Here is a 55,967-nt window from a genome sequence, read left to right as displayed (position 1 = left end):
CGACCGCCCTGCTGCGCCTGCGGCGCGCCCGGCCGGCCGTGTTCACGGGCTACGCCCCCCTGGCGGCGCACGGCCCGGCGTCCGACCACTGCCTGGCCTTCACCCGCCCGGGCGGCCTGGTGGCGGTGGCCACCCGCCTCTCGCACCGCCTGGCGGAAGCGGGCGGCTGGCGCGACACCGCCCTCCCCCTCCCGCCCGGCCCGTGGCTCCCGGCCCACGGCCCGGCCCCCTCGGCCCCGTACGAGGGGGAGGTCCCGCTGGCGCGGCTCCTGGCGGCGGGCCCGGTGGTGGCCCTGGTCCGGGCGGGGTAGGCGGCCCCGCGCCCCGGGCCCGCCACCGCCCCGCGAGAGGTCGGGGGCGGGCCCGGGCCGCGGCACCGGTGGACCGGCACAGAGATTCGGATGCAGTAGGGCGGGGGTGTGGCGGGCATGGCATGGGGGTGAACCTCCTCCGTGACATGTGCTACCCCGCCCCGCACGAACTCGCCCTGGCCGCCCGTGCGCTGGCGGGGGAGCACCCCGCGCGGGTGCGGCTGCGCCAGGTCGGGGCGTCGCGGGGCGGGCGGCCGCTGTGGCTGCTCTCCGTCGCCGGGCGGGGTGGGGGCGCGGTGCTGGTCGTCGCCGGGGCGCACGCCAACGAGCCCGTCGGCGGGGCGACCGTGCTGGAGCTCGCCCGGCGGGTGGCCGGGGACCCGGGGGACGGGCCGGGGTGGCACTTCCTGCTGTGTGCCGACCCCGACGGCGCCGAGCTGCACCGCACCCCGTGCCCGGACTCGCTGCTGGACTACCACCGGCACTTCTACCGTCCGCCGGGCCCCGAACAGCCCGAGTGGGCGCCGGCGCTGCTGCCCCCGGACCGGCTCCCGCCCGAGACCCTCGCGCTGACCGGGCTCATCGACGAGCTGCGCCCGGTCCTCCAGGTCTCCCTGCACGGCACCGACCTGGGCGGCTCGTGGGTGCAGCTCACCCGGGACCTGCCCGGGCTCGCCGAGCCCTTCGGGAAGTCGGCCGCCGATCTGCGGATCCCGGTGGAGACCGGGGCGTCCGACGCCGCCGGCTGGGCCTCCCCCGGCCCCGGCGTCTTCGTGATGCCCGGCGGGGGCGTGATGGGGTCCCACTCCGAGGACACCCGGCTCAGCACCTGGTGCCACCGCGGGACCACCACCGCGATCGTCGAGGTGCCCATGTGGGCCTCCGGCCTGGTGGCCGATCCCGCCGCGCACCCGGACCCGCGGGGCGCGCTGCGGGCGCTGGCCGGGCGGCTGGCCGGGGAGGCCGCGCGGGTGGGCGAGCTGCGCGAGGGGGTCGGGGCGGTGGACCCGGACTCCGCCGCGCTGCTGCGGGCGGTGGACTGGACGCTCCGGCTCATCCCGCAGGTCACCGCCGCCTGGACGGGGTCCGGGGCGGCCGCCGGTACGACCGCGGCCGCCCTGGCCAGCCTCGACGCCTTCGGGCGGCGCCTGTCGCTGCGCGCCGCCGCGATGCTGCTGCGGGCGGTCCGCGCCCAGGGGCATCCGGCCGGGCCGGTCCTCGACCGGATGGTGACGGGGTGGTGCGAGGAGTTCTCGGCCCGCTTCCGGGCCCGGCCGGTTCCGGTGGCCACGCAGGTGGAGCACCAGTGCCGGACGGTCCTCGCGGTCCACCGGTGTCTTCAGACGGGCCAGGCGTAGCGGCGCTTGGCCCGGCCGGCGGCGCCCAGCCGGTCGTAGAAGCGGATCGCGCCCTCGTTCCAGTCCGGGGTCTGCCATTCGACGTGGCCGAGGCCGAGCTCGCGGGCGAGGCCGGCCACGCCCGCCATCAGGGCGGCGCCCAGTCCGTGGCCGCGGGCCTCCTCCGCCAGGTAGAGGCAGTCCATGTGGAGGTAGGGGGCGGCGTCCCAGAAGGCGAACTCCTCCGAGCAGGCGGCGTATCCCGCCACCGCGCCGTCGGGAGTCTCGGCGAGCAGCACCCGGAGCCGGGAACCCTCGGCGAACAGCTGCGGCCCGAGCCGGTCGGCCAGGCCCCCGGGCCTGGGCGCGGACTTCTCGTAGGCGATGTGCTCGTGGATGAGCTCGGTGAGGCGGGGGAGGTCCTCGGGCCGGGCGGGGCGGATGCGGGCCTCGCGGTCGTCGTGGTCGCGGTCGTCGTCGGGGCGGGCGTCGTCGTGGTCGTCGTGGTCGTGGTCCATGGGAGGACATCCTGCCGTCGGCCGCCGCGTCCCGCGCGGGCCGTGCGCCCGGTCCGTCAGTCCGCCGACAGGCGGAAGGACATCCGCCCGAACCCGACCTGGTCCCCCGCCCGCACGACGGCCACCCCCGTGACCCGACGCCCGTTGACCGTGGTGCCGTTGGTGGAGCCGAGGTCCTTGAGCATCCACACCCCGTCCCGCAGGCTCAGCTCCGCGTGCGCCCGCGAGACCGTGTCGTGGCTGAGCCGCAGCCCGTTGCCCGGGTCGCGGCCGATCCGCAGCGGTCCGGCGGCCGGGTGGGGCAGCAGCAGCTTCGGCAGGCGTTCGGCCTGCCAGGCCCGCCGGACCCCCGCCGAGACGGCCGAGGCCCGTCCCACCCAGCCGAACAGGCGGCTGGTCCACGGGGTTTCGGCGCCGCACGGCCCCTCGCGGGTCTGGAGGTCGGCCAGCAGCACCGCCAGGTCCTCGGAGCGGCGGGCGACCAGTGCGAGTTCCATGCGGCGCAGGAAGGTGTCGTGCGACAGCCTCCCGAGGGCCGCGCCCTCCCTGAGCTGGCCCAGCGCCCGGTCCCGTTCCGCGTCGGACACGCGCGGGACGGGGAAGGCGGGGAACTCGAAACTCGACGTCACAGGGTGATTGTCGGCCCGTCGGGTGCGGAGTGTCCAGAACTCCCCCGGCGGGCCCGGAATGATGGGCACGATACGCATGCCGCAGGACGCCGCCCGCCGCGACCGGGAGGGACGGGTCCGGCGCGCTCCGGGCCGGGACGACCGGAACACGGCCGAAGACGACGACCGAGACCAAGGGGACCGTCCGTGCAGTTCGAGGTGTGGGCACCGCTGACAGGCCGGGTCGCCATGCGACTGGGCGACACCGACCACGAGATGACGCCCGATCCGGCCCCCGACCGCTCGGGCTGGTGGACGGCCGAGGCCCCCGCGGCCGACGGCGACCGGTACGGGTTCCGGCTCGGCGACGACCCCACGGTCCGCCCGGACCCGCGCGGCCGGCGGCTGCCGGACGGCACGGAGGGCCTCTCCGCCGTGGTCGACTTCGAACCGCTCACCCCCCGCACCGCGCCCCCGCACGTCCCGCTCCAGGACGCGGTGCTGTACGAGCTGCACATCGGCACCTTCACCCCGGAGGGCACCTTCGACGCCGCGGCCGCCCGCCTCGGACACCTGGCCTCGCTGGGCGTGACGCACGTGGAGCTGATGCCGGTCTGCCCCTTCCCGGGCCGGCACGGCTGGGGGTACGACGGGGTGGCGCCCTGGGCGGTGCACGAGCCGTACGGGGGTCCGGCGGGGCTGGCCCGGTTCGTGGAGGCGGCGCACACGGCGGGCCTGGGGGTCGTGCTGGACGTGGTCCACAACCACCTGGGCCCCTCCGGCAACCACCTCCCCGCCTTCGGCCCGTACTTCACCGACGCCCACCACACGCCGTGGGGCGCGGCGGTGAACCTGGACGCGCCGGGTTCCGACGAGGTGCGGGCGTACCTGATCGGGAGCGCCCTGGCCTGGCTGCGGGACTACCGGGTCGACGGGCTGCGGCTGGACGCCGTGCACGCGCTGGCCGACGGGCGGGCGCTGTCCTTCCTGGAGGAGCTCTCGGCGGCCGTGGACGCGCTCGCCGCGGAGTCGGCGCGCCCGCTGTTCCTGATCGCCGAGTCCGACGCGTGCGACCCGCGCCTCACCACGCCCCGCCCGGGCGGCGGCCTCGGCCTGCACGCGCAGTGGAACGACGACTTCCACCACGCCCTGCACACGGCGCTGACCGGTGAATCCCAGGGCTACTACGCCGACTTCGCCGCGGCCCCGCTGGGCGCCCTGGCCAAGACCCTGACCCGGGCGTTCTTCCACGACGGGACCTGGTCCTCCTTCCGGGGGCGATCCCACGGCCGGCCGGTGGACCGCCGCCGCACCTCCGCGCACCGCTTCCTGGGCTACGCGCAGACCCACGACCAGGTCGGCAACCGGGCGCCGGGCGACCGGCTGTCGGCGTCCCTCTCCCCCGGGCTGCTGGCCTGCGCGGCGACGCTGGTGCTGACGGGGCCGTTCGTGCCGATGCTCTTCATGGGCGAGGAGTGGGGTGCGGGGACGCCCTGGCAGTACTTCACCGACCATCCGGATCCGGAGCTGGCGGAGGCCGTCCGCACCGGCCGGCGCCGGGAGTTCGCGGCGCACGGCTGGAAGGCGGAAGAGGTCCCGGACCCGCAGGACCCGGCCACGCGGGAGCGGTCCTGTCTGGACTGGGCCGAGCCGGAGCGGGAGTCGCACGCCTGGCTGCTGGAGTGGTACCGGACGCTGGTGCGGCTGCGCCGTACGCAGCCGGACCTGCGCGACCCGGACCTGGCGGCGGTCCGGGTCGCCTTCGACGAGGAGCGGCGGTGGCTGACGTTCCGCCGGGGGGACGTGCGGGTGGTCGTCAACCTCGGGACGGAGTCGGTGACGGTCGCGCTGGGCCGCAACGGGGTGCGGGTGCTGGCCTCGTGGGAGCCGGTGGAGCACCCGGGCCCCGACGGGCGCATCCACGTGCCGGGCGAGTCGGCGGTGGTGCTGGGTCCGTAGCGCGGCGGGGCTACTCCACGACCGCCATCTCGCGCGGGGCCTCGTTGAGCCGGCGGCCGCCGTCCTCCGTGACCGTGACGATGTCCTCGATGCGGACGCCGAAGCGGCCGGGCAGGTAGACGCCGGGTTCCACGGAGAAGCACATGCCGGGGACGAGGGGCTGCTCCTCGCCCTCGACCATGTACGGCGGCTCGTGGGTGGTCACGCCGATGCCGTGGCCGGTGCGGTGGATGAAGCGGTCGCCGTAGCCGAACTCGGTGATCACCGCGCGGGCGGCGCGGTCGACGTCCTGGCAGGCGGCGCCGGGGCGGACGGCCGCGAAGCCGGCCTGCTGGGCCTCGCGGACGATGTCGTGGACGCGCTGCTCCTCGGCGGTGGGTTCGCCGACGTGGACGGTGCGGGAGATGTCGGAGCCGTAGCCGTGCTTGAGGCCGCCGAAGTCGAGGACGACCATGTCGCCGTGCCGGATCACCCGGTCGCCGGCCTCGTGGTGCGGGTTGGCGCCGTTGGGGCCGGATCCGACGACGGTGAAGTCCACCTGGGAGTGGCCGTGGGCGCGCAGCAGCGCGGCGAGGTCTGCGGCGACGTCGCTCTCGCGGCGGCCGGCGAAGGGGACGTGGAGGATCTGCTCGTAGGCGGCGTCGGCGGCGGCTCCGGCGGCCGCGAGCCGGGCGAGTTCGCGGTCGTCCTTGACGGCGCGGAGCATCGGCAGGACCTCGGTGAGCGGGGCGTAGGAGCCGGCGGGCAACTCCTTCTGCAGGCCGAGGAGGTGGAGCGCCCAGGTGTTGTCGCTGACGCCGAAGCGGCCGCCGGCGCCGAGGAGCGGGGCGGTGGTCCGGTACGGGTCCGTGCCGTCGGTCCAGTCCCGCAGGGTGAGGGCGCCGGCGCCGGGGGCCTTGGCGGCGTCGGGTGCCTCCAGGGCGGGGACGACGAGGACGGGCTCCCGGCCCGCGGCGAGGACGAGCACGGTGAGCCGCTCGGTCTCGGCGGTGGGGCGGTATCCGGTGAGGTGGGCGAGGTCGGGGCCGGGTGCGATGAGCAGGCCGGCCAGTCCGGCGTCGGCGGCGGTCCGGGCCGCGGCGGCCATGCGGGCGGCGTAGTCGGCGGTGGTGAAGGGGGCCGGGCCGGGGTGGGCGGGGGCGGCCTCAGGACGGGGTGCGGTGGTCATACGGGGATCCTGCCGTGAGGCGTGCGGCGGGCGCAGCGGCCGCGCCGGTCGTCTTCGCGGGCACGAGGAGCTCCGTACGGGCACCAGGCGCGGGGCGTCGAGCGGTACGGCGACGCCCGTGCCGGAGGCGGTGGCGACTCCGCGCGGCAGGAGGACGAGGCCGTGCCCGGCGGTGGCGAGGGCGCACAGGGCGCGCAGGTCGGTGCCGTCGTGGCGCAGGGCCGGTGCGCGCGGAGCCGTGGGCGGGGGTGAGCGGGAGCCCGGCGTCGGGGCGTCGGGGCAGCGGGCGTCGGGGCGGCAGGCGTCGGGGCAGCGGGCGTCGGGGCAGCGGGCGTCGGGGCAGCGGGCGTCGGCGAGGTCGTCGAGCCGGACGGCGGCCCGCCGGGCGAAGGGGTGTCCGGCCGGGAGGAGGAGGGCCGGCGCCTCCTCGCCGACGCCGGTGGTCCTCAGCGGGGCCGCGTCGGGCGGCCGGACGGGGTCGCCGGGTGCGGCCGGGTCGTCCACGAGGCCGAGGTCGCAGTCCCCGGCGGCGACGGCGGCGGGCACCCGGTCCGGGGGCAGGACGCGCAGGGTGACGCCGGTGGCGGGGAGGGCGGCGAGCAGGCGCGGGCCGACGGCGAGGGGAAGGCGGCGAGGGCGGCCCGTCCGGGCGCACAGACCGCCCCACCGGCCGCCGCAGAGACCGTACAGGCCGCCGCACCGGCCGTACCCGCCGTCCCGCCGGCCTTCCCGCCGTCCCACCCGCCTCGCCGCCCCTTCCCACCCGCCTCGCCGCCCCTTCCCACCGGCCTCGCCGCCGGCCCGGATCGCCCTGGTCGGCGACCGGTCCCCGCACGCGGCGGCCCGCACCCGGGTCCCGCTGCTCCTCGACGCGCCGGCCGCGCGCAGGGGGCTGGTCCTCGACGCCTACCGGATCCCGACCGGGGACGCCGCGGCGGAGGCCGTCGCGGGGACGCCGGCCCGGTTCGACGCGGTGCGGGTGCTGCCGGGCAGCCCGTATCAGCCGGGCTCGCTCGCGGAGTCGGTGCTCGGGGCGGAGCGGTCGACGGAGCGCTACCACTGCGGCTGCGGTCCGGCCCCGCGGCACCTGCCGCAGCTCACCGCGCACGGGCTGCGGCTGTCGGGCCACGACGAGGAGGGGCGGGTGCGGATGGCGGAGCTTCCCGGGCACCCCTTCTTCCTGGCCACGCCCTTCCAGCCGGAGCTCGCCGGGAGCGGGACGCGGGACGCGGCCGCATCCGGTGGTCCGGGCCCTGCGCTGGCCGCGGCGGCCGTCGCGCACGCCGCGCGCCGTGCGGACGGTCCCGTCGCCCGGCCGGCGCGGGGCCCGGCCGCCGGTCGGGCGGGCGGATAACCGGGCGCGGAAGCACCCATCTGATCGGCTATGCTGTGCTTGCACAACGAACGGGTGGTCCGCCGCCCTTCGTGGTGGGTGTAGCTCAGTTGGTAGAGCACCTGGTTGTGGTCCAGGTGGCCGCGGGTTCGAGTCCCGTCACTCACCCTTACCGTCCCGTAGGGGGTACGAGGTCCGCCTCGTACCCCCTACGGGCGTTGCCGTCGGCGCTCACCCGCGGAGGAAGGCCTCCACCTCCGTGACGAAGGCCACGGGAGTCTCGTGCGGCGGGTAGTGGCCGGCGCCGGGGACCGTGACGAGCGTGCAGTCCGGGTACCAGGCCTGCCAGGTGGTCCGCATCACATCGGCCGTCAGAGCGAGGTCGTACTCCCCCACCAGGACCAGGACCGGGACGGTGCTGCCCTTGACGGCGGAGGACAGGTCGCGGGGCTGCCAGTCGGCGAGGTAGCCGGCGAAGGCCTCCGGGCGGGAGACGGCCAGGGAGTGGGCGACCATCCGGTCCAGCCAGTGGCGGCTCGCACGGTGGCCGGTGACGAGGTCGAGGATGGTGCGGCGCTTGGCGGGGTCCTCGGCCGCGCCGTGGAAGAGGGCGTGGGTGGCGTCGTCCATCGCGTAGGGCGCGGCCGGGACGGGGCAGAGGCCGATCAGCTTCTCGACCCGCTCGGGCGCCCGGACCAGGACCTGCTGGACGGCCTTGCCGCCCATGGAGTGGCCGAGCAGGGAGAAGGTGTCCCAGCCGAGCTGGTCGGCGAGTTCGAGGACGTCGTCCGCGATCTCCGGAAGGGTGTGGCGGCCGGGGACGTCGCGGCGCTCGCCGTAGCCGCGGTAGTCGAGGAAGGCGTACGAGAAGCCCTCGGGGTCCATGTAGTCCAGCACGGAGCCCCAGTTGGCGGAGGTCCCGAACCAGTCGTGCAGCACGATGACGCGAACGGGTCCGGTGCCGATCGTGCGGTGGGCGATGGCCATGCGTTCTCCCTCGGTGAACGGGTCGGGGAATCCGACGCCGTTCGTTCTGCCCACCGCGCCTACGATCACACCGTGCAGCCGAAACCGCCCCGCAAGCCCCTGGTCATGGGGGACTTCTCGCGGCCCGACGGGGCCCGCCACCCCCACCACCCCGCGCGCTACGAGATCGCCGACCCCGCCGAGATCCGCGAGGTCCGGGCCGTCCGCCGGATCGGGCGCCAGAGGGCGGCCGCCGCGGCCGCCAAGGGCGTCGTCTTCTGCTCCTGCGGGGACGACGACGGAACCGCGCACCCCACCCCCGAGTCGAACCGGCTGCTCGACCCGCTGTCCCCCGACGGGATCCCGGCCCGGCACCGGGAGCGGTGGGCCGCGGCGGCGCCGGAGGCCCTGCGGGCGTACGCCCGGGCGCTGGCCGGGGGCGAGGAGGAGCCCGCACCGCCGCGCGGGGTGCCGTACGCGGTGGTGTTCCGCTGGCTCGGCGCCGTACGGGCGGAGCCCCGCGACGCGGCACGGCTGCTCGCCGAGCGGGGCCCCTGCCGGCTGCTGGCCGGGGTGTCCACGGAGGAACTGGCCTGGGCGGTGCGCGGGACGGGCCGGGCCGGGCTGGAGGGGGCGGTGCGGTTCTTCGCGAGCGAGGAGTTCACCACCCGCCACCCCAAGCGCCGCCGCGTCCCCGACACCGCCCGTGACCTGCTGCTCCGGCACGCCCGCAGCCACCGCCCCGCGGACCTGCCGGTCCTGGAGCGGCGGCTGCTGCGCACGCCGGACGACCGGGTCAGACGGTCTTGATCGCCGGGTCCGAGACGCCCGGGGCGCCCGTCTCCACGTGGCCGGCGAAGCGGCGCAGGAAGGTGCTGTCCGCGTCCGAGACCACCGTCAGGTCGTACCAGCGGCCCGAGGCGCGCAGGTCGACGGTGTAGGGGACCGTGGCCCCCGGGTTGACCTTGAAGGTCTGGGCGGCGCCGCCGTAGGCCTGGGTGACCGTGAGGTTGACCGCGGTCGAGCCGCCGTTGGTCAGGGTCAGGTCCAGGTTGCCGGTGGCGTCCACGTGGCGGGCCGTGACCTCGGGGCCGGCCTTCTTCGCCGGGCCCTTCCAGGTGCGCAGGAAGCCGTTGGGGCCCCAGACCGTGAGGTCGATCTTGTTGCCGGTGGAGCTGCTGGTGCTCCAGGTGTCCGAGAGGGTCTTGCCCGCCTCGACCGTGTAGGGCCAGGGGCCGTCCGTGCGGTTGCCGGAGGTGCTGTGGAAGTGGGCGCCGAGCTTCGGGCCGGAGGAGAAGGTGAGCGTGAACTTTCCGGTGGAGGTGGTGCGGGAGCCGTCCACGTACGGGCTGTAGCCCAAGGCGCGGGTGGGCTTGGAGCCGGCCTCCTGCTTGGGCAGGGTGCCCGTCGCCGGCGGGACCGGGTGGTAGGAGGGGTGCGCGTTGTGGTCCGCCGGTACGTAGGCGGTGGTGGAGGGCAGGGACGCGGGGCTCGCGTCGGCCCGGGTGAAGTCGAACGCCGAGGTCAGGTCGCCGCAGACGGCCCGGCGCCAGGGCGAGATGTTGGGCTCCTGCACCCCGAAGCGCTTCTCCATGAAGCGGATCACCGAGGTGTGGTCGAAGGTCTCGGAGCAGACGTAGCCGCCCTTGCTCCACGGGGAGACCACGATCATCGGGACGCGCGGGCCCAGGCCGTACGGGCCGGCGTTGTAGCCGCCGCCACCGGCGTACAGGTCGCGGGTGACGTCGGCGGTGGACAGGCCCCAGGCGGAGGAGGCCGGCGGGTACGGGGGCACGACGTGGTCGAAGAAGCCGTCGTTCTCGTCGTAGGTGATGAAGAACGCCGTCTTCGCCCACACCGCCGGGTTCGCGGTGAGCGCGTCCAGGACCTGGGAGATGTACCAGGCGCCGAAGTTGACCGGCCAGTTCGGGTGCTCGCTGAAGGCCTCGGGGGCCGCGATCCAGGAGACCTGCGGCAGGGTGCCGTTCACGACGTCCGCGCGCAGCTTGTCGAAGTAGCCCTCGCCCGCCTTGGCGTTGGTGCCGGTGCGCGCCTTCTCGTACAGGGCGTCGCCGGGCTGGGCGTTGCGGTAGTTGTTGAAGTACAGGAGGGAGTTGTCGCCGTAGTTGCCGCGGAAGGCGTCGCCGATCCAGCCCCAGCCGCCGGCGGCGTTCAGGCCGTCGCCGATGTCCTGGTAGATCTTCCAGGAGACGCCGGCCGCCTCCAGGCGCTCGGGGTAGGTCTTCCAGCCGTAGCCCGCCTCCTGGTTGCCGAGGACCGGGCCGCCGCCGGTGCCGTCGTTGCCGGTGTGGCCCGTCCACATGTAGTAGCGGTTCGGGTCGGTGGCGCCGATGAAGGAGCAGTGGTAGGCGTCGCACACGGTGAAGGCGTCGGCGAGGGCGTAGTGGAACGGGATGTCGTTCCGCGTCATGTACGCCATGGTGGTGGTCGTCTTGGCCGGCACCCACTTGTCGTACTTGCCGTTGTTGTACGCCTGGTGGCCGCCGGCCCAGTCGTGGTTGAGGCCCTCGACGAACTGCATGCCGAGGTCGTTGACCTGCGGGTGGAAGGGCAGGATGTCCTTGGTGCCGTTGGACTGGTAGAAGACCGACTTGCCGTTGTCCTGGAGGACGGGCCGCGGGTCCCCGAAGCCGCGGACGCCCTTCATCGAGCCGAAGTACTGGTCGAAGGAACGGTTCTCCTGCATGAGGACGACGATGTGCTCGATGTCCTGGATGGTTCCGGTGCTGCCCTGCGCCGGTATGGAGGCGGCGCGGGCGATGCTCTCGTTCAGCATCGCGGCGGCGGCGGTGCCGCCCGCGATCTGCAGGAACCTGCGTCGGTTCAGTTCAGCCATGGTGGACGACCTCTGGGAGTGAGGGGGGAGACGGGCGCCCCAAGGACAGCGGGCCCGGGGTACCGGACGGAGATCCCCGTCTGACGTCGGGCCGTACAGCGGGCGAACGGAAGCCGCCGGGGGCGGAACTCCCGTACTGCTCGCACATCTGGTGGAATGACCTCCCACACACAGCACGGGGGGCGCGGGGCATGGCGGGGAACGGGGCCGGGCATGCCGTGCGCCCGGGCGGCGGAACGGGTCGGGAAGCGGTTCGGGACACGGTTCGGGCAGCGGTGCGGGGAACGACGGTACGGGCAACAGGGCTGTTCGCAACAGACACTGACGGTACGTCAGTGACGGGTGCGGCCGGGGCGGAGGGGGACGCGTGAGCCTTCCGCAGCTCCACTACGACGGCGGGCCCGGCTTCGCCGCGGTGACGCCCGGGGTGTCCGCGGCGCTGCTGCGCGCGGCGGAACCGCTCCTCGCGGACGGGCCGCCGCAGGGTCCCGGGGTGCTGAGCCTGAGCCTGCTCCCGGGCGGCGGCCGGCTGCTGGCCCGCGCGGTCCGCACCGGGTCCGGGTTCCACGCGCACGCCGTGCACCTGCCCGAGGAGGCCGGGGGCGCCCTGCCGATCACCGCCTGGGGTTCGGCGCAGTGGCGGGACCGGACCCCGCAGGAGGGGCCGCCGCCGGCGCTCGACCGGATACCCGCGCCGGGGCCCTACGACCGGGCCGCGATGGCGGAGTTCGTGGCCGCCCGGGGGCCGTGGCTCGCCGCGTTCTTCGACGACGTGCGCCGGGTCGCCGAGGAGCCGGGTGCGCCGCGGATCGTGCTGGTGGAGGCGGACGGCGCGGACGTGGCCCGGTGGGTCATGCTGGCGTGCGGGGTTCTGCCGCACGCGCGCGGCCGGCGGCTGAGCTTCACCACGTCCGCGCGGCACCCGCTCGACGCCCCGCAGCAGCTGGTCGGCGTCCTTCCGCAGGACGCCGGCGCGGTGGCCGGCGGGGGCCGGCGCCACCGGGTGTACGAGGCCGCGCGCGGACCGGCCCCGGAGGCGCCCCGGGGCCCGGCGGCGCTGTGGGCGCGGACGGCCGCCGCCGTGTGGTCGGCCGGGCGGGCGGAGCTCTTCGCGCAGGTGCGCCGGCTGCCCGGGGAGCCGTACGGGGCGGGCCCGCTGGCCGCGCTCGCGCTGGCCGCCGGGGTCCCCCTGGGCTCGGCCGCCCGGGCGGCGGCGGCCGAGTGGGCCGCCGGGCACGGGGACGCGCTGGACGGCGTACGGCTGCGCGCGCTCGCCGGCGTGCTGCTCCGGCCGGGCGGGGAACCGCGCGGGGCCGCGGAGGCGGCGGCGGCGCAGCGGCTGCCGGCCTCGCTGGACGCGGCGGCGCGGGGCGCGCTCGCGGCGGAGCTGGAAGCGGAGCTGCGGGCCGCCCTGGCCGGCCCGGAGGGCGAACCGGCGGCGCCGGCGCTGCTGCTGGTGTCCGCCACCTCCCTCGGCGCGGACACCGCGGGGCTGCTCCCCCAGGCGGCGCGGAAGCTGGCGTGGGCCCTGTTCACGGATCCGGAGTGGGCGTACGGGGAGGAGGTACGGGCGGCGCTGGCCGAGCTGCCGGCGCTGCGCGCCCTCGTGCTCGACCGCCTGGACTCCCTCGCGGCGGGCGATCCGCCCGCCGGGGCGCGGCTGTTCGCGCGGACCGCGCTGCGGCTGGGGGCGGCGGAGGCGCTGCCGCACCTGCGGATGTGCGCCCTGGGGCGGCCCGCGGGCGACCGGGTGGTGGCGCTGGACGCCCTCCTGCGGGAGGCCGGGGTCTCCCCGTACGCGGAGCCGCTGGTCCTACGGACGGGGATGCGGCTGGTGTGGGACGGGGACGCCCCGGCCCCGGTGGAGGCCCGCCTCCTCCTGGCCACGACGGGCGCCCCGGTCCACCGCCGGGCGGGCACCTGGGACCTCCTGGCCCGCGCGGCGACCGGGTCCCCGGCCGGGGACCCGGAGGCCCCGGAACTGGCGGCGGAGGTCCTGCGCCACTTCGGGGAGGAGCTGCCGGCGGAGCTCCGGGAGCGCCTCCTGGAACGCGCGGACGCGCCTGCGGCGCAGGCGCGGCAGGAACTCCCCGAGTGGCTGTCACAGGACCCGGACCACACCGGCCCGTCGACGGGGGACCCCGATCGGCTCCCGGAGGCCTCCGGCGTCGCCCCCGGAACCGAACCGCCGCCGCGATCGCCCCACGACCGGCCCCGCCCCGGCCGCCTCGCCCGCCTGCGCGGGCGCCTCACCGGCCCCGGGGACCGAGGGGAGCCGCCCGCGGCGGCGGACTGACCCGGCGCCGGCCGGCCCGCCACGCCCCGGTGCGTCTGCCTACAGCCGTCGGCCGACGCACCGGGCACCGGGCACCGGGCACCGGGCACCGGGCACCGGGCACCGGGCACCGGGCACCGGGCACCGGGCACCGGCGAGAACGCCCCGCCGACGCCCGGGGCACGGGGTCCGGGGGCGGAGCCCCCGGGGAACGGTGGAAGGGCGGGTGGGGGACCCGCCCCGCGCAGCGGGACACCACCCGCGCCGCCGTCCGGCCCCGGCGGGCCGACGGGGCCGGGCGGCGGCGCGCACCTGAGCCGTCGTACCGATCCCTACTCAGCACCCCCCGCAAGGGATCTGAGCACCCGTACTCAGGCCCGTCCACCCGCCGCGTTGCCATCGTGGACGCATGCCCATACAGCCTTGTGATCCGCGGCCGCGCGTCGGCATTACCGCCGTCGGCAGCCTGTTGCCCGAGGACGCGCTGTCCTCCGACGACCTCCAGCGGGAGGTCACCCGGCGCAGCGGCATCGCGCTGCCCGCCCGGATCCTGGCGCAGGCCACCGGGATCGTCTCGCGGCGGGTCGCGGCCGAGGGGGTGTACGCCTCGACGCTGGCGGCGGGCGCGGCCCGGCGGGCACTGGACGCCGCCGGGCTGGACCCGCTCGACATCGACCTGCTGGTGTTCGCCTCCGCCTCGCGGGACGTGGTCGAGCCCGCCACCGCGCACATCGTGCAGGCCGAACTCGGTTCGCGGGCGCACGCCGTCGACGTCACCAACGCCTGCAACAGCTTCGTCAACGGCATCGACCTCGCCCGGAGCATGGTCCTCGCCGGCCGGTCCCGGCGGGCGCTCGTGGTCACCGGGGAGACCCCGAGCCGGGCGGTGCGCAAGGACCCCGCCGACTTCGCGGAGTTCCGCCGCGGTTTCGCCGGCTACACCTTCGGCGACGCCGGCGCGGCCGTGGTCGTCGAGGCCGTGCAGCGCGGCGGGATCCTGGACGTGGACAGCGAGACGCATTCGGAGCACTGGGAGGTCGGCGGCATCCCCGGCGGCGGGTCGCGGCACCCGCGCGGGGACGCGTACACCTACTTCCAGGGCGACGGCCACGAACTGCGCGGGGTCTTCGAGAAGGTGGGCACGGCGGTCGTCGACCGGACGCTGCACCGCGCGGGCACGGGCTGGGACGGGTTCGCGAAGGTGCTGGTGCACCAGGTGACGGTGCCCTACCTGGAGCGGTTCGCTGAGCTGACCGGCGTGCCGGAGCGGAAGCTGGTGGTCACGGTGCCCGGGCTGGGCAACGTGGCGAGCGCGAGCATCGGGGTGCAGCTGGACCGGGTGTTCGGCGGGCTGGAGCCGGGCGAGCGGGTGCTGTTCGTCGGGCTGGGCGGCGGGATCAGCATCATGACGATGGTCTGGGAGAAGTCGTGAGCGGCGCGCGGATGTGGGTGGTGGTGCCCGCGCACGAGGAGGCGGCCCGGATCGGGGGGACGCTGCGGGCGCTGGCCGCGCAGCGGGACCGGGACTTCACCCTGCTGGTCGTCGACAACGCCTCGGCGGACGGGACGGGGGCCATCGCGCGGGAGTTCGCGGCGGGAGCGCCGTTCCCGGTGGAGGTGGTAGAGGAGCCGGAGAAGGGGGTCGGTTCGGCGGTGGACACCGGGTTCCGGTACGCGATCGCGCGGGGCGCCACCCTGCTGGCCCGGACGGACGCCGACTGTCTTCCCGGACCCGGCTGGGCGGGTGCGGCGCGGGCCGCGCTGCTGGAGCGGCCGGGGCTGGTGTGCGGGCGGATCACGGCGCGGCGCGACGAGCACGGGCCGCTGGGCCGGGCCGCGTTCGCCGGACTGGTGGGGCTGGCCGCGCTGTTCGGGCGGTTGCGGCCGCAGCACGCGCGGCGCCGCGGCTACCGGGCCCCGTACCGGATGCACGCGGGGAACAACATGGCGATCACCGCGGAGCTGTACCTGGCGGTGGGCGGGATGCCGCGGCGGCCCTCGCCCACGGACCGGCTGTTCCTGAACGCGGTCCGCCGCCACACCGACCGGATCTCCCGCTGCCGGGGCATGGTCGTGGAGAACTCCACCCGCCGGCTGCGTGCCTACGGGCTTGCCGGGACCGCCCGCTGGTACCTGGACCAGGGCAGCGGCACGCACGGAACGGACGACCCCCGCTGATGCTGGACCGACTGGATCACGCGCTGCGCGCCCGGCCCGAGCGGCCGGCCGTGCTCACCGCCGCCCGCAGCGGCGCCACCCGGGTGCGGGCCACCCGGGGTGAACTCGCCGAGCTGGCCGACGCGTTCGCCGCCGCACTGCACGCGCGCGGGCTGCGGGCCGGCGACACCGTCGGGGTCGCCGTACGGCCGGGGCCGCGCGCGCTGGCGGTGCTGCTGGCGCTGTGGCGGCTGGGGCTGCGCGGGGCGGTGCTCGACCCCGGGGCCGGGGCGCAGGTGCTGCGGGCCCGGCTGGCGCTGGCCCGGCCGGCGCTGGTGCTGGCGGACGCGGCCGCGCAGGCGGTGGCGGGGTGGGCTGCGCCGCTGGCCCGGCGGGCCCGGCTGGAGCTGCCGGAGCTGGCCGCGCTGGGGCCGGTGGCCACGGTCGGGCCCCGGCTGCCGGGCTGCGCGCCCGCGCTGGACCTCGGGGCGCCCCGGGCGGGGGTGCCGGCCGGGTACGGGGGCGACGGGGACGCGGTGGTGGTGTTCACCTCCGGGACCACCTCCCGGCCGCGCGCGGTGGTGCACACCCGGGCCGGTCTGGCCGCCGGGATGGAGACGGTGTCCGGACTGTTCGAGGCGGGCGGCTCCCCGGGGGAGCCGGTGCTGGGCGGGACCTTCTTCGTCCTGGTGCCCTCGCTGGCGCACGGGGCGCCGGTCGCGCTGCCGGCCCGCTCCCCCGCCGTGCTGGCCCGGCAGCTGGCGCGGCTGCGGCCCCGGGACACGTACCTGACGCCGCCGCAGCTGCGGGACGCGCTCGGCGCGGGGGCCCGGTTCGGGGGCCGGGTGTGGACGGGTTCGGCTCCGGCGGGCGCGGCCCTGCTGGGGCGGGTGCGGGAAGCGGGGGCGGAGCAGGCGTGGGGGGTGTACGCGCTGACCGAGCTGTTCCCGGCCGCCGCGGTGGAGTCCCGGGAGAAGGGCGCCTTCGACGGCGCCGGGGACCTGGTGGGCGCCCCGCTGCCCGGGGTGCGCACGGCCGTGGACGCGCGGGGGCAGCTGCTGCTGGCCGGTCCCGCGGCCAGGGACCGCTACCTGGGCGAGGAGCCCGACCCGTGGGTGCGGACGGGCGACCGGGCGCGGCTGGACGGGGCGGGGCGGATCGTGCTGGAGGGCCGCTGCAAGGACATGGTGCTGCGGCGGGCCGAGAACATCTACCCGGGCCTGTACGAGCCGGGCCTGCACGTGCCGGGGGTGGAGCTGGGCGTGCTCGTCGGGGTGCCGGCGGGCGACGGGGACGAGCGGCTCGTCGCGGTGGTGCAGCCGCAGCGCGGGGTGCCCGAACCGGCCCTGCGCGCGGCCCTGTCGGAGCCGCTGCGGGCGATGGGCACGGCCCGGCCGGACGCCCTGCTGTTCGCGGACATCCCGCTGTCGGGGCGCTCGCGCAAACCGGACCGGGCGGCGGTGTCGGCGCTGGCGGCGGCCCGGCTCGGAAGGGGTGCGGGATGAACCTGTGGGTGGTGGTCCCGGCGTACGACGAGGCGGGGTCGATCGGGGCGACCCTGGCGGCGCTGGCCGCGCAGGAGGACACCGGCTTCCGGCTGGTGGTCGTCGACAACGCCTCGACGGACGGGACGGCCCGGGTCGTACGGGAGTTCGCGCGCTCGGCGCCGTTCCCCGTCGAGCTGGTCCACGAGCCGGAGCCGGGGGCGGGGACGGCGGCCGACACCGGGTTCCGGCACGCGGCGCGCGGCGGGGCGCGCCTGTTGCTGCGCACGGACGCGGACTGCCTGCCCGCCCGGGACTGGACGGCCGTCGCCCGGGCGGAGTTCGGGCGGGGGGCGCAGATGCTGTGCGGGCGGAGCGTGCCGCGACGCGACGAGCGGCCGACGTTCGCCGAGGCGCGGCTGCTGCCGGCGCTGGTGCGGCTGACGGCGCTGTACGGCCGGTGGCGGCCCGCGCACCGCGGCGCGCGCTTCCGGGCCCCGTACGTGCTGTGCCACGGCCACAACCTCGGCATCACGGCGGAGCTGTACCTGCGCTGCGGCGGGGCGCCGCGCGAGCGGCTGGAGGAGGGCTCGGAGGACGTCACCCTGCTCAACCGGGCGCGGGAGCACAGCGCGCGGGTCGTGCGCTGCGAGCGGCTGGTGGTGGAGAACAGCCTGCGGCGGCTGCGCTCCTGGGGTGCGCGGCGCACCCTGCTCTGGTACTGGGACCGGCGCTACCGGCCCGTCGACACGAAGGAGGTCCACGTCCGATGACCATCCCCCACAGCCGGGCCCGCAGGCGGGACCGCCGGGTGTACCTGCGCAGCCATCCCCTCCTCTTCGGGCTGCTGGCCGCGACGCGCGGGCGCGGTGTGCGGCGGCTCGGCGGGACGGTGCTGGTGCACGACGCGGAGGCGTACCGGCAGGCGCTGACCCGGCTGCCGCTGGACCGCGCGGCGGCGGGGACGACGGGCGGGGCGGCCCGGGAGGCGCTGCGCGGCGCCGGGGGCGTGCTGTTCGACCAGGAGGGCGGCGGGCACCGGACCGGCCGGCGCGGGGTGGCCGGGGGGCTGGGCGCGGCCGGGGTGGAGCGGCTGCGGGAGGTGTGGCGGCCGCTGCTGGTACGGGGGCGGGCGCCGCTGGAGCGGGGCGGGGAGGTGGACGTGGTGGAGCTGGCGCGGGAGCTGGCCGGGTCGGTGGTGTGCGCCCTGCTGGACTGCGCGGCCGACCCGCGGGAGGTGGCGCGGGCGGCGGCCGCAGCCGCGGCGGCCTCGGTACGGGACCACCTGCCGGGCCCGCCGAGGCCCGGCGCGGCGCAGGAGGCGGTCCGGGCGGCGGAGCGCCTCCAGGGGCTGCTGGGGGACGCGGACCCGCTGTCCGCGATGCTCGCGGTGGCGGCGGTGAACACCACGGTGGCGGCGCTGCCGCGGGCGGTGGCGTGGTGCGCGGACGCCGGCCTGTGGGAGCAGGCCGCGGACGCGGAGCTGCGGCCGCGGCTGGCGGAGGAGCTGCTGCGGGTGACGGCGGCCTCGCCGGTGCTGCCCCGGGTGGCGGCGGCGGACGGGGTGGTCGGGGGCTGCCCGGTGCGCGGCGGGGACCGGCTGCTGCTGGTGGCCCGGCACGCGGCGGGGGCGCACCGGCGTGACCCGGACGGCAGGGCTCCGGCCGGGCCGGGGGTGGCGCGCCTGGTGTTCGGGGCGGGCCCGCACGCCTGCCCGGGCGCCCGGCTGGCGACCGTCCAGCTGGCCGACGTCCTGGAGGCCCTGGCCCCGTACCGGCCGGTGGTGACGCGTGCCCGGGTGGACCGGCGCGCGGCCCTGCCGGGCTGGCGGGAGCTGAGGGTGGGGGCGGGCGCGAGCGGCTCCCGCCCGGCCCCCACCGCCCCCGCCGGGCGCCCGGGTTCGTGCCCGCGGGGACTCGGGCGGCCGGCGGGGGCCGGCGCATGAGCACGCCACTCCGGGGGGCCGACGGCTCCCGCCCCCGCACCGCCCGCGCATCGGGCCTCCCGACGGACGGCCCGCACCGCAACAGGACGACGGGAGGGACCCGCGCATGAGGATCGCGGTCACGGGTGCGAGCGGTTTCTGCGGCGGCCACGTCGCCCGGGCGGCCGCCGCGGCGGGCTCCTCGGTGGTCTGCCTGGGGCGCAGGCCGGGGCCGCTGGGCGAGCAGCGGTTCTGGGACGCGGCGTCGGCCGGGCCGGACCTGTCGGGGGTGGACGTGGTGGTGCACTGCGCGGCGGCCGTGGGCGATCCGGCGCCGGGCTCGCGGGCGGAGGCGGTGATGCGCGCCGTCAACGTGGGCGGCACCGCGCGGCTGCTGCGGGCTGCGGCGGGCCGGCCGGTGGTGTGGGTGGGCAGCGCGAGCGTCTACGACCCGCTGCGCGACCGCTCCCGCGTGACGGAGGACCATCCGCGCGGGAACCACCTCAACGCCTACGGCCGCACGAAGGCGCGGGGCGAGGCCCTGGCGCTGGCGGCGGGCGCGGTGGTCCTGCGGCCGAGGGCGGTCTACGGCCCGGGGGACACGCAGCTCCTGCCGCGCCTGCTGTCCCGGGTCCGCGCCGGCACGCTCCTGCTGCCGGGCCCGGACGTCCCCCTCAGCCTGACGGCGGTGGAGAACCTGGCGGACGCCTGCCTGGCGGCGGCGGCCTGGGCCCCGGGCGCGTACAACATCGCGGACGCGGCCCCGTACGAACGGGACGCGGCGGTCACGGCGGTCCTGCACGCCCACGGCGTCCCGGCCCGGATCCGCCACCTCCCCCTGCCCCTGGCCGCCGCGGCGGCCCGGGCGGCGGAGGCGGCGGCCCGCCTGACGGGCGGCGAGCCGGCCCTCAGCCGCTACGCGGTGGACCAGCTGGCCCACCCGGTGGTCCTGGACCTGACCAAGGCCCGATCCCAGGGCTGGTCTCCGGACCGGACCCTGGAGGACCACCTCCGGTCCCGGCTCAGCCCGTGTCTCGTTCGAGAGCCTGCGGCGGACTCACGTTCCGCAGCGATTCGACGAGGAGGTCAGCGGCCCGCTCCGGACACCACCCCCCTGTGGGACGACTTCGCTCCTGCGGAACCGGGTGTCCTGTCGGCCCTGCTCGGCGGACGGCGTCGCTACGAGCAGCAACTCGCGCTGCAGCGGGAGCGCTTCGCCGCGGCCGAGGACCTCCACCGCCGGGCCGTGGCCGATCACCGGAACCAGGCGGATGCGTCATCCAGGCCGCCCTGACGTTCACACGGGCTGTACGTGCACGTCAGGCGGGTTGAGTACCGCCAGGTACGCCTGGATGTCCTCCGGATCGGACGTGAAGATCACGGCGCTGCCGTGCTTGGCTGCGGCCAGTGCCACCCAGGCGTCCACCGCGTCCGGCTTCTTCTGCGCCGGCAACGCCGCCTCGGCCAGCGCTGCGCCCACACGGCGCCAGTCGGTCATGTCGGGTCCGGTCAGGCAGGCAGGCAGGCAATGCATTCCGGTCGCCCTGATCCGGTCTGCCGCATGGCAGGCTCCGAGCTCCTGGCCTGGGGCACGGTGCAGTCAGCCATCACGCCTGCAAGGGCGTGGACGAGGGCCGGCCGGGGCCTCCACACCTGGGCGAAACGCCGTGGCCCTCCGCGCCGCGATCGGCGACTCGGAGGGCCATGGCCCCTCGGCGCCGGTCAGCCCTCGGTCGGGGTGAGGCGCAGGGAGATGCTGTTGATGCAGTAGCGCTGGTCCGTGGGGGTCGGGTAGCCCTCGCCCTCGAACACGTGGCCGAGGTGGGAGCCGCACGTCGCGCAGAGGACCTCCGTGCGGACCATGCCGTGCGAGGTGTCGGCCTTCAGCTCCACCGCCTCGCTGTCCTTCGGGTCGAAGAAGGACGGCCAGCCGCAGTGGGACTCGAACTTCTCCGAGGAGCGGAACAGTTCGGCGCCGCAGCCGCGGCAGGAGTAGACGCCCTCCGTCTTGGTGTCCGTGTACTCACCGCGGAACGCCGGCTCGGTGCCCGCGAGGCGGAGCACCTGGTACTCGGACGGGGTCAGCTCCGCCTGCCACTGCTCGTCCGTCTTCTGGACCTCGTACGCCATGACGCTCCCGCTCCCTCAGTTCGACAGGCGGGCGAGGATCTGGGGTCCCAGGTCCGTGACGTCGCCCGCGCCCATCGTGAGAACGAGATCGCCGGGCTTGGCCATTCCCGCGATCACGTCGGCGACGGCGCCCTTGTCGTGCTCGGGGGTGACGTCGGCGCCGGCGGCGCGGGCGGCGGCGATGATGATCTCGCTGGTCACACCGGGGACCGGGTCCTCGCGGGCCGGGTAGATGTCGAGGACCACGGAGGCGTCGGCGAGGGCGAGGGACTGGCCCATCTCCTTGCCGAGCTCCTGGGTGCGGGAGAAGAGGTGGGGCTGGAAGACGACCAGGATGCGGGAGTCCGCGGCGGCGCCGCGGATGGCCTCCAGGTCGGCGGTCATCTCCGTGGGGTGGTGGGCGTAGGAGTCGATGACCTGGACCCCGGCCGCCTCGCCCTTGAGCTGGAGGCGGCGCTTGACGCCGGTGTACTTGCCGAGGGCGGAGGCCAGGTTGTGCGCGGGGATGCCGAGGGCGACGCCCGCGGCGAGGGCCGCGACGGCGTTGTGCGCGTAGTGGCGGCCGGGCACGGAGACGGTGAAGGTGAGCGGGCGGCCGTCGAGGAGGACGGTGACCTCGCTGGCCAGGCCGCGCGGGGTGATCTTGGTGATGCGGACGTCGGCGTCCTCGTCCTCGCCGTACGTGACGACCTCCAGGCCGTCGCGGCCGGCGACGCGGCGGGCGATCTCGGCGGCGCCGTCCTGGCCGTGGGCGACCACGAGGGTGCCGCCGGGGACGACCTTGCCGACGAAGGTCTCGAAGGACTCGTAGATCTCGTCCATCGACGCGTAGTTCGCGTGGTGGTCGAGCTCCGCGTTGAGGATGATCGCGACCTGCGGGGCGTACTTGTGGAAGCTGCGGTCGCTCTCGTCGGCCTCGGCCACGAAGATGTCGCCCTCGCCGTGGTGGGCGTTGGAGCCGGGGGCGTCCAGGTCGCCGCCGATGGCGTACGAGGGGTCGAGGCCGAGCGCCGCGAGGGAGACGGCCAGCATCGAGGTGGTGGTGGTCTTGCCGTGGGTGCCGGCGACGGCGATCGGGCGCAGCCCGTCCATCAGGCCGGCGAGCGCGTCGGAGCGGTGCACGACGGGGATGCCGAGCTCGGCGGCGCGGGCCAGCTCCGGGTTGTCGGCGCGGATGGCGCTGGAGACGACCACGCAGGTGGACCCGGGGGCGAGGTGGTCGGCGGCGTGCCCGATGTGCACCGTGGCGCCGTGGGCGCGCAGCGCCTCGGCGGTCTCGGAGTCACGGGCGTCGCTGCCGGCCACCTGCGCGCCGCGCTGGGCGAGGATCTTCGCGATGCCGGACATGCCGGCGCCGCCGATGCCGATGAAGTGGGGCCGTTCCATCGCGGTCGGCAGGCCGGGCTTCATTCAGGTCGCTCCAGGATCGAGTGCGGGGGCCCGCAGGCGTCGTCCGCGGGGTCCGCGGGACGGGTCCGCGGGGTGTGTCGCCCCCAGCCTATTCGTTGTGGGCGAAGAGCTTGAGCACCGGAACCCCGACCTTGTGCCGCGCGCGGGAGGCCCAGTCCCGGTGGAAGAACTCCTCGACGTAGTGCGGAGCGGTCAGGACGATCACCTCGTCGGCGTGCACCTCGTCCACCACGTCCTTGAGCTTGTCGAGGGGGTGCTCCTCGACGATCTGGCCGACGGCCTGGGCGCCGTGCTTGCGCAGGGAGGCGAGCGAGTGGGCGAGGGCCAGGGCGGCGGGGCCGCGGGCGGCCTCCCCCTCGGGTTCGTCGGCCTCGTGGAGGGCTTCGGGGAGTTCGCCGAGCGCTACGTCGTCGATGGCGCGGAGCAGTCGGTCCCGGTCACCCCTGGGTTGCATGAGGACGACGAAGGAGACCGGCTCGTCTCCGTGCAGGGTGGTGACGAAGTCCACGTCCACCGTGGTCAGCGGCTGCTCGATCATCAATACGCTCGTGAACACGGACGCCCTCTCCTTCATGCGCCGAGGCCGGTCGGCCGGCCCCTGCGGAAACCATCCTGCCCCGCTGGGGCGCGGGGCCTGCGCAGGTATACGTGCCCAGCTACGTACCCTTCGGAAGCTAAGCGGAACGCGAAATTCCGCTCCCTTGTCAGATCCGACGGTAGCTCGTGAAGAGGAACCCGGCCTCTTCCAGTACGGAGGCCGGTGCGAGCCGGTGCGGAACCGTGACGGAGGGGCCGCCTGCGATCCGCTGGGCGCCGCCCGCGGTGAGTGTCGGGGAGATCGTCAGGCACAGCTCGTCCAGCGCGTCGGCGGCGACGAACTGGCCCAGCAGCCGGGGCCCGCCCTCGGTCAGCTGGCGCCGCAGCCCGCGCGCGGCCAGCTCCCGCACGGCCCGCGCCGGGTCCACCCCGGCGCCCTCGCCCGCCACCACGACCTCGACCCCGGCCGCGGCGGCCTCGGCGACCCGGTCGGACGGGGCGCCCGCGCCGGTCAGCAGCAGGGTGGGCACCAGGGGGGAGGTGAACAGGGGGAGGGTGAAGTCAAGGTCCAGGCTCGCGCTGACCACCGCGATGGCCGGAGCGGGGCCCTGGCCGGCGGCCTCGCGCCGGGCCGCGAAGGCCTCGCGGGCCCGGGCCGGGCGGTAGCCCTCCTGGCGAACCGTTTCCGCGCCGGCGATCACCACGTCCGCCAGCGCCCGCAGGGTGCCGAAGATCCGCATGTCGGTCTCGCCGGAGATGGGCTGCGAGCGCCCGTCGTGCTGGGCGGCCCCGTCCAGCGTCGACACCATGTTCGCCCGCAGCCAGTGCGCGCCGGGGGCCAGGTCGGGGTAGGCGTAGGCCTCCGCCAGCTCGTCCAGCGACCACGCGCGGTCGGCCGCGGCCCCGGAGGGGCCGGATGTCTGATCGGTCACAGGGAACAGGCGTCGCATCGGTGCAGTGTGACACGCCCCGTAGAGTTAAGAGCTGTGTCAACATCACTCTCCACCTCCGGTCCTGCCTCCGGGCAGCCCCCGATAGCCGACGCGGGTCCGCTGGCCCTGTGCGCCCGTGAGCCGCGCGTGCCCGCCGAACGGCTGGTGGCCGAGATGGTCCCGCCGCCGCGCTTCGACTCGGTGCGCTTCGACACCTACGACCCGGACCCGGCCCAGCCGAGCCAGACCGAGGCCGTCACCGTGCTGAGCGGCTTCGCCGCCGGCCTCGGCGGGGCCCACGCCAGCGGCGCCGGCAAGCGCAAGTGGTTCCAGAAGAAGGCGCCGGCCCCGGCCGCCGGCCCCCGCGGCGTCTACCTCGACGGCGGCTACGGCGTCGGCAAGACCCACCTGCTGGCCTCCCTCTGGCACGCCACCCCGGCCGAGCCCGCGCTCAAGGCCTTCGGCACCTTCGTCGAGCTGACCAACCTGGTCGGCGCGCTCGGCTTCCAGCAGACCGTGCAGACCCTGGGCGGACACCGGCTGCTGTGCATCGACGAGTTCGAGCTGGACGACCCCGGCGACACCGTGCTCGTCTCCTCCCTGCTCAGCCGCCTGGTCGAGCAGGGCGTGGCGCTGGCCGCCACCTCCAACACGCTGCCCGGCAAGCTCGGCGAGGGCCGCTTCGCCGCCGCGGACTTCCTGCGGGAGATCCAGGGGCTGTCCGCGCACTTCCGGCCGCTGCGCATCGACGGCCAGGACTACCGCCACCGCGGCCTGCCCGAGGCCCCGGCGCCCTTCTCGGACGAGCAGGTCGCCAAGGCCGCGTACGCGACCCCCGGCGCGAGCCTCGACGACTTCCCCGGCCTGCTGGAGCACCTGGCCAAGGTTCACCCGAGCCGCTACGGCGCGCTCACGGACGGGATCGCCGCGGTGTGCCTGACCGACGTCGTCCCCGTGCCGGACCAGTCGACGGCGCTGCGCCTGGTCGTGCTGGCCGACCGGCTGTACGACCGCGAGGTGCCGGTGCTGGCCTCCGGGGTGCCCTTCGACCGGCTTTTCAGTGAGGAAATGCTCAACGGCGGTTATCGGAAGAAGTACTTCCGAGCCATATCGCGGCTCACCGCGCTCGCCCGCGACGCAAAACCCCTGGTGTCCCAGTAGGTTGGGCACGGCCGGGACGCTTTCGCGGCCCGGCCGTTTCCACTTCCATGAAGGGACCCGCCATGGCCACCACGCGTACCGCGCACACCAACTGGGAAGGCAACCTGCTCAAGGGAGCCGGTGTCGTCACCCTCGACTCCTCGGGTCAGGGCTCGTTCGACGTCTCCTGGCCCTCGCGCGCCGAGGCCGCCAACGGCAAGACCAGCCCCGAAGAGCTGATCGCCGCCGCGCACTCCAGCTGCTACTCGATGGCGCTCTCGCACGGCCTCGACGGCGCGGGCACCCCGCCCACCCGGGTGGAGACCAAGGCCGACGTCACGTTCCAGCCGGGTGAGGGCATCACCGGCATCCACCTGACCGTGCGCGCCGAGGTCCCCGGCCTGGACGCCGAGGGCTTCGCCGCCGCGGCCGAGGACGCGAAGAAGAACTGCCCGGTCAGCCAGGCCCTGGCCGGTACGACGATCACCCTGAGCGCCGAGCTCGTCTGATCCCGTCCCGCACCGCCGCCTCCGGGCCCCGCGCGCACCCGCGCCGGGGCCCGGGGCCGTGCCGGGGCCCGAGGCACCCGTCGGCCCCGTTCGACGTAGAGGCGTGCCGTGCCCGGCCGATGGGCGGATAGTCATATATTTTGCGGGGGTGACCCTTTCTGTACGCACAGTGGCCGTCGCGGCCGTGCTCGGCGCCGCCCTCACCGGATGCGCGGGCGGCGCCGGCGCCCCCCAGGGCGCCGGCCAGGCCCGGATGGGCACCCCCGCCGGCTCCGGCCCCGCCGGCGCGTCCACCCCCTCCGCATCCGCCTCCTCCTCCGCCTCGCCGCAGGCCGGCGCGCCCGACCGGGTCCCGACCCTGGCGCCCGGGCCGGGCGGCCTGACGCCGGTGTTCGAACGGGCCCGGCAGCGGACCGAGAAGACCGTGGCCCTGACCTTCGACGCCGACATGACCTCCGACCAGGGTCCGCGCGCCGCCTCGGGGGAACGCTTCGACAACCCCGAGCTGATCGCCACCCTGCGCCGGCTGAAGGTGCCGTCCACCGTCTTCATGACGGGCCGCTGGGCGGAGGAGTACCCGGACCAGGCGAAGGCCATCGGCACCGACCCGAATTTCGAGATCGCCAACCACTCCTACAGCCACCACGCCTTCAAGTCCCCCTGCTACGGGCTGCCCGCGCTCGACGCGCCCGCCGCCCGGGCCGACGTGGACCGGGCCTTCGCCGCCTTCAAGAAGGCCGGGGCGGTCAACACCGTGCCCTACTTCCGCTTCCCCGGCGGCTGCTACGACGACCAGGCGCTGCGCGCCCTGACCCCCGCCAAGGTGACCGCCGTGCAGTGGGACGTGGTCAGCGGGGACGCCTTCGCCAAGGACCCCGACGCGGTGGCGGAGCAGGTGCTGGCCGGGGTGAAGCCCGGGTCGGTGGTGGTCATGCACTGCACCCACAGCGCGGCGCCGGTCACCGAGCCGGCCATCGAGAAGATCGTGCCGGAGCTGCGCAAGCGGGGGTACCGCTTCGTCAAGGTGTCCGAGCTGATGGGGAAGTAACGTTTCGTCACCGTGACCGTCACCGGCGCGCCGGCGGGCCGGGGATCAGCCGGAGCAGGCCGAGCGCTGCGCCTCCTGCCACGCGCACACCGGGCACAGCACCACGCCCGGGGTCGCGGCCCCGTACTCGGTGGGCCCGCCGCACTGCACGCAGTCCGCGTACGGCGGCCCGGGCACCCGCCCGGCGGGCGCGCCTGAGGCGGGGGCGGGACAGGAGGGGGCGGCGTCCTGTGACGGGTCCATGCGGACGAGCCCACTCAGCCCCGGCGCCCGCCCGCCAGACACGCCGCCGCCCCCGCCGCCCCGGCCAGCAGCAGCGCCCCCGCCGACGCGCCGGCCGCGAAGGCCGGCTCGGCCGCGCCCGCCCGTGCGGCCCCGATCAGCACGGACACCGCGCCGCGGGCCGGGGAGAAGGGCAGGACCAAGGCCAGCAGCGAGCCCAGGGCCGCTGCGAGGACGCCGAGGCCGCGCCCCGGCACCAGGGGCGGGCCGCACACCGCGCCCACGGCCGCCCCCGTCAGCGCGCACACCGCCACCGCCACCGCCCCGGCGAGGGCCGCCGCACCCGGTGCGTGCCCGGCCGGGTTCCCCACCAGCAAGGTGTAGATCGCGGCGAGCGCCCCGGTGAGCAGGGCCCCGCCCAGGCCGGTCAGCAGGGCCGCCGCGTGCACCCGGGCCGGGCCGCCCGCGGCCGCGGCGCAGGCGCGGGCCGCCGGGGGTTCGGCGGTGACGCAGATCCGGACCAGCCAGGCCGTCAGCGGGACCAGCCCGGCCGCGGCGTAGCCGAGGGAGTCCAGGGTGCGGTCGCCCGGCTGGATGCCGATGCCGGTGAAGACGGCGTAGACGGCGAAGGGGGCGAGCCAGCGCTGGGACCGCAGGAGCAGCGCGGCCTGGTAGCGGAGCAGGGCGGTCACGGGAGTTCCTCCACGGCGCGGATGTGCCAGGGCGGCCGGGCGGTGAGCAGCTCGCGCAGCACGGCGTCGGAGCGGTCGGCGCCGACGGTCAGGAGGATCCCGCCCCCGGGGGCGGGTACGGCCCCCTGCGGCGGGACGCCGCCGGGCGGGCCGGACGCGTGGATCCGCACCGCCGCCGGCCCGCTCCGTACGAGGGGCGGCGGGCCCCCCGTACCCGGCGCCGCGTCCCGGACGGCCGCCGCGCCGGCCCGTGCCGCGGGCTCCGCGGCCAGGCTCTCCAACGCCCCGCCGAGCAGCCGGTAGCGGCGGTCGGGCAGGCCGGCGAGCCGCGCCGGGTCGTGGTCGACGAAGACCACCGTCCCTCCGGCGGCGGTGCGTTCGGCGACGGCGCGGTCCAGCTCGGCGCGGGCGGAGGGGTCCAGTCCGGTCCAGGCCTCGTCGAGGACGAGCAGCCCGGGCTCGGCGAGCAGGGCCTGGGCGACGGCCACCTTCTGGCTGGTGCCCTTGGACAGTTCGGCCATCGGGGTGCGGGCGTACCCGGCGGCGCCGAACCGCTCCAGCCGGTCGGCCGCCCGTCGGGCCGCCCCCGCGCCGGTGAGCCCCTGGATCCGGCCGAGGTGGGTCAGGTAGTCCAGGGCGGTGAGGGGCAGGGCGGCGGGGAAGCGCTCGGGGACGTACGCCGTACGGCGCGGCCGGCCGGTGATCCGCCCCTCGGTCGGGGTGTCGATGCCGGCGAGGAGCCGCAACAGGGTGGACTTCCCGCCGCCGTTGCCGCCCTCGATCCGCACGAGGGCGCCGGGTGCCAGCTCGGCCCCGACCCCCCGCAGCACCCAGGGCCGCCGCCGGCCGTAGCGGCGGCCCACTCCGGTCAGGTTCAGTGCGCCGCCGCCGTCTCGGTGACCTCGCTGGGCCGGACGATGACGAAGCCCTCGCCGCGCAGCATCAGCTGGACGGCCTCGCCCGAACCGCCGCGGATCATCGAGCCGATGGACTGGGAGCGGTGCAGCCCGGTCTCCAGCTGGGCGCTCCAGCCGACGACCGCGTCCGTGTCCACGTACACCGGGGACTGCGCGGTGACCGGGATGATGATCGGGTGGCCGTCGCAGACGACGGCGAGCTTGCCGGTGCCGGTGAAGAGGCTGTTGAAGAGTCCGCCGCCGGTCATCCCGGCGCCCTTGACCATCCTGATCTCGTACGACAGCGTCGGATCGAAGCACAGCACGTTGCGCCCGTTGACGGTGAAGGCGTCGCCGGGCTCGAAGTCGATGATGAAGCAGTTCTCGGCCCGGTGCGCGAACCAGGCCTCGCCCTGCCCGCGTACGGACATCAGGGCGAGGCCCTCGCCGGTGACGGCCCGCTTGAGCATGCCGCCGATGCCCTGGCCCTTGCGCTCGAACTGGAGGTTGCCGCGGAAGGCGACCATGGAGCCCTGCCGGGCGAGCATCTCGCCGTTGACGGCGTACTTGACGGATTTGGCGTTCTGCAGGGTCATTCCGGGTGCGGCGGCGGGCTGGGCCAGGTTCTCACCGGCGAAAAGGTCGCTCTTCATGGACATGATCCTCGCCCGGGCGGGCCACCCGGGACATCCTCCTCAAGGCGGAGCCTGGCATCCTTGACGGGATGAGCAGCCAGCACACGAACCAGACCCCAGAGGTACCCGCGGTGGGTGCGGACAGCCCCTTCCGGAAGGACCACGTACTGCGCGACGAGGCACCTCAGTTCGTCCTGCCGCTGGTCGTGCGGATCGAGAAGGCCGGGCCGCCGGCCCGGACGGACGCGCTGGAGACGGCGGCCCGGGCGGTCCTGGTCCTCCTCACGGACGAGCGCGCGCAGGGCGAGGGCGAGTGGGCGCAGGCGGTGCGCGACTGGCAGGACGCCCGGATCCGCAAGGTGGTGCGCCGGGCCCGCGGCGCGGAGTGGCGCAAGGCCGGCACCCTGCCGGGCGTCACGGTCCACGGCTCCGCGTCCGAGGTACGGGTCTTCCCGCCGGTCCCGCTGGACGGCTGGCCCAAGGAACTGGCCAAGCTCCAGGTGTCGGGCACGGACCTGGACGACCCGGAGCCCGCGCCCGCGCCGGAGCCGGGGGTGCCGGTGCTGTGGCTGAACCCGGACCTCGACATGTCGGCCGGCAAGGCGATGGCCCAGGTGGGCCACGCGGCGCAGCTGGCCTGGTGGGAACTGACCGCGGCGGAGCGCGCCCTGTGGCAGGCCTCGGGCTTCCGCCTGGCCGTCCGCACCGCCCCGCGCGAGGGCTGGGCCCGGCTCAGCGGCAGCGGCCTTCCCGTGGTCCGCGACGCGGGCTTCACCGAGATCGCCCCGGGCAGCTGCACGGTCACGGCCGACCACCCGGCCCTGCGCGCCCGGCTGTGAACGGGCCCGCCCGGGTGCGGCCCCGGCGGGAACCTCAAATGTTGCTCTGAACGTCCCCTCTCGGTGGTTGGCCCGATCCCGTCCGGGCCATGACATCCGCACAGAGTCCTTGAGAGGGGGCGAGGGGGACATGAAGCCCATGGCACGCCTGGGGGTGGGCATCGGCTGGCGGCCGGAGATCGCGGAGGCGGTCGAGCGGCTCGAAGGCCTGGACTGGGTCGAGGTGGTGGCTGAGAACGTCTGTCCGGGCCACCTGCCCGACTCCCTGCTGCGGTTGCGCGAGCGCGGCGTACGGATCGTGCCGCACGGGGTGTCGCTCGGCATCGGGGGCGCCGACCGGCCCGACGCGGGGAAGCTGGCCGCGCTCGGGGAGCGGGCCGTGGCGCTGGGCGCGCCCGTCGTCACCGAGCACATCGCCTTCGTGCGGACCTCCTCGCCCGCGCTGGAGGCCGGGCACCTGCTGCCCGTGCCCCGGACCCGGGACGCCCTGGCCGTGCTGTGCGAGAACGTGCGGATCGCCCAGGACGCGCTGCCGGTTCCGCTGGCGCTGGAGAACATCGCCGCGCTGGTGTCCTGGCCCGGCGAGGATCTGACCGAGGGGCAGTTCCTGACCGAGCTCGTCGAGCGGACCGGGGTGCGGCTGCTCGTCGACGTCGCGAACCTGCACACCAACCGGGTGAACCGGGGCGAGGACCCGGCCGCCGTGCTGGATTCGATCCCCCTGGAGGCGCTGGCGTACGTGCACGTGGCCGGGGGCGTGGAGCGCGACGGCGTCTGGCACGACACGCACGCCCGCCCGGTGCCGCCGGTGGTGCTCGACGTGCTGGCCGGGCTGCGCGAGCGGGTGGACCCGCCGGGGGTGCTGCTGGAGCGGGACGACGACTTCCCGGAGGGGGAGGAGCTGGCCGGCGAACTGGAGCGGATCCGCGCCGTGGTGGGGACGGGGACCGGGAAGGCGGCGCCCGCGCCCGTCGTCGTGCGCGACGGGGCCCCGGAGCCCGCCGGCGAGGCCGCGCGGACCCGGGTGGGGCTCGGGCAGGCCGCGCTGTTGTCGGCGCTGGTCGCCGGGACGCCCGTGCCCGAGGGGTTCGACCGGCAGCGGGTGCGGGTCCAGGCGCGGGCACTGGCCGCCAAGCGGGCCTCCGTGGTGGCGAAGGTCGCGCCCGAGCTGCCCGGGATCCTGGGCGGGCCGGAGGCCTTCCGCACGGCCTTCCTGGAGTACGCGCGGCGGCGTCCCATGAGGGACGGGTACCGGCGCGACGCGCTGGACTTCGCGGAGCACCTGCTGATCCGGGACCTGCCGCAGGACCCGGCCGCGCGCCGACGGCTGACGGCCTGGTGGCGGGAGCGGGCCGGGGTGCGGCCGCCCCGGCGGATCGTGCGCTGGGTCCGTGCGCTGGCGGGGAGGCGGCGGTGAACGTCCTGGCCGTGGGTGTGTGGGTGGCCGTCGCCGTGTCGAGCCTCGGCCTGGTGCTGGGGCTGCGGCGGGGCCGGGGGCGGGTGTCCGGGACCCCCGAGGTCCACGACCTGTCCGAGGCCGCGTTCCTGGCGGGCGGGCCCGGAGCGGTCGTCGACGCCGCGCTCGTCGCGCTGCTGGGCGACGGCCGGCTGGTGGCGGGCGGCCCGGGCATCGTCCAGGAGGGGCGGGCGGCGCGGGGGGCGGACCCCGCCGAGCGGGCCGTGCTGTCGGCGCTGCGGGCGGCGCCGTCCGGGTGGCTGTACCAGGTGCGGTACGCCGCGATGCTGGACCCGGCCGTGCAGGAGACCGGGGACGCCCTCGCCGCGCGCGGGATGATCGCGGCGCGCCGGCCGGGGCGGGGCCTGCGGCGCTGGGGGCTGGTACAGGCGGTGGTGTGCGCGGTGCTGATCCCGGTGTCGCTGCCGGTGACCTTCGTGGCCATGGCGCTGACGCGGGAGTCCCAGGTGCCGTTCGTCCTCAAGGTGCTGCCGGCGCTGGTGGCCGGCATCGTGGCGGGCGCGCTGGGTGCCCGGCGGGCCGGGCGGCGGGTGACCCCGGCGGGCCGGGCCGCGCTGGAGCGGGCCCGGGCGCGGTACGCCGCCGACCCGAGCCCGGCGGTGCGGACCGCCCTGTTCGGGCTGCGGGGGCTGCGGGATCCGGGGCTGCGGGCGCAGCTGGTGCCCGCGGCGCGCGGGACCCGGCTGGCCGCGGCCCAGGCGCGGGGGCGGGCGTCCGCCGGGCGGTCCTCGCACTCCTCCGACTCCGGCTCCTCCGCCGACCTCGTGCCCGTGCTGTGGTGCGCCTCCGCCGACACCGGCGGGTCCTCCGGGTCCGGCGGCTGCGGCGGCGGTTCGAGCTGCGGGGGCTCCGGTTCCGGCTGTTCCGGGGGGTCCGGCTGCGCGGGGTCCTCAGGCGGTTCGAGCGGGTCGAGCTGTTCCGGCGGGTCGAGCTGTTCGAGCGGCTCCAGCTGCTCCAGCGGTTCGAGTTGCGGCAGTTCGTCCGGTTCCAGCTGCTCCAGCAGTTCCTGACCTCCCCTCACATCGGCGTCACGGGCTGCTCACGCTTGCGCAGCGCGGCTTCGGACCGGGCGGCGGCTGCTCGTCACGCTGGACCGGGAGCGGGCGGCGGACCCCTCGCGGCGGTGGCGGTCCGCGGGCTGGGCGCCGTACGCGACCCGGGCCTGCGCGCGGCCGTCGCGGCCCGGCCGGCCCGATCCGCACGTCACGGCCCGTGCTCCGACCGGGGCCACCCGGCCGGGCGTGCGGCGGTGCGGCTGTACAGCGGCGGGGACCTGACATCTCATCGGACAGGACGATGAGACGAAGGGGTCGCCATGCGGACGACGCTCGCGCGTTTCGGAGCCGCCTCGGCGGCCCTCTGCCTCACCCTGTGCGCCCCCGCCGCGGCCCGTGCCAGCGGCCCGGGGCCCGCCGACGGCCGGGTCGCCGCCGAGGACGCCGGGGCCGAGCTGGTCGCCCGCCGGGCCGCCGCCGCTGCCGCCCTGCGGCCCGTCGCCGGTGCGGCCGGGACCCCGGCGCAGGGCGTGCGGCCCGCGCGGGGCACGCGGCCGACCCAGGGCGCCCGGCCGGTGACCCGTCCCGTGCCCCGGCCCGGCCCCGCCGGGGCCTGGCGCCCGCTGGAGTTCCTGCCGTGCCCCGCCGCCGAGGAACTGCCGGAGCCCGTACGGTGCGCCACGCTGCGGGTCCCGCTCGACTACGCCCGCCCCGACGGCCCGCAGCTCTCCCTCACCGTCAGCCGGGTCCCCGCCTCCGGCCGCGGGGGCGCCGTCCGCCAGGGCGCGCTGGTGTTCAACCCCGGCGGGCCGGGGGCCTCCGGGACCTGGTTCCCCCTCCTCGCCGACCGCGCCGCCTGGGGCCGGGTGGCCGCCGCCTACGACCTCGTCGGCTACGCCCCGCGCGGAGTGGGCGGCTCCGACCCGCTGACCTGCCAGGACCCCGGCGAGTGGCCGCAGGGGCCCACGCAGGTCCCGGCCGAGCCCTCCCCCGCGTACAAGCGGGAGCGGCTGGCGGCCGCCCGGACCTACGCCGCGGGCTGCGCCCGGCACGCCGGTCCGGCCCTGGCCCACTACACCACCCTGGACAACGCCCGTGACCTCGACGTGCTGCGCGCCGCCCTCGGCGAGCGCCGGCTGAGCTTCGTCGGCGCCTCGTACGGCACCTACCTGGGCGCCGTGTACGCCACCCGCCACCCGGACCGGGTGCGTCGCATGGTGTTCGACTCGGCGGTCGACCCGGACCCGCGCCGCGTCTGGTACCTCGGCAACCTCGCCCAGGCGGAGGGGTTCGAGCGCCGCTGGGCCGACTTCCGCGCCTGGACGGCCCTGCACCACTCCACGTACGGGCTGGGCACCAGCGCGGAGGCGGTGGGGGCCGCGTACGAGAAGGTCCGCGCCGCCGTGGCGCGCACCCCGGCGGGCGGGGTGGTCGGTACGGGCGAGCTCCGGGCGGCGTACCTCCAGGCCGCGTACTACGACGACGTGTGGCCGGAGCGGGCCGCGGCGCTCGCCGCCTACCTGCGCGGGAACCCGGCCCCGCTCGTCCGGCAGGCGGCCCGCGACCCGGCGACGGCGCGGGAGGCCGCCAACGCGACGGCGGTCTACACGGCGGTGCTGTGCAACGACGCCCCCTGGCCCGCCGACTGGGGGACCTGGGACCGCGACCACACCGCACTGGCCCGCCGCGCCCCCTTCGAGACCTGGGCCAACGCCTTCCTGAACCTGCCGTGCGCCGACTGGCCGGTGCGCGAGCGGCAGCGTCCGGTGGACGTCGGGGCGCTGCCGGCGGGGCCGCGGCTGCCGCGGACGCTGATCGTGGCGGCGGAACGGGACGGGGCGACGCCCTACCCGGGCGCGCTGGAGCTGCAGCGGCGGCTCGGCGCCGGCGCCGCGCTCGTCACGGAGCGGACGGCGGGCGGCCACGGGGTGGCCGGCGGACGCAACGCGTGCGTGGACCGGCATGTGGAGCGGTACCTGCTGACGGGGACCACCCCGGGGTGGCGCGCGACGTGTGCGCCGCATCCGGAGCCCGCACCGGTGACACTGGACGAGGGGCCAGCGAGCGCTCCCAGGGCGCTGCTGCCACCACTCGTCTGAACTTCCGGGCGGGATCTCCGGCTGCGTCGTTTCGGGGGCATGGCCTCCCGATCCACCGGAGGCCGCTCCTCAGCGAGAGCGCGGTCGTCCTCCGGTCCTTCCCCCCAGGGGAGGTATCAGGCGAGCCCTGCCACCAGATCGGCGACGGACTTGCGGCGCCCGGTGTAGAAGGGCACCTCTTCACGGACGTGCATCCGGGCCTCGGAGGCACGCAGGTGACGCATGAGGTCGACGATGCGGTAGAGCTCGTCGGCCTCGAAGGCCAGCAGCCACTCGTAGTCGCCCAGGGAGAAGGAGGCGACGGTGTTGGCGCGGACGTCGGGGTAGCCGCGGGCCATCTTGCCGTGGTCGGCGAGCATGCGGCGGCGGTCCTCGTCGGGCAGCAGGTACCAGTCGTACGAGCGCACGAACGGGTAGACGCTGACGTAGTCGCGGGCGACCTCGTCGGCCAGGAAGGCCGGGATGTGCGACTTGTTGAACTCGGCGGGGCGGTGCAGGGCCATGTTCGACCACACCGGCTCCAGCGCGCGGCCCAGCCGGGTGCGGCGGAACAGGTTGTAGGCGGTCTGCAGCTCGTCCGAGGTCTCGGCGTGCCACCAGATCATGATGTCCGCGTCGGCGCGCAGGCCGGAGACGTCGTAGGTGCCGCGGACGGTGATGTCCTTGGCGGCCAGCTGGTCGAACAGCTCCTGGACCTCGTCGGCGTAGCCGCTGCGGTCCTCCGGCAGGACGTCCTTCAGCTTGAAGACGGACCACAGGGTGTAGCGGATGACCTCGTTGAGGTCCTTCGCCTTCTTCCCCGCGTTGGGAATCTTCTCTGGTGCAGTCATGTGTCCATTGTCCCGTGTGCTGATCAGTGCTCGGTGCCAGGGGTGGCCATCGAGGCGGTGACCGCGTCCGCGGCCTTCCCGGCGCTCGCGATGCAGGCCGGGATCCCGACGCCGTCGTAGAGGGCTCCGCAGACCGCGAGGCCGGGCACGGCCGCGACGGCGGCCCGGATCCGGTCGACGCGGGCGAGGTGGCCCACGGGGTACTGGGGCAGCCCGCCGTCCCAGCGGGTGACGGTGGAGGCCACCGGCCGGGCGGCCAGTGCGACGGCCTCGCCGAGGTCGGCGAGGGAGACGTCGACGAGCTCGTGGTCCTCGCGCTTCAGGTCGCCCTCGTCGCCGTGGCGGCCGACGGAGGTGCGCAGCAGGAAGAGCTCGGGGTCGGCTCCGGCCCAGGCCCACTTGTTGCTGGAGAAGGTGGACGCCTTGATCGTGCGGCCGTCCACGGGCGGTACGAGGAAGCCGCTGGCGGACCCGTCGGCGAGGGCCGGGGGCAGGTCGGAGCGGCGGAAGGCCATCGTGACCAGGGCCATGGAGGCGTACTCGGCCTCGCGCAGCCCGGCGGCTGCCGCGGGGGCGAGGGCGTCGAGCAGCCGGGCGGCCGGGGCCGCCGGGGTGGCGAGGACCACCGCGTCGGCGTCGAACGGCTCCCCGTCGGTGGTGATCCGCCAGCCCCCGGGCGTACGGGCGATCCCGCGCGCGGGGGTGCCGGTCAGGATCCGCGCCCCGGCGGCCCGGCAGGCGTCGGCGACGGCGAGCGGGAGCCGGCCGATGCCGCCGGAGATCCCGGCGAAGAAGGCTCCGGTGGCGGCGGCGCCGGTGACCGTGGTCCGCTCGGCGGCCGTACGGGCGGCGGCCCCGCTCTGGAGGGCGCGCACGCCCTCGGTCAGCGTGGGGTGGGTGCGGACGGCCTCGAAGAGGGCGGGGACGGCGGCCCGCATCGAGATGCGGTAGGCGTCTCCGGCGTAGACCCCGCCGAGCAGGGGCTCGACCAGCCGGTCCACGACCTCGCGGCCCATCCGGGCGGCGACGTACTCGCCGACGGCGACGTCCTCGCCGACCTCGGTGGGCGGCAGCGAGGCGTCGGCGGCGATCCGGGCGAGGCCCTCGGCGGACAGCACGCCGGAGGCGGCGAGCGCGGCCGTGTCGCCGGGGACGCCCATCACGTGGCCGCGGGGCATGTCGCGCAGGGCGCCCCGGGTCCACAGCCGGGCGGTGGCGGTCGCCGGGGGCTGGAGCGCGTCGCCGAGGCCGACGGCCCGGGCGAGGTCCAGGGCCTCGGGGCGGCGGGCGAGGACGGACTCGGCGCCGAGGTCGACGGGGGCCCCGGCGAGCTCGCCGGCGTACAGCTTCCCGCCGAGGCGCGGGCCGGCCTCCAGGAGGGTGACGCGGACGCCGTCGGCGAGCAGCCGGTGGGCGGCCGCGAGGCCCGCGATGCCGCCGCCGATGACGACGACATGGCGGGACGGCCCCGGCCGTCCCGCCCCGTTCGTACGCGTGTCCGCTTCGTGCATGGACACATGGTCTCAGACCGACCGGCGAGGCCGGAACGTGACCGCATCGGAACCGGGTCGGGATCCGGGGGGCGAAACCCGCGGCGGCGGCCCGTACGTCGAAACGGGCACATCTGCCGATCCCCGGGGGGTACTTGACGATGCACACGTTCAGCGGACACCGGCGCGCGGCGGCGGCCCTGGCCTGCCTCTGCCTGGCCGGGGGCCTGGTGCTCACGGGCTGCAGCGCCGGAGGCGGGGCGTCCGCCTCCGGCGACCGGGCGGCCGCGGCGGCCCCGCGGGAGGCCGCGCCCGGCAAGCCGGGGGCCGGGGCGGCCGCTCCCCCGGCGGCGGACGCCAAGGGCCAGGCCCAGGTTCCCGTCCGGCCGAACGTCATCCGTACGGGGAGGCTGGGCATCGAGACGGCCGAGCCGCAGAAGGTGATCGCCGCGGCCCGTACGGCGGCCGAGGGCGCGGGCGGGTACGTGGGCGCCGAGACCACCGATCGGGGCGGCGACGGGCGGATCACCTCGACGCTGACCCTGCGGGTGCCCGGGGACCGGTTCGACGCGGTGATCGCCTCCCTGGAGGGCGCCGGGAAGCTGCTGAACCGGAAGGTGGAGGCGCAGGACGTCACCGAGAAGGTCGCCGACGTCGACAGCCGGGTGAAGTCGCAGCAGGCCAGCGTGGCGCGGGTGCGGGAGATGATGGAGAAGGCCTCCGCGCTCAGTGACGTGGTCATGCTGGAGAGCGAGCTGAGCCGGCGCCAGTCGGACCTGGAGTCCCTGCTGGCCCAGCAGAACGCGCTGAGGGACCAGACCTCGATGGGCACGCTCACGGTGTCGGTCTCGCAGCCCGCTCCGGCCCCGGTGGAGAAGGACCCGAAGGGGGACGGGGAGCCGGGCCTGGGCGACGCCCTGGGCGGCGGCTGGGCGGTGTTCGTACGGCTGGTGCGCTACCTGGCGCTCGCGGTCGCGGCGGTGCTCCCCTTCGCCGTCGCCGCCGCCCTGGTGGCCTTCGGGTTCCGGGCGTACCGCAGGTTCCGTCCGGCGAAGCCGAGGACGGGCCTGCGGCGGACCCCGGTGCCCCGGCAGCCCTCCGTCCCGGCGCCCGGACCGGCGCCCGCCCCGGCGGCCGGAGCGGGGGACGTCGAGGACTGAGGGGCCGTCCGCCCGTAGCGTGTCCCCGTTGGCGGAGGCGACGGCGCACGGCGCGGAGGGCGGGCAGAGGGATGGCGGCGGAACGACTGGTGGTGGTCGGCGGGGACGCGGCGGGGATGTCCGCCGCCTCCCAGGCGCGGCGGCTCAAGGGGCCCCGGGAGCTGGAGATCGTCGCCTTCGAGCGCGGGCACTTCACCTCGTACTCGGCGTGCGGGATCCCGTACTGGATCGGCGGGCAGGTCGCCGAGCGGGACGACCTGATCGCCCGCACCCCCGAGGAGCACCGCGCCCGGGGCATCGACCTGCGCACCCGCACGGAGGTCGTGGAGCTGGACCTGCCGGGGCGCCGGGTGCGGGCCCGCGACCTGGACAGCGGCGCCGAATCCTGGACGGGCTGGGACAAGCTGGTCCTGGCGACCGGCGCCCGCCCGGTCCGGCCGAAGCTGCCGGGGATCGGCGCGCACGGGGTGCACGGCGTCCAGTCCCTGGACGACGGCGAGCGCCTGATGGGCACCCTGGAGCGGACGGAGGGCCGCCGGGCGGTCGTGGTCGGCGCGGGCTACATCGGGGTGGAGATGGCGGAGGCCCTGGTCCGCCGGGGCTACGAGGTCACCGTCCTGCACCGGGGCCCGCAGCCGATGGCCACGCTCGACCCGGACATGGGCGGCCTGGTGCACGGCGCGATGAACGCCATGGGCATCGTCACGGTCTCGGGGGCCGAGGTGGTGGAGGTCCTCACGGACGAGGAGGGCCGGGCCCGCGCGGTGGCCACGGCGGCCGGCGACGCGTACCCGGCGGACGTGGTGGTGCTCGGCATCGGCGTGGAGCCCCGCACCGCCCTGGCCCGCGCGGCGGGGCTGCCGCTCGGGGAGTCGGGGGGCCTGCTGACGGACCTGTCGATGCGGGTCCGGGGCCACGAGGACGTCTGGGCGGGCGGCGACTGCGTGGAGGTGCTGGACCTGGTGGCGGGCCGCGAACGGCACATCCCGCTGGGCACGCACGCCAACAAGCACGGCCAGGTCATCGGCTCGAACGCGGGCGGCGGCTACGCGACGTTCCCGGGCGTGGTCGGTACGGCGGTCAGCAAGGTCTGCGACCTGGAGATCGCCCGTACGGGGCTGCGCGAGAAGGACGCCCTGGCGGCGGGGCTGCGCTTCGTGACGGCCACGATCCGCTCGACGAACACCGCGGGCTACTACCCGGGGGCGGCGGAGATGACGGTGAAGATGCTGGCGGAGCGGCGGACGGGGCGGCTGCTGGGGGTCCAGATCGTGGGCGGGGCCGGGTCCGCGAAGCGGGTGGACGTCGCGGCGGTGGCCCTGACGGCGGGGATGACGGTGGAGCAGGTGGTCTCGCTGGACCTGGGCTACGCCCCGCCGTTCTCCCCCGTCTGGGACCCGGTCCTGGTCGCCGCGCGCAAGGCGGTCGCGGCGGTCCGGTCGGCCGGGGTCTAGGCCCTGCGGGGCCCGCGCCCACCGGGGCCCGGGGCGTGCCCCGGACCCCGGTGGGCGGGGGGCTAGCGCTGCGTCTTCGTGTGGACGTAGTCCACCAGGCGGGTCAGGGCCTCGGGGTCCGTCGTCGGGAGGACGCCGTGGCCGAGGTTGAAGACGTGGCCCTCCAGGCCCGCCGCGGCCGCCAGGACCTCGTCGGTCTTGGCCTCCACGGCCTCCGGGGTGGAGAACAGGACGGCGGGGTCCAGGTTGCCCTGGAGCGCCTTGCCGGGGCCGACCCGGCGGGCGGCCTCGTCCAGCGCGACCCGGTAGTCGACGCCCACGACGTCCGCGCCGGCCTCGCCCATCAGGCCGAGCAGCTCGCCGGTGCCCACGCCGAAGTGGATGCGCGGGACGCCGTAGGAGGCGACGGACTCCAGGACCTTCGCCGACGCCGGCATCACCGAGCGGCGGTAGTCCGCCGGGGACAGGGCGCCGACCCAGGAGTCGAAGAGCTGGACCGCGGAGGCGCCGGCCTCGATCTGGACCTTCAGGAAGGCGGAGGTGATCTCCGCGAGGCGGTCCAGGAGGGAGGCCCACAGCTCCGGGTCCCCGTACATCAGGGCCTTGGTGTGCTCGTGGTTCTTGGACGGACCGCCCTCGACGAGGTAGCTCGCGAGGGTGAACGGCGCGCCGGCGAATCCGATCAACGGGGTGCCGCCGAGTTCACCCGTGAGCATGCCGATCGCCTCGGTGACGTACGCGACGTCCTCCGGGGTGAGGTCGCGCAGCTGTGCGAGGTCCTCGCGGCGGCGGATGGGCTGGGCGACGACCGGGCCGATGCCCGGCTTGATGTCGAGGTCGACGCCGATGGCCTTGAGGGGCACGACGATGTCGGAGAAGAAGATCGCCGCGTCGACGCCGTGCCGCCGCACCGGCTGCATGGTGATCTCGGTGACCAGGTCGGGGCGCATGCAGGACTCCAGCATGGCCGTGCCCTCGCGGACCTTGCGGTACTCGGGCAGTGAGCGGCCGGCCTGCCTCATGAACCACACCGGGGTGTGCGGGACCGGCTCGCGCCGGCAGGCCTTCAGGAAGGCGGAATCGTACGTCTGACTCGGCTGGCCCTGCGGGCTGGTAGTGGCGCTCACGCGGCAAATCTTCGCACGTATGAAGAAGTGCCCGACCCGGGGCGGGTGTCCCTGCGGCGCACGGGCGCCCGTTCCGCCTAGTCTTCCCGGCATGGCTGCGGCTCAGGGACGATTTTCAGATGGCGCTGACGGTGTGGACGGCGCGAAGGAGAGCTCGGTCCCGCTCCCGTTCCGACGGGCGGTCGACGGCTTGCGGAAGGCGCGTCTGCGGCCCGGGATCGAGATCGACCCCACGAAACCGCCCCAGCGGCTGGCACCGTACGCGTACGCGCTGGAGGCGGCGGTCGTGGACGGGGAGGACGACCTGGCCGACGGCAGGCTGATCCTGCTCCACGACCCGGCCGGGCACGACGCCTGGCAGGGCACCTTCCGGCTGGTGACGCTGGTGCGGGCCGAGCTGGAGCCGGAGATGGCCGCGGACCCGCTGCTGCCGGAGGTGTGCTGGTCCTGGCTGACCGGGGCGCTGGAGGCGCGCGGGCTGGCGTACGGGGAGCCCGGTGGGACCGTGACGCGCGCGAGCTCGCACTACTTCGGCGGGCTCGGGGACCGGCGCCCGGCCACGCAGATCGAGATCAGGGCCTCGTGGACGCCGCGGGAGGGGGTGGGCGGGGTGCCGGACACCTCCGCGCACCTGGCGGCCTGGTGCGAGCTGCTGTGCCAGATCGCGGGGCTGCCGCCGGCGGGGCCGGCGGAGGGGGCGCCGGGCGTGGTGTCCCTGCCACAGCGGCGGGGGCCGCACCACCCGTAGCGGGCGGCCCGGCGGGCCGTCCCGAGGGGGCGGGCGGCGGCCGGACGGTGTCCGGCGGCGGGGGACGATCGTTCAGGTTCGTGACGGGGCGTCAAACCCGTGCGGTCATGGCGGGCTTCTGATCATCCCTTGATCGATCGTGCGTCCGAATTGCCCGAATTGTTACTCACCAAATCGTGATCATTCCCTAAAGCCGGGCGGGTGACGTGCCGAAGGAGTCAGTGACCATCCGCACGGTGCGCACCGGCTTCCTTCCCCGAGCCGGCCCGTCCCGCCACTCCCCCAGGAGGCCTAGGTGTCCGTTCTTCTCGAGCAGCCCGCAAGCCTGGTCGCCTACCGCCCGAACAAGCCGACGGCCATGGTCGTCGTGGCCGACCCGCGCGTCCGTTCCACCGTGACCCGCCATCTGTGGGCCCTCGGAGTCCGCGACGTGATCGAGGCGTCGTCCATCGCGGAGGCCCGCCCCCGCGTCGGCAGCCCGCGCGACATCTGCGTGGCCGACGTCCACCTGCCCGACGGTTCCGGTCTCACCCTGCTCTCCGAGACCCGCGCCGCCGGCTGGCCGAACGGCCTGGCCCTGTCCGCCGCCGATGACATCGGAGCCGTGCGCAACGCCCTCGCGGGCGGTGTGAAGGGCTACGTGGTCACCGGCACCCGCACCAACATCGGTCTCCCCACCCGGCCCGGCGCCGCCCCCATCGGCGCCGCCGCCGCCCGTATGCACCGCCGCCCCCCGGGTGCCCCGAGCCACCCGGGCGGCTACCGGGAACTGTCCGGCCGCGAGGTCGAGGTCCTGCGCCTCGTCGCCGAGGGCCAGTCCAACAAGGCCATCGGCGTCTCGATGGGCCTGTCCGCCCTGACCGTCAAGTCCCACCTCGCCCGGATCGCCCGCAAGCTGGGCACCGGCGACCGGGCCGGGATGGTCGCCGTCGCACTCCGGACGGGGATCATCCACTGACCGCGCCCTGAGGCTCCGGGCCGGCCGCCGGCGAACCCGGCAGGGCCCGCGCCTCCCCCTTCGCGCCCGTCGACGGAACGTTCCGGCGACGGGCGCGTCACATACACGGATACCCTTGACCGGTGACCGACGCCCAAGAGACCGCAGCACACCTGCGCACCACCACCGGGGGCGGCCCCCCGGACGAAGAGGTTTCGTCCGATGGGCTGCCGATTCCCTTGCTGGAGCCCCGCGAGGGCATCCCGCCCGTCGTGGCCGACGCCGCGGCGCTCGCCCGGGTCGTCGCGGCCTTCGCCGCGGGCACCGGCCCCGTCGCCGTCGACGCCGAGCGCGCCTCCGGCTACCGCTACGGGCAGCGCGCCTACCTGGTGCAGCTGCGCCGCGAGGGCGCGGGCTCCGCACTGGTCGACCCGGTCGGCTGCCCGGACCTCTCCGCCCTGGGCGGGGCCCTGTCCTCCACCGAGTGGATCCTGCACGCCGCCACCCAGGACCTGCCGTGCCTGCGCGAAATAGGCATGGCCCCCACCACCCTGTTCGACACCGAACTGGCGGGCCGCCTGGCCGGCTTCCCCCGGGTCGGGCTCGGCGCGATGGTCGAGAGCGTGCTCGGCTACCAGCTGGAGAAGGGGCACTCCGCCGTCGACTGGTCCACCCGCCCGCTCCCCGAGCCCTGGCTGCGCTACGCCGCGCTGGACGTGGAGCTGCTGGTGGACCTGCGGGACGCGCTGGAGAAGGAGCTGGACCGGCAGGGCAAGCTGGAGTGGGCCCGCCAGGAGTTCGACGCCATCGCCTCCGCCCCGCCCGCCCCGCCGCGCAAGGACCCCTGGCGGCGCACCTCCGGCATGCACAAGGTGCGCCGCCGCCGGCAGATGGCCGTGGTCCGGGAGCTGTGGGAGGCCCGCGACCGGATCGCGCAGCGCCGTGACGTGTCCCCCGGCAAGGTGCTGGGCGACGCGGCGATCGTGGAGGCCGCCCTGGCCGTCCCCGCGAACGCGCACGCGCTGTCGGCCCTGCCCGGCTACGGGCAGCGGATGGGCCGGCGCCAGCTGGACCAGTGGATGGCCGCCGTGGAGCGGGCGAAGGCCCTGCCCGAGAGCGAGCTGCCGCAGCCCGGGGCGGCCCCGTCCGGCCCGCCGCCGCCGCGCTCCTGGGCCGACAAGGACCCGGCCGCCGCCGCGCGGCTGTCCGCGGCCCGCGCGGCCGTGTCGGAGCTGGCCGAGGGGCTGAACCTGCCGCAGGAGAACCTGATCACCCCGGACACCGTGCGCCGGCTCTGCTGGGAGCCGCCCCGCCGCGCGGACGCGGACGCGGTGGCCGAGGCCCTGGCGGGCTACGGCGCCCGCCCGTGGCAGGTCGAGCAGGTCACCGCGGCCCTGGTCGCGGCCCTCGCCGCGACCGGCTGAGCCGGAACGCGCCGGACGAGGACGGGGTCCTCACTCCATCGGAGTGAGGACCCCGTCCTCGTCGCGGTCGAAGCTGCCGGCCTTCTCGCCGTAGACCTTGTGCTTGCCGAGCCACTGCTCGGAGATGGTGTGCAGGTGGGTCGCCGCCCGCTCCCAGACGATCTGGTGGCCGGCGCAGGAGAGCCGGAACATCAGCTTCTTGGGCCCCGGGATCTTCTTGTAGAGCTCGGGCACCGAGAAGTAGAGCAGCCCCAGGCTCGGGTCGGTGTTCACGATCGAGTCGTGGGCCCCGTAGACGATGCAGACCGGCACGGTGTTGCCGAGGACGTTGTGCAGGGGCACGGTCGTGCTGTTCCATCCCCACCAGTACGAGTTGCGCACACGGTTCAGCCCCGTCGGCGCACCGGCCGTCGTGCCTCCCCACAGGGCGCCGACCGGGTCGGCGCCGAGGATCGCCTTCCACACCTCGTCGACGATGCCGTTCTCACGCTGGTCCGGGCACTTCAGGTCGTTGGCCCACGAGGATTCCAGGCCCGCCTTCGACGCCACGGTCATCGGGAAGCCGAAGGCCGCCGCCGGCGTGCCCACCGGCAGCGCCACCGGTGCGCCGAAGTCGGTCCCGGCCTTGCTCTGCCTTCCGTTGGGCGGGAAGATCGGCGCCACCAGGAAGAGGCCGGCGACCTTGTCGGGGTGCTGGATGGCGTACGGCCCGAACACCTGGGAGGCGGCGGACCAGCCGATCAGGTCCACCTTGGCGGTGGGGTCGCCGATCTCCTTGCGGATGTGCGCGACCACCGTGTCCACCTCGTCCCAGTCGCTCTGGGAGTTGTTGATCTGGAACGGGTACTTCGCGGGGTCGCCGGGCGGCGGGAGGGTGGGGATCGGGTTGGGGTGGAGCAGGGGGCGCTGCGCGGGGCTCACGTTGAGCGGCTCGTCCATCTCCGGCCGGTACGACAGCCCGGACCCCTGGAGTTCCATCACGAAGACGTCGTAGCCCGCCTTCGCCAGTTCCTCGGCCCAGCTGTACTTCTTGAACTGGAGGTCGAATCCCGCCAGCGCGGGGACGCTGCGGCCGTGCAGCATCAGGACGGGCTTGCGCGGACCCGTCGCGCTCCTGCGCTCGCGCACGAAGAGCTGGACGGTCTGGCCGGCATTGGCCGGGATGGTCGACTTGTGGTCGACCAGGTGGTCCTTGGAGATGGTCGAGGCCATCACGGGGCTCCGTTCCTCTTTCGCGGGTTCCGGGCGACCGCCCGGCCCGGCCCAGGATTCGCCCGGGCCCGCGTCCGCCGCCTTCGACAGGACCGGGCCGGGCCCGTCGGCGACCCGATCGGGTGCTGCCGCCGCGCCGATCGGCCGGGCGCGCGCCGGGGGCGTGGCGGGCGTGCGGACGGGGGCCGAGTGTGACCTTCGCCGCTCCCGGCCCCGGGGCTGTCCACACGGGTTACCCGCAAGTAGCATGGGCCGGGTGAGCGCCCGCTCAGTAGGTCGGCGCCCACGCGCAGCAGTGCCATCCCGCACCTGGAGGAGAGCCAACGTGCCTCGTACCGTCAGGGACGTCGTCTTCGTCGACGGCGTCCGCACCCCGTTCGGCAAGGCGGGCCCGAAGGGCATCTACCACGAGACCCGCGCCGACGACCTCGTCGTGAAGGCGATCCGGGAGCTGCTGCGCCGCAACCCGGACCTGGACCCCAAGAAGATCGACGAGGTCGCCATCGCCGCGACCACGCAGATCGGCGACCAGGGCCTGACGCTGGGCCGCACGGCCGGCATCCTCGCGGGCCTCCCGCAGTCCGTCCCGGGGTACTCCATCGACCGCATGTGCGCCGGCGCGCTGACCGCCGTGACCGCCGTCGCGGGCGGTGTGGCCTTCGGTGCGTACGACGTCGCCCTCGCCGGCGGTGTCGAGCACATGGGCCGCCACCCCATGGGCGAGGGCGTCGACCCGAACCCGCGCTTCGTCTCCGAGAAGCTGGTCGACGAGTCCGCCCTGTTCATGGGCATGACCGCCGAGAACCTGCACGACCGGTACCCGACGATCACCAAGCTCCGCGCCGACGAGTACGCCGTGCGCTCGCAGGAGAAGGCCGCCAAGGCGTACGCCGACGGCAAGATCCAGCAGGACCTGGTCCCGATCTCGGTGCGCAACACCAACGAGGCGGTCGGTGAGACGGGCTGGGGCCTGGTCACCTCCGACGAGCCGATGCGCCCGGGCACCACGCTGGAGAACCTGGCCGGCCTGAAGACCCCGTTCCGTACGCACGGCCGGGTCACCGCGGGCAACGCCGCCGGTCTCAACGACGGCGCCACCGCCGCGATCATCGCGTCCGAGGACTTCGCCCGCGAGAACAACCTCCCGGTCAAGATGCGCCTCGTCTCCTACGCCTTCGCGGGCGTGGAGCCGGAGGTCATGGGCTACGGCCCGATCCCGGCCACGGAGAAGGCCCTCGCGCAGGCGGGCCTGTCCATCGAGGACATCGGCCTGTTCGAGGTCAACGAGGCTTTCGCCGTGCAGGTGCTGGCCTTCCTGGAGCACTACGGCATCGCCGACGACGACGCCCGCGTGAACCAGTACGGCGGCGCGATCGCGTTCGGCCACCCGCTGGCCTCCTCCGGCGTCCGCCTGATGACGCAGCTGGCCCGCCAGTTCGAGGAGCAGCCGCACGTCCGCTACGGCCTGACCACCATGTGCGTCGGCTTCGGCATGGGCGCCACGGTCATCTGGGAGAACCCGAACTTCGACGCAGAGGGAGACTCCAAGTGAGCACCACCGCTGAGCTCCTGAAGGGCGCGGCCGAGCTGTTCCCGGACGAGGTCGTCACGTCCGCGCACGTCCGCCACCTGGACCTGCCGTTCGGCGCCGGGCGCTTCGCGCTCGTCACGCTGGACAACGGCTTCGACCACACCAAGCCGACCACCTTCGGCCCGCAGTCGCTCGCCAACCTGAACGCGGCGATCGACCAGGTCGAGCAGGAGGCCACCGCCGGCACCATCGTCGGCGCGGGCATCACCGGCAAGCCGTTCATCTTCGCCGTCGGCGCCGACCTCAAGGGCGTCGAGCTGCTGAAGAAGCACGACGAGGCGCTCGCCATCGGCAAGGGCGGCCACGACGTCTTCAAGCGCCTCTCCGCGCTGGCCGTCCCCACCTTCGCGTACTACAACGGCGCGGCGATGGGCGGCGGCGTCGAGGTCGGCCTGCACTGCTCCTACCGCACCGTCTCGAAGGCCATCCCGGCCTTCTCCCTGCCCGAGGTCTTCCTCGGCCTGGTCCCGGGCTGGGGCGGCTGCGCCATCCTCCCGAACCTGATCGGCGCGGAGCGCGCGGTCTCGGTCATCATCGAGAACTCGCTGAACCAGAACCGGCAGCTGGGGGGCAAGCAGGTCTTCGAGCTCGGCATCGCCGACGCGATCTTCGAGGGCGCCGACTTCCTGGAGCAGTCCCTGATCTGGACCGCGAAGGTCCTGAAGGGCGACACCGAGGTCGTCCGCGCCGAGGTCGAGCGCGGCGAGGCCTGGGACGCGGCCGTCGCCAAGGGCCGCGCCATCGCGGACTCCAAGGTGCACGGCGCCGCTCCGGCCGCCTACCGCGCGCTGGACATCATCGCCGCGGCCAAGGACGGCGACCTCCAGGCCGGCTTCGACGCCGAGGACCAGGCCCTCGCGGACCTGATCATGGGCGGCGAGCTGCGCTCGGGCATCTACGCCTTCAACCTGGTCCAGAAGCGCGGCAAGCGCCCGGCCGGCGCCCCGGACAAGTCCCTGGCCCGTCCGGTCACCAAGGTCGGCGTCGTCGGCGCGGGCCTGATGGCCTCGCAGCTGGCGCTGCTGTTCCTGCGCCGTCTGGAGGTGCCGGTGGTCCTCACCGACATCGACCAGGAGCGCGTGGACAAGGGCGTGGGCTACGTGCACGCCGAGATCCAGAAGCTGCTCGGCAAGGGCCGGATCAACCAGGACAAGGCCAACCGCCTGACCGCCCTGGTCACCGGTGTCCTGGACAAGGCCGAGGGCTTCGCGGACGCGGACTTCATCATCGAGGCCGTGTTCGAGGAGATGTCCGTCAAGCAGAAGGTGTTCGCGGAGGTCGAGGCGGTCGCCCCGGCGCACGCGATCCTCGCCACCAACACCTCCTCGCTGTCGGTGTCGGAGATGGCCTCCAAGCTCCGGCACCCGGAGCGCGTGGTCGGCTTCCACTTCTTCAACCCGGTCGCGATCCTCCCGCTGCTGGAGATCGTCCGCGGTGAGCAGACCGACGACGCCTCGCTGGCCACGGCCTTCGGTGTCGCCAAGAAGCTGAAGAAGACCGCGGTCCTGACGAAGGACGCCCCGGCGTTCGTCGTGAACCGCATCCTGACCCGCTTCATGGGCGAGATCCAGAACGTCATCGACGAGGGCACCCCGGTGGCCACCGCCGAGAAGGCCATCGAGCCGCTCGGCCTGCCGATGTCCCCGCTGGTGCTGCTGGAGCTCGTCGGCCCGGCGATCGGCCTGCACGTCTCCGAGACGCTGAACCGTTCCTTCCCGGAGCGCTTCACCGTCTCCCCGAACCTCAAGCGGGTCGTCGAGGCGGGCAAGCGCGGCTTCTACGTCTACTCCGCCGAGAACGGCTTCAAGCCGGAGCTGGACCCCGAGGTCGCCGCCCTCCTGGTGCAGGGCGACTCCGTCCTGACGGAGGAGCAGGTCCGCGACCGCGTCCTGGACGCGGTGGCGCAGGAGGTCGGCCTGATGCTGGAGGAGGGTGTCGTGGCCGAGGCCCAGGACATCGACCTCTGCCTCATCACCGGTGCGGGCTGGCCCTTCCACCTGGGCGGCATCACCCCGTACCTGGACCGTGAGGGCGTCTCGGAGCGGGTGAACGGCAAGAAGTTCCTCGCCCCGGGTGTCGCCAGCGTCCCGGCGTAACACGCGCAGAGAAAGAGAGGAGGGCCCCGTCCGCACCCGGTGCGGACGGGGCCCTTCCCGTTGTCTCACCTGCGGCCGAGCCGGCCGCTCTTGACCAGGCGCTGGGCGGCCGGCGAGGCCGGGTTGATGGTCAGGGCCTGCCGGCCGGCCTGGCGGCGCAGGTCGTCCCCGTGTTTGCCGAGCTTCGCCGCGGTCTCCGCGATCCGCAGCCAGACCAGGGCGCGCCCGCTGTCCGCGGAGATCTGCATGGCCCGCTCGATCCGCCGCCTGGCCTGGTCGGTCTCCTTGCGGCGGATGTGGGCCTGGGCCATGCCGATGAGCAGGTCCAGGTTCTCCTGCTCGGCGAGCAGCCGGGCGCCGACCTCCAGGACGCCCCGGTCGTCCTTGGCCTCGACCAGAGAGGCGAACCCGTTCATCGTCACGTCGGTGACGGGCGCCTCGTCCGGCTCCGCGCGCTCCCCTGCGCCGCGCAGGGTCCAGCCCAGGCCGCGCCGCCACTTCCAGGTGCGCGGGCCGGGCAGTTCCAGGCGGCTGCGGGTGCGCTCGTTGAAGTGCATGGACAGCTCGGGGCGGCCCTCCCACTGGTCGACGGCCGCCGCGACGTACTCCTCGGCCACCGGGCGCAGGAAGGCGTACCGCTTGGGCTGCATGCAGTAGCCGACGGCCTGGACGTACGGGGTGACCTCGGCCCGGACGTGCTCGGCGTCCAGGATCCGGTCGGCCGGGGCGGCGGTCGGCACGTCCAGGTCGGGGACCAGGGCGTGGGTGAGGGTGGCGGGGATGCGGTTGCTGTTGGCATAGGGCCGCATGCGCCGGATGACCTCCAGCGCGCCGATCTGGGCGACGGGGATCCCGAAGAGGGTGCGGGCGGTGAACAGGCCGGTGGAGAAGCACCCGATCACCTGACGGGGGCGCAGGTAGGCGAAGACGGTCTCGGCGAGGACCGGGACGTCCAGGACGAGGAAGGGGACGCCCGCCTCGCGGGCGGCCGCGGCGAGGGTGTCGGAGAGGCTGGAGGGGGCGCTGGGGTGCGGTTTGAAGACCACGGAGGTGTGGCCGAGCCGTACCGCGTGCTCGAACATGCGCCGGTGCAGCTCCTCCTCTTCCTCCTCGGTGAGGATGCCCAGGGGGGAGAGGTACTGGCCGAGGAGGAGCGCGGTCTGCGGTCCGCCTTCGGCGAGCTGCGGCGGGACCACCCGATCGAGGATCGGGCGGCACTCCTCGGTGAGCTCCGCCACCAGTTCGAGGACGGCCCCGGTGCGGACGGGCTCCGAGGGGATCCCGTACTCGGTGAGGAGCATGGGGAGCAGGGTGGGGATCAGGTCGAGGTAGAGGACCCGGTCGATCCGGCCGTGGAGGGGGCGGGGCAGGTCGTTGCGGGTGGGGCCGTAGCTCATGACCCCGTCGGCGTACACGGCGAGGGTGGCGTCGGAGAAGATCTTGCAGAGCGTCTGGGCGGGCTTGACCTGGATGGACTCGACGACGAGCTCCAGGGGGCCGGGCCGGATCCCCATCTTCTCCCCCATGACGGTGCGCCAGAGGGGGGCGTCCTCGTCGCGGGGGGCCCACAGCGACGGGTGGAAGGGGTAGATGAGGTCGTTCCAGTAGACGACCCGGTGGAAGCGCGCGAGGACGGCGGCGGCGCCGGGCATCCGGTGCAGCGGGGTGGCGACCTCGGGGATGTCGACGTTGTTGCACACGAGCAGGATGCGCTCGCGGTCGTCCCGGCCGAACTGCCCGGCGTCGATGGCGGCGGCCACCGTCATGGCCCCGTAGAGGGTGGAGGCGGCGAATACGCGGGTCATCGGGCGGCGGCACCCGGGTGCTGGGCCAGCAGTGCTCTGAGCTTGTTCACGCGTGCGGAGTCCATTCCTGCCAGGGTCCCCTCCAGGATGTCCTGGGGAAGGTCGAAGAGGGTCTGCGCGCTGCGTTCCCACAGCAGGCCCCGGGTGGGTTCGTCGTAGTCGCCGGCGCGGTCCATGTGAATGACGACGAGGGCGCACAGAGTTCGCATGGCCTTGAACGAGAGTTCATATCCGCGCGGGTGGTGCGCGAGTTCGTCGAAAACCAGCCGGAAGGCGGGAAGGAAGTCCAGCTGCCGTTCGTCGGGGATCTTGGTGAGTGAAGTGGACACATCACGGCGGTAGAAGACGCCGTGCAGGTCGACCACTCCGAAGGAGCGCATCCGCAGGTGCAGCTGGTAGAACCAGTGCCGGTCCTCGGCGGTGCGCAGGGTCTCCTCGAAGAACAGCGCGCCCGCCCCGAGGAGGCGCTCGCGGTCGTAGATGCCCGCCCAGACCGAGGGGTAGTCGATGAAGGTGGACGCGTCCACCGGCCCCATGTAGTCCAGGGGATTCAGCGGAAGGGCCCTCGGGGCGAGCGGGGGCATGACGATCTTCCGTTTCCTGCCGTAGACCCGGACATGGCCGGTCCTCAGGAAATCGACCCCCGACTGGCCCATCCAGCCGACGAGTTGTTCGAGATATCCGGGGGCGTACCAGTCGTCGCCGTCGAGAAAGGTGAAAAATCGGCCGCGGGCCGCGGCGAGGCCGATGTTCCGGGTCGCCGATATCCCCATGTTCCGCTCATTGCGGATGAGTACGGCACCGGGAATGCCGGGTATCATCTCCCGCAGGATCTCTGATGTCCCGTCAACGGACGCGTCGTCCACCACGATGAACTCGAAGTCCTCCCGGGCATTCAGGGCCAGGGACTTCAGCGTCGTCCGGCAGAAGTCGCGGACGTCACACATCGCGACGATCACCGAAAGGGTCACCATCGTCGGCACTCACCTTCTCCCATTCACCGACACCCGGCCATCATGTCAGAGCACCCGGGAGAACCCGAACGGCGCTTGGGGGTGTGACGTACAACTCCCCTGCCCTTCGAGGCCTATTCGTGACACATAAGGCTCAGGTGAGGATGTAAGGTCTAACGGGCCGTGCGGCCGTCCCGCCCGAGCCCGCGCCCTGCTGCGGGCACCGCCGACAGCAGTCGGGCACCGCCGACCGACCGGGAATCCACCAGTGCGCATCCACGTGCTCGCAGACTCCGACACCCGCTGGAAATGGGGCGCGGGGCTGGCGGTGGGTCTGGCGCCGGGCAGCGAGGTCCACGCGCACATGCTGCGCGGCCGGAGCACTCCGACCGCGCGCCAGCTGGCGGAGGTCGGCATCACCCCCTCCTCGATCACCGAGGCCACGCTCGCCGAGTTCGCGGCGGCCCCCGCCCTCGCCGCGGCCGACGTGATCATCCTGGGCACGGTCGGCGGCGCCACCCACGCGGCCCTGCACGCGCTGGCCCGCCGCTTCGCCGGCGCCCTGCACCGGCCGATCCTGATGACCGGTTACGTCGGCGTCGTCTACGAGAAGATGGCCGACGGCCTCCTGCTGCGCGCGGGCGCCGATATCGTCCTCGCCAACAGCCCTTTCGACCGGCGCCGTTTCACCGAGGTGTACGAACCCCTCGGAATTCCTGCGTCCAGCATCGTCCAGACGGCGCTTCCCTTTCTCGACCAGCGCCCCTACGACCCGAACCGGACTTTCGCCGAACACCCTTATACGGTGTGCTTCGCCGTCCAGCCCTCTGTACCCGCCGACCGCACCGGCCGGATGTACATGCTGCGCCGCGCGATATCCCACGCGCGGCTGCGCCCGGGGCGCGACGTCCTCGTCAAACTCCGCAGCAGACCCGGTGAGGCGACCACCCATGTGGAGGCGTTCCACTACCAGGTCCTGGCGGAACAGCTGGACGAACCGCTGCCGCCCAATCTGCATTTCGTGTACGGCAACATGTCGCAGACCCTCGACCGCACCGATCTCCTCGTGACCGTCAGTTCCACGGCCGCCCTCGAATCCATGCACCGGGGAATGCCCACCGCCATTCTGAGTGATCTCGGCGTCCGCGAGGTGCACGGAAACCACTACTTCACCGGTTCCGGCTGCGTCACCGACTGGACCGCCATAGACGACGGCGCCGCCCCGATCGCCCGCGAATCCTGGACGGCCGACCAGGGAATCCGCTCCACCGACCCCTTCGGCGAACTCCGGCGGCGGATCCTCGAATTGCGCAGCCGTCCGCTGCCGCCGGTCACCCCCTACTACACGGCCGACAGCGCGCCCGAATACGTCGGCACGCTGCTGCGCCGCCGGGGCCTGAACCCCGACGGCTCCCCCGGCCCGGGTGCCGCCGCGGCCCGCTCCCGCGGCCCGATGAAGCGCACCTCGCGGCGCGTCCTCAAGGTCGCCTACCAGTTCGGGGTCCAGCGCGTGGCCCCGAAGATCCAGCAGTGGGGCGGCGTATGAACGCCCCCACCCCCCTCCAGGAGAGCAGCCCCGTGAACGTCACCGCCGTCATACCCGCCCGGGGCGGCTCCAAGGGCATCCCCGGCAAGAACGTCGCCGACGTCGGCGGCGTACCGCTCGTGGCCCGCGCCGTCCGGGCCTGCCTGGGCGCCGCCCACGTCACCCGGGTCGCCGTCTCCACCGACGACGCGGCGATCGCCCGCGCCGCCCGGGAGGCCGGCGCCGAGGTGGTGGACCGCCCGGCCGAGCTGGGCTCCGACCGGGCCTCCAGCGAGTCCGCGCTGCTGCACGCCCTGGACGTGCTGGAGGAACGTCACGCCGAGGCCGTGGACGTGCTGGTCTTCGTCCAGTGCACCAGCCCGTTCACCACCTCCGAGGAGGTGGACGAGACCGTGCTGGCCCTCGTCCGCGACGGGGCCGACTCCGCCTTCACCGCCGTGCCCTTCCACGGCTTCCTGTGGACCGCCGACCCCGGCGCCGGCCCCGGCCACCGGGCACAGGGCGTCAACCACGACAGCGCGGTCCGCCTGCGCCGCCAGGACCGCACGCCCGAGTACCTGGAGTCGGGAGCCGTGTACGCCATGCGCACCGAGGGCTTCCGCCGCAGCGGGCACCGCTTCTTCGGCCGGACCCAGCTCGTCCCCACGGCCCCCGAGCGGGCCATCGAGCTCGACGAGCCCGGCGACCTCGACCGGGCCCGGGCCCTGGCCCCCCTCCTGGACGCCCCCCAGACTTCGGCGACCCCGTCGCCGCGACCCCAGCAGTACCCCGGAAAGGAACTCTGAACAGTGGTGCACAGCAACCGGATCCGCCGGATCGGGAACAGGGAGGTCGGCGCCGGCCGGCCCGCCTATGTGATCGGTGAGATCGGGATCAACCACAACGGTGAGCTGGCGAACGCCCTCGCCCTCGTCGACGCGGCCGCCGACGCGGGCTGTGACGCGGTGAAGTTCCAGAAGCGCACGCCCGAGATATGCACCCCGCGCGACCAGTGGGACATCGAGCGGGACACCCCGTGGGGCCGGATGACCTACATCGACTACCGCCACCGCGTGGAGTTCGGCGAGGAGGAGTACCGGGCCATCGACGAGCACTGCGCCCAGCGCGGCATCGACTGGTTCGCCTCCCCCTGGGACACCGAGGCCGTCACCTTCCTGGAGAAGTTCGACGTGCCCGCCCACAAGGTGGCCTCCGCCTCCCTGACCGACGACGAGCTCCTCCTGGCCCTGCGCGCCACGGGCAAGACGGTCATCCTGTCCACCGGCATGTCCACGCCGCAGCAGATCCGGCACGCGGTGGAGGTGCTCGGCAGCGAGAACATCATCCTGCTGCACGCCACCTCCACCTACCCGGCCAAGGCCGAGGAGCTGAACCTGCGGGTGATCAACAGCCTGGAGGCGGCCTACCCCAACGTGCCCGTGGGCTACTCGGGGCACGAGACGGGCCTGCAGACCACCGTGGCCGCCGTCGCCATGGGCGCCTGCGCCGTCGAGCGGCACATCACCCTCGACCGCGCCATGTGGGGCTCCGACCAGGCCGCCTCCGTCGAGCCCGGCGGCCTCGCCCGCCTCGTGCGCGACATCCGCACCATCGAGACCGCCCTCGGCGACGGCGTCAAGAAGGTCTACGACTCCGAGCTCGGCCCGATGAAGAAGCTCCGCCGCGTCCAGGGCGCCCTTTCCGCCGAGGGCGTGACGGCCTCGGCATGAGCGACACCCTCGCCCTGGTGGAGAGCCCGGCTCAACTACTGAACGTCCTGGAGTGGGCCCACGCCCACCCGGGCGAGGCGTCGTCCCTCACCATCGCCGTGCTCCAGCCGGTGGACCCGCGCTCGCGCGCGCAGGTCCGCCGGCTGTGCCGGTACGCCTCGCAGGCCAAGGTGGCCTGGCGGCGCTACGAGGTGCGCGCGGGGTACCTGGGGCGGGCCGGCGAGCTGGTCCGGCTCGGCCGGGCGGTCGCCGCGGCCCGCCGCCTGGTGATCGGGGACCTGTTCTCCCGCACCATCCAGCTGCTGCTGCCGCGCTCCCGGGCCCGCGAGGTGGTCGTCGTCGACGACGGCACCGCCACCACCGAGCTGGTGGCCCTGCTGACGAGCGGACAGCAGCTGACCCGCTGGCACCAGGGGGACGTCAAGTCCTCCAAGGGCGGCCCGGTCAACCGGTGGCTGGCCCGCGAGGAGCTGGAGCGGGCCGTCTTCTTCACCTGCATGCCGGTGGCCGCCCCGCCGGGCGCCGAGGTGCGCCCCAACGAGTACGCCTGGAGCCGGGCCACCTTCGGCCCGGCGCGGCCCCGGCCCGGCGCGGACCTCGCGGGCAGCTCCCTGGTGGAGACCGGGGTCATCGACGAGGACCGCTACATCGACGCCGTCGGCTGGATCGCCCGCAGCCGGGCGGCCGGACGCTATCTCGCGCACCGCCGGGAGAGCACGGCCAAGCTGGAGCGGATCGCCGGGCTGACCGGGATGGAGATCGTCCACCCCGAGCTGCCGCTGGAGCTGACCGCGCTGACCGAGCCCATCGGGCTGTCCCTGCTGACCTTCGCGTCCACCATCGCCTACACCCTGCCGATCGTGCTGCGCGGTGCGCCGGTACGGGTGGAGCTGTGCGAGATCGACGACGCCTGGATCACCCCGGACACGGCGGCCCGCTCGGTGGACTTCCTGCGGCGCATCTCCAGCCTGGCGATCGCCCGGCACGGCCTGGCCAGCATCCCGCCGCAGGGGCGGCGGTGGACGGGCGGCCGGTCAGAAGCGCTGCCAGCGGCCCAGTGAGAGGCCGGAGCTGTCCTTCTGACGGTTGACCAGCAGCTCCCCGCGGGCGCTGATCGAGGCGATGACGACCAGTCCGCGGGCGTCGACGGCGAGGGCCGGGGACTCCAGGCACTCCTCGCCGATCTCGGTCCACCACAGCCCCGCCGCCTCGTGCTCCGTCGGGTAGGCGGCGAGGACGGTACGGCCGCCCACGGCCCGGTGGGCCAGCACCGTGCAGTCGTACCCGTCGACCAGCGCCCGGACGGCGGCCACCGCCCCGTAGGCCGGTCCGCCGCCCAGGGCCATGACCCCGGCGCCCTCGCGGTGGGCGAACACCCCGCTCCCGTCGGCCGCGTGCCAGAAGTGGGTGACGCGTCCCGGACCCGT

At 75.2% G+C, this 55,967-nt stretch carries 51 protein-coding genes, 1 tRNA gene and 1 pseudogene (2 of these 53 running past the window's edge); 31 read left to right on the top strand and 22 right to left on the bottom strand.

What is annotated here, in order from left to right; all coding sequences use genetic code 11:
- Both treY and ACIRBY_RS24700 read left to right on the top strand, forming a co-directional pair.
- Positions 1-311, top strand: partial view of a malto-oligosyltrehalose synthase gene (treY, locus tag ACIRBY_RS24705; protein ID WP_403903969.1) — the end only. 1,960 nt of this gene lie to the left of the window's left edge; only the last 311 of its 2,271 coding nucleotides appear in the window; the start codon falls outside the window, past its left edge; it ends in the stop codon at positions 309-311.
- 122 nt (positions 312-433) lie between these two features.
- Entirely contained in the window at positions 434-1,669 is a 1,236-nt protein-coding gene (locus tag ACIRBY_RS24700) for a M14 family zinc carboxypeptidase (protein ID WP_403903966.1), read from the top strand.
- Here ACIRBY_RS24700 and ACIRBY_RS24695 read toward each other — a convergent pair.
- Together ACIRBY_RS24695 and ACIRBY_RS24690 are read right to left on the bottom strand one after the other, a co-directional pair.
- Positions 1,651-2,166, bottom strand: a complete 516-nt coding sequence (locus ACIRBY_RS24695) for a GNAT family N-acetyltransferase (RefSeq protein ID WP_403903963.1) — start codon at positions 2,164-2,166, stop codon at positions 1,651-1,653. The genes ACIRBY_RS24700 and ACIRBY_RS24695 overlap by 19 nt on opposite strands.
- 56 nt (positions 2,167-2,222) lie before the next feature.
- Entirely contained in the window at positions 2,223-2,795 is a 573-nt protein-coding gene (locus tag ACIRBY_RS24690; protein WP_403903960.1) for an FHA domain-containing protein, read from the bottom strand.
- Between the two features lie 186 nt (positions 2,796-2,981).
- On the opposite strand from ACIRBY_RS24690, the gene treZ reads away from it, so the two are divergent.
- Entirely contained in the window at positions 2,982-4,733 is a 1,752-nt protein-coding gene (gene treZ, locus ACIRBY_RS24685) for a malto-oligosyltrehalose trehalohydrolase (protein WP_403903958.1), read from the top strand.
- Between the two features lie 10 nt (positions 4,734-4,743).
- On the opposite strand, the gene ACIRBY_RS24680 is transcribed toward treZ, so the two are convergent.
- Together ACIRBY_RS24680 and ACIRBY_RS24675 are read right to left on the bottom strand one after the other, a co-directional pair.
- The gene (locus ACIRBY_RS24680) at positions 4,744-5,901 is read right to left on the bottom strand and encodes an aminopeptidase P family protein (RefSeq protein WP_403904008.1); all 1,158 of its coding nucleotides are present in this window, start codon (positions 5,899-5,901) and stop codon (positions 4,744-4,746) included.
- A gap of 351 nt (positions 5,902-6,252) precedes the next feature.
- A pseudogene (locus ACIRBY_RS24675) lies at positions 6,253-6,642 on the bottom strand (LysR substrate-binding domain-containing protein); the annotation flags it as partial.
- 232 nt (positions 6,643-6,874) lie between these two features.
- Between ACIRBY_RS24675 and ACIRBY_RS24670 the strand changes: the two are divergent.
- Positions 6,875-7,255, top strand: coding sequence for a hypothetical protein (locus tag ACIRBY_RS24670; RefSeq protein ID WP_403903956.1), 381 nt, complete (start codon positions 6,875-6,877; stop codon positions 7,253-7,255).
- Positions 7,256-7,329: 74 nt separating this feature from the next.
- Positions 7,330-7,402, top strand: a tRNA-His gene (locus ACIRBY_RS24665).
- 63 nt (positions 7,403-7,465) lie between these two features.
- On the opposite strand, the gene ACIRBY_RS24660 is transcribed toward ACIRBY_RS24665, so the two are convergent.
- A complete protein-coding gene (locus ACIRBY_RS24660) occupies positions 7,466-8,275 on the bottom strand; it encodes an alpha/beta fold hydrolase (protein WP_403903954.1) in 810 nt (269 codons plus the stop codon).
- An 18-nt stretch (positions 8,276-8,293) separates the two neighbouring features.
- Here ACIRBY_RS24660 and ACIRBY_RS24655 point away from each other — a divergent pair, with 18 nt between their 5' ends.
- Positions 8,294-9,010 carry a hypothetical protein gene (locus ACIRBY_RS24655; protein WP_403903951.1) on the top strand — a complete coding sequence of 239 codons (717 nt, stop codon included), beginning with the start codon at positions 8,294-8,296 and terminating at the stop codon, positions 9,008-9,010.
- Here ACIRBY_RS24655 and ACIRBY_RS24650 read toward each other — a convergent pair.
- Positions 8,997-11,057 carry a phosphocholine-specific phospholipase C gene (locus tag ACIRBY_RS24650; protein WP_403903948.1) on the bottom strand — a complete coding sequence of 687 codons (2,061 nt, stop codon included), beginning with the start codon at positions 11,055-11,057 and terminating at the stop codon, positions 8,997-8,999. The genes ACIRBY_RS24655 and ACIRBY_RS24650 overlap by 14 nt on opposite strands.
- 367 nt (positions 11,058-11,424) lie before the next feature.
- Here ACIRBY_RS24650 and ACIRBY_RS24645 point away from each other — a divergent pair, with 367 nt between their 5' ends.
- The 7 genes from ACIRBY_RS24645 to ACIRBY_RS24615 all read left to right on the top strand — a co-directional run bounded on the left by ACIRBY_RS24645 (position 11,425) and on the right by ACIRBY_RS24615 (position 20,191).
- Positions 11,425-13,353, top strand: coding sequence for a GTPase-associated protein 1-related protein (locus tag ACIRBY_RS24645; protein ID WP_403903945.1), 1,929 nt, complete (start codon positions 11,425-11,427; stop codon positions 13,351-13,353).
- 388 nt (positions 13,354-13,741) lie between these two features.
- The gene (locus tag ACIRBY_RS24640; protein WP_403903942.1) at positions 13,742-14,764 is read left to right on the top strand and encodes a 3-oxoacyl-ACP synthase III family protein; all 1,023 of its coding nucleotides are present in this window, start codon (positions 13,742-13,744) and stop codon (positions 14,762-14,764) included.
- Positions 14,761-15,510: a glycosyltransferase family 2 protein gene (locus ACIRBY_RS24635; RefSeq protein WP_403903939.1), complete on the top strand. Its 750-nt coding sequence runs from the start codon at positions 14,761-14,763 to the stop codon at positions 15,508-15,510. Before ACIRBY_RS24640 ends, ACIRBY_RS24635 begins: the two co-directional genes overlap by 4 nt.
- Positions 15,510-16,994: an AMP-binding protein gene (locus ACIRBY_RS24630; protein WP_403903937.1), complete on the top strand. Its 1,485-nt coding sequence runs from the start codon at positions 15,510-15,512 to the stop codon at positions 16,992-16,994. Before ACIRBY_RS24635 ends, ACIRBY_RS24630 begins: the two co-directional genes overlap by 1 nt.
- Positions 16,991-17,746 carry a glycosyltransferase gene (locus ACIRBY_RS24625; protein WP_403903935.1) on the top strand — a complete coding sequence of 252 codons (756 nt, stop codon included), beginning with the start codon at positions 16,991-16,993 and terminating at the stop codon, positions 17,744-17,746. The genes ACIRBY_RS24630 and ACIRBY_RS24625 overlap by 4 nt, the downstream gene beginning before the upstream one ends.
- The gene (locus ACIRBY_RS24620; protein ID WP_403903933.1) at positions 17,743-18,918 is read left to right on the top strand and encodes a cytochrome P450; all 1,176 of its coding nucleotides are present in this window, start codon (positions 17,743-17,745) and stop codon (positions 18,916-18,918) included. Before ACIRBY_RS24625 ends, ACIRBY_RS24620 begins: the two co-directional genes overlap by 4 nt.
- A 106-nt stretch (positions 18,919-19,024) precedes the next feature.
- Positions 19,025-20,191 (top strand): NAD-dependent epimerase/dehydratase family protein, encoded by a 1,167-nt coding sequence (locus ACIRBY_RS24615; RefSeq protein ID WP_403903931.1) that lies wholly within the window; start codon positions 19,025-19,027, stop codon positions 20,189-20,191.
- 3 nt (positions 20,192-20,194) lie between these two features.
- Here ACIRBY_RS24615 and ACIRBY_RS24610 read toward each other — a convergent pair whose 3' ends face one another.
- The 5 genes from ACIRBY_RS24610 to ACIRBY_RS24590 form a co-directional block, all read right to left on the bottom strand.
- Positions 20,195-20,395 carry a hypothetical protein gene (locus ACIRBY_RS24610; protein ID WP_403903929.1) on the bottom strand — a complete coding sequence of 67 codons (201 nt, stop codon included), beginning with the start codon at positions 20,393-20,395 and terminating at the stop codon, positions 20,195-20,197.
- A 224-nt stretch (positions 20,396-20,619) separates the two neighbouring features.
- Entirely contained in the window at positions 20,620-21,027 is a 408-nt protein-coding gene (gene msrB, locus ACIRBY_RS24605) for a peptide-methionine (R)-S-oxide reductase MsrB (RefSeq protein WP_403903927.1), read from the bottom strand.
- A gap of 15 nt (positions 21,028-21,042) precedes the next feature.
- Positions 21,043-22,437, bottom strand: coding sequence for a UDP-N-acetylmuramate--L-alanine ligase (murC, locus tag ACIRBY_RS24600; RefSeq protein ID WP_403903925.1), 1,395 nt, complete (start codon positions 22,435-22,437; stop codon positions 21,043-21,045).
- Positions 22,438-22,525: 88 nt separating this feature from the next.
- On the bottom strand, positions 22,526-22,993 hold the full coding sequence (locus ACIRBY_RS24595; RefSeq protein WP_403903922.1) for an indole-3-glycerol phosphate synthase: 468 nt from the start codon (positions 22,991-22,993) through the stop codon (positions 22,526-22,528).
- 148 nt (positions 22,994-23,141) lie between these two features.
- Complete coding sequence (locus ACIRBY_RS24590) at positions 23,142-23,924, bottom strand: pyrimidine reductase family protein (protein WP_403903920.1); 783 nt, start codon at positions 23,922-23,924, stop codon at positions 23,142-23,144.
- 36 nt (positions 23,925-23,960) lie between these two features.
- On the opposite strand from ACIRBY_RS24590, the gene zapE reads away from it, so the two are divergent.
- The 3 genes from zapE (at position 23,961) to ACIRBY_RS24575 (ending at position 26,603) form a co-directional block, all read left to right on the top strand.
- Positions 23,961-25,067 carry a cell division protein ZapE gene (gene zapE / locus ACIRBY_RS24585; RefSeq protein ID WP_403903917.1) on the top strand — a complete coding sequence of 369 codons (1,107 nt, stop codon included), beginning with the start codon at positions 23,961-23,963 and terminating at the stop codon, positions 25,065-25,067.
- 62 nt (positions 25,068-25,129) lie between these two features.
- Entirely contained in the window at positions 25,130-25,555 is a 426-nt protein-coding gene (locus ACIRBY_RS24580; RefSeq protein ID WP_403903915.1) for an OsmC family protein, read from the top strand.
- A gap of 148 nt (positions 25,556-25,703) precedes the next feature.
- Complete coding sequence (locus ACIRBY_RS24575; RefSeq protein WP_403903913.1) at positions 25,704-26,603, top strand: polysaccharide deacetylase family protein; 900 nt, start codon at positions 25,704-25,706, stop codon at positions 26,601-26,603.
- A 45-nt stretch (positions 26,604-26,648) separates the two neighbouring features.
- Here ACIRBY_RS24575 and ACIRBY_RS24570 read toward each other — a convergent pair whose 3' ends face one another.
- Genes ACIRBY_RS24570 through ACIRBY_RS24555 form a run of 4 tightly spaced genes read right to left on the bottom strand, consistent with a single transcriptional unit; the run spans position 26,649 to position 29,066 of the window.
- Positions 26,649-26,846, bottom strand: a complete 198-nt coding sequence (locus tag ACIRBY_RS24570; protein ID WP_403903911.1) for a hypothetical protein — start codon at positions 26,844-26,846, stop codon at positions 26,649-26,651.
- A gap of 14 nt (positions 26,847-26,860) precedes the next feature.
- Positions 26,861-27,517, bottom strand: coding sequence for an ABC transporter (locus tag ACIRBY_RS24565; protein ID WP_403903909.1), 657 nt, complete (start codon positions 27,515-27,517; stop codon positions 26,861-26,863).
- Entirely contained in the window at positions 27,514-28,395 is an 882-nt protein-coding gene (locus ACIRBY_RS24560; RefSeq protein ID WP_403904005.1) for an ATP-binding cassette domain-containing protein, read from the bottom strand. The genes ACIRBY_RS24565 and ACIRBY_RS24560 overlap by 4 nt, the downstream gene beginning before the upstream one ends.
- Positions 28,392-29,066 (bottom strand): AIM24 family protein, encoded by a 675-nt coding sequence (locus ACIRBY_RS24555; RefSeq protein ID WP_403903906.1) that lies wholly within the window; start codon positions 29,064-29,066, stop codon positions 28,392-28,394. The genes ACIRBY_RS24560 and ACIRBY_RS24555 overlap by 4 nt, the downstream gene beginning before the upstream one ends.
- Before the next feature lie 71 nt (positions 29,067-29,137).
- Between ACIRBY_RS24555 and ACIRBY_RS24550 the strand changes: the two genes are divergently transcribed.
- From ACIRBY_RS24550 to ACIRBY_RS24535, 4 genes are all read left to right on the top strand, one after another.
- The gene (locus tag ACIRBY_RS24550) at positions 29,138-29,887 is read left to right on the top strand and encodes a peptidyl-tRNA hydrolase (protein WP_403903904.1); all 750 of its coding nucleotides are present in this window, start codon (positions 29,138-29,140) and stop codon (positions 29,885-29,887) included.
- Between the two features lie 130 nt (positions 29,888-30,017).
- Positions 30,018-31,304: a DUF692 domain-containing protein gene (locus ACIRBY_RS24545; protein WP_403903902.1), complete on the top strand. Its 1,287-nt coding sequence runs from the start codon at positions 30,018-30,020 to the stop codon at positions 31,302-31,304.
- The gene (locus ACIRBY_RS24540) at positions 31,301-32,374 is read left to right on the top strand and encodes a TIGR04222 domain-containing membrane protein (RefSeq protein WP_403903899.1); all 1,074 of its coding nucleotides are present in this window, start codon (positions 31,301-31,303) and stop codon (positions 32,372-32,374) included. The genes ACIRBY_RS24545 and ACIRBY_RS24540 overlap by 4 nt, the downstream gene beginning before the upstream one ends.
- 305 nt (positions 32,375-32,679) lie before the next feature.
- Complete coding sequence (locus tag ACIRBY_RS24535) at positions 32,680-34,458, top strand: alpha/beta hydrolase (RefSeq protein ID WP_403903897.1); 1,779 nt, start codon at positions 32,680-32,682, stop codon at positions 34,456-34,458.
- A gap of 116 nt (positions 34,459-34,574) precedes the next feature.
- Here ACIRBY_RS24535 and hemQ read toward each other — a convergent pair whose 3' ends face one another.
- Entirely contained in the window at positions 34,575-35,288 is a 714-nt protein-coding gene (gene hemQ, locus ACIRBY_RS24530; protein ID WP_365158741.1) for a hydrogen peroxide-dependent heme synthase, read from the bottom strand.
- Positions 35,289-35,311: 23 nt separating this feature from the next.
- The gene (gene hemG / locus ACIRBY_RS24525) at positions 35,312-36,799 is read right to left on the bottom strand and encodes a protoporphyrinogen oxidase (protein ID WP_403903894.1); all 1,488 of its coding nucleotides are present in this window, start codon (positions 36,797-36,799) and stop codon (positions 35,312-35,314) included.
- Between the two features lie 140 nt (positions 36,800-36,939).
- On the opposite strand from hemG, the gene ACIRBY_RS24520 reads away from it, so the two are divergent.
- Entirely contained in the window at positions 36,940-37,938 is a 999-nt protein-coding gene (locus ACIRBY_RS24520) for a DUF4349 domain-containing protein (protein ID WP_403903891.1), read from the top strand.
- A gap of 71 nt (positions 37,939-38,009) precedes the next feature.
- A complete protein-coding gene (locus tag ACIRBY_RS24515; RefSeq protein WP_403903888.1) occupies positions 38,010-39,392 on the top strand; it encodes an FAD-dependent oxidoreductase in 1,383 nt (460 codons plus the stop codon).
- Between the two features lie 62 nt (positions 39,393-39,454).
- On the opposite strand, the gene hemE is transcribed toward ACIRBY_RS24515, so the two are convergent.
- Positions 39,455-40,519, bottom strand: a complete 1,065-nt coding sequence (hemE, locus tag ACIRBY_RS24510) for a uroporphyrinogen decarboxylase (RefSeq protein ID WP_403903886.1) — start codon at positions 40,517-40,519, stop codon at positions 39,455-39,457.
- A 91-nt stretch (positions 40,520-40,610) separates the two neighbouring features.
- Here hemE and ACIRBY_RS24505 point away from each other — a divergent pair, with 91 nt between their 5' ends.
- From ACIRBY_RS24505 to ACIRBY_RS24495, 3 genes are all read left to right on the top strand, one after another.
- Positions 40,611-41,267, top strand: a complete 657-nt coding sequence (locus ACIRBY_RS24505; protein WP_403903884.1) for a DUF3000 domain-containing protein — start codon at positions 40,611-40,613, stop codon at positions 41,265-41,267.
- A gap of 295 nt (positions 41,268-41,562) precedes the next feature.
- Positions 41,563-42,225 (top strand): response regulator transcription factor, encoded by a 663-nt coding sequence (locus tag ACIRBY_RS24500; protein ID WP_007267191.1) that lies wholly within the window; start codon positions 41,563-41,565, stop codon positions 42,223-42,225.
- A 122-nt stretch (positions 42,226-42,347) separates the two neighbouring features.
- Entirely contained in the window at positions 42,348-43,628 is a 1,281-nt protein-coding gene (locus tag ACIRBY_RS24495) for an HRDC domain-containing protein (RefSeq protein WP_403903882.1), read from the top strand.
- Positions 43,629-43,658: 30 nt separating this feature from the next.
- Here ACIRBY_RS24495 and ACIRBY_RS24490 read toward each other — a convergent pair whose 3' ends face one another.
- A complete protein-coding gene (locus tag ACIRBY_RS24490) occupies positions 43,659-44,840 on the bottom strand; it encodes an alpha/beta hydrolase (protein ID WP_403903880.1) in 1,182 nt (393 codons plus the stop codon).
- Between the two features lie 325 nt (positions 44,841-45,165).
- On the opposite strand from ACIRBY_RS24490, the gene ACIRBY_RS24485 reads away from it, so the two are divergent.
- Positions 45,166-46,392, top strand: a complete 1,227-nt coding sequence (locus tag ACIRBY_RS24485) for a thiolase family protein (protein ID WP_403903878.1) — start codon at positions 45,166-45,168, stop codon at positions 46,390-46,392.
- The gene (locus tag ACIRBY_RS24480; protein ID WP_403903876.1) at positions 46,389-48,527 is read left to right on the top strand and encodes a 3-hydroxyacyl-CoA dehydrogenase NAD-binding domain-containing protein; all 2,139 of its coding nucleotides are present in this window, start codon (positions 46,389-46,391) and stop codon (positions 48,525-48,527) included. Before ACIRBY_RS24485 ends, ACIRBY_RS24480 begins: the two co-directional genes overlap by 4 nt.
- 65 nt (positions 48,528-48,592) lie before the next feature.
- On the opposite strand, the gene ACIRBY_RS24475 is transcribed toward ACIRBY_RS24480, so the two are convergent.
- Both ACIRBY_RS24475 and ACIRBY_RS24470 read right to left on the bottom strand, forming a co-directional pair.
- Positions 48,593-50,332 carry a polysialyltransferase family glycosyltransferase gene (locus ACIRBY_RS24475; RefSeq protein WP_403903874.1) on the bottom strand — a complete coding sequence of 580 codons (1,740 nt, stop codon included), beginning with the start codon at positions 50,330-50,332 and terminating at the stop codon, positions 48,593-48,595.
- The gene (locus tag ACIRBY_RS24470) at positions 50,329-51,306 is read right to left on the bottom strand and encodes a glycosyltransferase family 2 protein (RefSeq protein ID WP_403903872.1); all 978 of its coding nucleotides are present in this window, start codon (positions 51,304-51,306) and stop codon (positions 50,329-50,331) included. The genes ACIRBY_RS24475 and ACIRBY_RS24470 overlap by 4 nt, the downstream gene beginning before the upstream one ends.
- Before the next feature lie 247 nt (positions 51,307-51,553).
- Here ACIRBY_RS24470 and ACIRBY_RS24465 point away from each other — a divergent pair, with 247 nt between their 5' ends.
- The 4 genes from ACIRBY_RS24465 to ACIRBY_RS24450 are packed head-to-tail and all read left to right on the top strand — an operon-like array spanning position 51,554 to position 55,601.
- Positions 51,554-52,831, top strand: a complete 1,278-nt coding sequence (locus ACIRBY_RS24465; protein WP_403903870.1) for a DUF6716 putative glycosyltransferase — start codon at positions 51,554-51,556, stop codon at positions 52,829-52,831.
- Positions 52,828-53,616, top strand: a complete 789-nt coding sequence (locus ACIRBY_RS24460) for a cytidylyltransferase domain-containing protein (RefSeq protein ID WP_403903867.1) — start codon at positions 52,828-52,830, stop codon at positions 53,614-53,616. The genes ACIRBY_RS24465 and ACIRBY_RS24460 overlap by 4 nt, the downstream gene beginning before the upstream one ends.
- A 6-nt stretch (positions 53,617-53,622) precedes the next feature.
- Complete coding sequence (locus ACIRBY_RS24455; protein ID WP_403904002.1) at positions 53,623-54,540, top strand: N-acetylneuraminate synthase family protein; 918 nt, start codon at positions 53,623-53,625, stop codon at positions 54,538-54,540.
- Positions 54,537-55,601 carry a hypothetical protein gene (locus tag ACIRBY_RS24450; RefSeq protein WP_403903864.1) on the top strand — a complete coding sequence of 355 codons (1,065 nt, stop codon included), beginning with the start codon at positions 54,537-54,539 and terminating at the stop codon, positions 55,599-55,601. The genes ACIRBY_RS24455 and ACIRBY_RS24450 overlap by 4 nt, the downstream gene beginning before the upstream one ends.
- On the opposite strand, the gene ACIRBY_RS24445 is transcribed toward ACIRBY_RS24450, so the two are convergent.
- A protein-coding gene (locus tag ACIRBY_RS24445; RefSeq protein WP_403903862.1) for a hypothetical protein crosses the window boundary here: on the bottom strand, positions 55,575-55,967 show its 3' end. Its footprint extends 657 nt past the window's final position; the window shows 393 of its 1,050 coding nt (coding positions 658-1,050); its start codon lies off the right edge, out of view; the stop codon is at positions 55,575-55,577. The genes ACIRBY_RS24450 and ACIRBY_RS24445 overlap by 27 nt on opposite strands.

It is taken from the genome of Streptomyces sp. NPDC096136 (genome assembly GCF_044763325.1).
GTDB lineage: Bacteria > Actinomycetota > Actinomycetes > Streptomycetales > Streptomycetaceae > Streptomyces.
The sequence above is the reverse complement of the archived record's forward strand: the minus strand, read 5'-3'. Positions and strand labels throughout refer to the sequence as shown.

Bases quoted from the DNA above. Each gene is read 5' to 3' on its own strand.
- ACIRBY_RS24680 (WP_403904008.1), bottom strand. From the start codon at position 5,901: ATGACCACCGCACCCCGTCCTGAGGCCGCCCCCGCCCACCCCGGCCCG.
- ACIRBY_RS24450 (WP_403903864.1), top strand. From the start codon at position 54,537: ATGAGCGACACCCTCGCCCTGGTGGAGAGCCCGGCTCAACTACTGAAC.
- ACIRBY_RS24590 (WP_403903920.1), bottom strand. From the start codon at position 23,924: ATGCGACGCCTGTTCCCTGTGACCGATCAGACATCCGGCCCCTCCGGG.
- murC (WP_403903925.1), bottom strand. From the start codon at position 22,437: ATGAAGCCCGGCCTGCCGACCGCGATGGAACGGCCCCACTTCATCGGC.
- ACIRBY_RS24460 (WP_403903867.1), top strand. From the start codon at position 52,828: ATGAACGCCCCCACCCCCCTCCAGGAGAGCAGCCCCGTGAACGTCACC.
- ACIRBY_RS24570 (WP_403903911.1), bottom strand. From the start codon at position 26,846: ATGGACCCGTCACAGGACGCCGCCCCCTCCTGTCCCGCCCCCGCCTCA.
- ACIRBY_RS24625 (WP_403903935.1), top strand. From the start codon at position 16,991: ATGAACCTGTGGGTGGTGGTCCCGGCGTACGACGAGGCGGGGTCGATC.
- ACIRBY_RS24610 (WP_403903929.1), bottom strand. From the start codon at position 20,395: ATGACCGACTGGCGCCGTGTGGGCGCAGCGCTGGCCGAGGCGGCGTTG.
- ACIRBY_RS24630 (WP_403903937.1), top strand. From the start codon at position 15,510: ATGCTGGACCGACTGGATCACGCGCTGCGCGCCCGGCCCGAGCGGCCG.
- ACIRBY_RS24640 (WP_403903942.1), top strand. From the start codon at position 13,742: ATGCCCATACAGCCTTGTGATCCGCGGCCGCGCGTCGGCATTACCGCC.
- ACIRBY_RS24580 (WP_403903915.1), top strand. From the start codon at position 25,130: ATGGCCACCACGCGTACCGCGCACACCAACTGGGAAGGCAACCTGCTC.
- ACIRBY_RS24550 (WP_403903904.1), top strand. From the start codon at position 29,138: ATGAGCAGCCAGCACACGAACCAGACCCCAGAGGTACCCGCGGTGGGT.
- ACIRBY_RS24490 (WP_403903880.1), bottom strand. From the start codon at position 44,840: ATGGCCTCGACCATCTCCAAGGACCACCTGGTCGACCACAAGTCGACC.
- ACIRBY_RS24535 (WP_403903897.1), top strand. From the start codon at position 32,680: ATGCGGACGACGCTCGCGCGTTTCGGAGCCGCCTCGGCGGCCCTCTGC.
- ACIRBY_RS24515 (WP_403903888.1), top strand. From the start codon at position 38,010: ATGGCGGCGGAACGACTGGTGGTGGTCGGCGGGGACGCGGCGGGGATG.
- ACIRBY_RS24700 (WP_403903966.1), top strand. From the start codon at position 434: ATGGGGGTGAACCTCCTCCGTGACATGTGCTACCCCGCCCCGCACGAA.
- ACIRBY_RS24695 (WP_403903963.1), bottom strand. From the start codon at position 2,166: ATGGACCACGACCACGACGACCACGACGACGCCCGCCCCGACGACGAC.
- ACIRBY_RS24505 (WP_403903884.1), top strand. From the start codon at position 40,611: ATGGCTGCGGCTCAGGGACGATTTTCAGATGGCGCTGACGGTGTGGAC.
- hemQ (WP_365158741.1), bottom strand. From the start codon at position 35,288: ATGACTGCACCAGAGAAGATTCCCAACGCGGGGAAGAAGGCGAAGGAC.
- ACIRBY_RS24470 (WP_403903872.1), bottom strand. From the start codon at position 51,306: ATGGTGACCCTTTCGGTGATCGTCGCGATGTGTGACGTCCGCGACTTC.
- ACIRBY_RS24475 (WP_403903874.1), bottom strand. From the start codon at position 50,332: ATGACCCGCGTATTCGCCGCCTCCACCCTCTACGGGGCCATGACGGTG.
- ACIRBY_RS24650 (WP_403903948.1), bottom strand. From the start codon at position 11,057: ATGGCTGAACTGAACCGACGCAGGTTCCTGCAGATCGCGGGCGGCACC.
- ACIRBY_RS24555 (WP_403903906.1), bottom strand. From the start codon at position 29,066: ATGAAGAGCGACCTTTTCGCCGGTGAGAACCTGGCCCAGCCCGCCGCC.
- hemG (WP_403903894.1), bottom strand. From the start codon at position 36,799: ATGCACGAAGCGGACACGCGTACGAACGGGGCGGGACGGCCGGGGCCG.
- ACIRBY_RS24620 (WP_403903933.1), top strand. From the start codon at position 17,743: ATGACCATCCCCCACAGCCGGGCCCGCAGGCGGGACCGCCGGGTGTAC.
- ACIRBY_RS24545 (WP_403903902.1), top strand. From the start codon at position 30,018: ATGAAGCCCATGGCACGCCTGGGGGTGGGCATCGGCTGGCGGCCGGAG.
- ACIRBY_RS24615 (WP_403903931.1), top strand. From the start codon at position 19,025: ATGAGGATCGCGGTCACGGGTGCGAGCGGTTTCTGCGGCGGCCACGTC.
- msrB (WP_403903927.1), bottom strand. From the start codon at position 21,027: ATGGCGTACGAGGTCCAGAAGACGGACGAGCAGTGGCAGGCGGAGCTG.
- ACIRBY_RS24520 (WP_403903891.1), top strand. From the start codon at position 36,940: ATGCACACGTTCAGCGGACACCGGCGCGCGGCGGCGGCCCTGGCCTGC.